This is a genomic window from Carnobacterium sp. GW821-FHT04C06, assembly GCF_059420345.1.
Genome location: NZ_JBWKTN010000003.1, coordinates 1 through 55,120, shown reverse-complemented (window position 1 = coordinate 55,120; position 55,120 = coordinate 1). Strand labels below are relative to the sequence as shown.

Annotated in this window: 58 protein-coding genes, 2 riboswitches and 1 other annotated feature; of the genes, 44 read left to right on the top strand and 14 right to left on the bottom strand. The window is 35.3% G+C overall.

Annotated features, from left to right (window positions below; genetic code table 11):
• The 3 genes from AC07SW_RS05705 to AC07SW_RS05695 all read left to right on the top strand — a co-directional run.
• The coding region (locus AC07SW_RS05705; protein WP_494632425.1) for an isopeptide-forming domain-containing fimbrial protein at window positions 1–733 on the top strand (733 nt) is incomplete at its 5' end.
• A gap of 250 nt (window positions 734–983) precedes the next feature.
• The gene (locus tag AC07SW_RS05700) at window positions 984–3,065 is read left to right on the top strand and encodes an endo-beta-N-acetylglucosaminidase (RefSeq protein ID WP_494632424.1); all 2,082 of its coding nucleotides are present in this window, start codon (window positions 984–986) and stop codon (window positions 3,063–3,065) included.
• A 25-nt stretch (window positions 3,066–3,090) separates the two neighbouring features.
• Window positions 3,091–3,753, top strand: coding sequence for a discoidin domain-containing protein (locus tag AC07SW_RS05695; RefSeq protein WP_494632423.1), 663 nt, complete (start codon window positions 3,091–3,093; stop codon window positions 3,751–3,753).
• Window positions 3,754–3,850: 97 nt separating this feature from the next.
• Here AC07SW_RS05695 and AC07SW_RS05690 read toward each other — a convergent pair whose 3' ends face one another.
• Complete coding sequence (locus AC07SW_RS05690) at window positions 3,851–4,009, bottom strand: hypothetical protein (RefSeq protein WP_494632422.1); 159 nt, start codon at window positions 4,007–4,009, stop codon at window positions 3,851–3,853.
• Between the two features lie 232 nt (window positions 4,010–4,241).
• Between AC07SW_RS05690 and AC07SW_RS05685 the strand changes: the two genes are divergently transcribed.
• A complete protein-coding gene (locus AC07SW_RS05685; RefSeq protein WP_034571731.1) occupies window positions 4,242–4,964 on the top strand; it encodes a TraX family protein in 723 nt (240 codons plus the stop codon).
• Window positions 4,965–5,022: 58 nt separating this feature from the next.
• Window positions 5,023–5,391 (top strand): YccF domain-containing protein, encoded by a 369-nt coding sequence (locus AC07SW_RS05680; RefSeq protein ID WP_034571729.1) that lies wholly within the window; start codon window positions 5,023–5,025, stop codon window positions 5,389–5,391.
• Between the two features lie 44 nt (window positions 5,392–5,435).
• On the opposite strand, the gene AC07SW_RS05675 is transcribed toward AC07SW_RS05680, so the two are convergent.
• Window positions 5,436–6,338 carry a LysR family transcriptional regulator gene (locus AC07SW_RS05675; RefSeq protein WP_119907554.1) on the bottom strand — a complete coding sequence of 301 codons (903 nt, stop codon included), beginning with the start codon at window positions 6,336–6,338 and terminating at the stop codon, window positions 5,436–5,438.
• Window positions 6,339–6,494: 156 nt separating this feature from the next.
• Between AC07SW_RS05675 and AC07SW_RS05670 the strand changes: the two genes are divergently transcribed.
• The 8 genes from AC07SW_RS05670 to mgsA all read left to right on the top strand — a co-directional run bounded on the left by AC07SW_RS05670 (window position 6,495) and on the right by mgsA (window position 14,874).
• Window positions 6,495–8,528, top strand: coding sequence for an oxidoreductase (locus AC07SW_RS05670; RefSeq protein ID WP_494632420.1), 2,034 nt, complete (start codon window positions 6,495–6,497; stop codon window positions 8,526–8,528).
• 27 nt (window positions 8,529–8,555) lie between these two features.
• Window positions 8,556–9,422: a shikimate dehydrogenase gene (locus AC07SW_RS05665; RefSeq protein ID WP_119907556.1), complete on the top strand. Its 867-nt coding sequence runs from the start codon at window positions 8,556–8,558 to the stop codon at window positions 9,420–9,422.
• A 124-nt stretch (window positions 9,423–9,546) separates the two neighbouring features.
• Entirely contained in the window at window positions 9,547–10,749 is a 1,203-nt protein-coding gene (locus AC07SW_RS05660; RefSeq protein WP_034571717.1) for an MFS transporter, read from the top strand.
• 45 nt (window positions 10,750–10,794) lie between these two features.
• Complete coding sequence (gene aroD, locus AC07SW_RS05655) at window positions 10,795–11,556, top strand: type I 3-dehydroquinate dehydratase (protein ID WP_135022780.1); 762 nt, start codon at window positions 10,795–10,797, stop codon at window positions 11,554–11,556.
• 37 nt (window positions 11,557–11,593) lie between these two features.
• Window positions 11,594–12,823, top strand: coding sequence for an MFS transporter (locus AC07SW_RS05650; protein WP_135022781.1), 1,230 nt, complete (start codon window positions 11,594–11,596; stop codon window positions 12,821–12,823).
• A 109-nt stretch (window positions 12,824–12,932) separates the two neighbouring features.
• A complete protein-coding gene (locus tag AC07SW_RS05645; RefSeq protein ID WP_135022782.1) occupies window positions 12,933–13,418 on the top strand; it encodes an NUDIX hydrolase in 486 nt (161 codons plus the stop codon).
• Between the two features lie 191 nt (window positions 13,419–13,609).
• Complete coding sequence (locus tag AC07SW_RS05640; protein ID WP_074402313.1) at window positions 13,610–13,849, top strand: hypothetical protein; 240 nt, start codon at window positions 13,610–13,612, stop codon at window positions 13,847–13,849.
• Window positions 13,850–14,451: 602 nt separating this feature from the next.
• Window positions 14,452–14,874: a methylglyoxal synthase gene (gene mgsA, locus AC07SW_RS05635; protein ID WP_034571702.1), complete on the top strand. Its 423-nt coding sequence runs from the start codon at window positions 14,452–14,454 to the stop codon at window positions 14,872–14,874.
• A gap of 57 nt (window positions 14,875–14,931) precedes the next feature.
• On the opposite strand, the gene AC07SW_RS05630 is transcribed toward mgsA, so the two are convergent.
• The 4 genes from AC07SW_RS05630 to AC07SW_RS05615 are packed head-to-tail and all read right to left on the bottom strand — an operon-like array spanning window position 14,932 to window position 18,786.
• Window positions 14,932–16,134, bottom strand: a complete 1,203-nt coding sequence (locus AC07SW_RS05630) for an amidohydrolase (RefSeq protein ID WP_167736643.1) — start codon at window positions 16,132–16,134, stop codon at window positions 14,932–14,934.
• 11 nt (window positions 16,135–16,145) lie between these two features.
• Entirely contained in the window at window positions 16,146–16,970 is an 825-nt protein-coding gene (locus tag AC07SW_RS05625; RefSeq protein WP_494632544.1) for a MetQ/NlpA family ABC transporter substrate-binding protein, read from the bottom strand.
• Between the two features lie 37 nt (window positions 16,971–17,007).
• Window positions 17,008–17,691 (bottom strand): methionine ABC transporter permease, encoded by a 684-nt coding sequence (locus tag AC07SW_RS05620; RefSeq protein WP_034571693.1) that lies wholly within the window; start codon window positions 17,689–17,691, stop codon window positions 17,008–17,010.
• Window positions 17,692–17,712: 21 nt separating this feature from the next.
• The gene (locus AC07SW_RS05615; RefSeq protein WP_494632419.1) at window positions 17,713–18,786 is read right to left on the bottom strand and encodes a methionine ABC transporter ATP-binding protein; all 1,074 of its coding nucleotides are present in this window, start codon (window positions 18,784–18,786) and stop codon (window positions 17,713–17,715) included.
• A 375-nt stretch (window positions 18,787–19,161) separates the two neighbouring features.
• Window positions 19,162–19,433 (bottom strand) — a binding site (T-box leader).
• A gap of 165 nt (window positions 19,434–19,598) precedes the next feature.
• A riboswitch (THF riboswitch) is annotated at window positions 19,599–19,703 on the top strand.
• Window positions 19,704–19,744: 41 nt separating this feature from the next.
• Here AC07SW_RS05615 and AC07SW_RS05610 point away from each other — a divergent pair.
• The gene (locus tag AC07SW_RS05610; RefSeq protein ID WP_135090867.1) at window positions 19,745–20,272 is read left to right on the top strand and encodes a folate family ECF transporter S component; all 528 of its coding nucleotides are present in this window, start codon (window positions 19,745–19,747) and stop codon (window positions 20,270–20,272) included.
• Between the two features lie 91 nt (window positions 20,273–20,363).
• Here the strand turns inward: AC07SW_RS05610 and AC07SW_RS05605 are convergent, their stop codons facing one another.
• On the bottom strand, window positions 20,364–21,401 hold the full coding sequence (locus AC07SW_RS05605) for a YdcF family protein (protein WP_494632418.1): 1,038 nt from the start codon (window positions 21,399–21,401) through the stop codon (window positions 20,364–20,366).
• A 154-nt stretch (window positions 21,402–21,555) separates the two neighbouring features.
• Here AC07SW_RS05605 and AC07SW_RS05600 point away from each other — a divergent pair, with 154 nt between their 5' ends.
• Window positions 21,556–22,014 carry an NUDIX hydrolase gene (locus AC07SW_RS05600; protein ID WP_034571682.1) on the top strand — a complete coding sequence of 153 codons (459 nt, stop codon included), beginning with the start codon at window positions 21,556–21,558 and terminating at the stop codon, window positions 22,012–22,014.
• A gap of 46 nt (window positions 22,015–22,060) precedes the next feature.
• On the opposite strand, the gene AC07SW_RS05595 is transcribed toward AC07SW_RS05600, so the two are convergent.
• On the bottom strand, window positions 22,061–22,495 hold the full coding sequence (locus AC07SW_RS05595) for an organic hydroperoxide resistance protein (protein WP_119907564.1): 435 nt from the start codon (window positions 22,493–22,495) through the stop codon (window positions 22,061–22,063).
• A gap of 91 nt (window positions 22,496–22,586) precedes the next feature.
• Window positions 22,587–23,432: a GNAT family N-acetyltransferase gene (locus AC07SW_RS05590; protein WP_463685364.1), complete on the bottom strand. Its 846-nt coding sequence runs from the start codon at window positions 23,430–23,432 to the stop codon at window positions 22,587–22,589.
• Window positions 23,433–23,554: 122 nt separating this feature from the next.
• Here AC07SW_RS05590 and thmT point away from each other — a divergent pair, with 122 nt between their 5' ends.
• Window positions 23,555–23,734, top strand: a complete 180-nt coding sequence (thmT, locus tag AC07SW_RS05585) for a 2-hydroxymuconate tautomerase (protein WP_074402321.1) — start codon at window positions 23,555–23,557, stop codon at window positions 23,732–23,734.
• A 122-nt stretch (window positions 23,735–23,856) separates the two neighbouring features.
• Window positions 23,857–24,651 (top strand): histidine phosphatase family protein, encoded by a 795-nt coding sequence (locus AC07SW_RS05580; protein ID WP_311780628.1) that lies wholly within the window; start codon window positions 23,857–23,859, stop codon window positions 24,649–24,651.
• A 38-nt stretch (window positions 24,652–24,689) separates the two neighbouring features.
• On the opposite strand, the gene yidA is transcribed toward AC07SW_RS05580, so the two are convergent.
• From yidA to AC07SW_RS05565, 3 genes are read right to left on the bottom strand one after another with little or no spacing between them, the layout of a single operon-like run.
• Complete coding sequence (gene yidA / locus AC07SW_RS05575) at window positions 24,690–25,502, bottom strand: sugar-phosphatase (protein ID WP_034571670.1); 813 nt, start codon at window positions 25,500–25,502, stop codon at window positions 24,690–24,692.
• Entirely contained in the window at window positions 25,503–26,894 is a 1,392-nt protein-coding gene (locus AC07SW_RS05570; protein WP_135022789.1) for an HD domain-containing protein, read from the bottom strand.
• Complete coding sequence (locus AC07SW_RS05565) at window positions 26,891–27,757, bottom strand: lipoate--protein ligase family protein (RefSeq protein ID WP_463685365.1); 867 nt, start codon at window positions 27,755–27,757, stop codon at window positions 26,891–26,893. Before AC07SW_RS05565 ends, AC07SW_RS05570 begins: the two co-directional genes overlap by 4 nt.
• Before the next feature lie 208 nt (window positions 27,758–27,965).
• Between AC07SW_RS05565 and AC07SW_RS05560 the strand changes: the two genes are divergently transcribed.
• The 11 genes from AC07SW_RS05560 to AC07SW_RS05510 all read left to right on the top strand — a co-directional run bounded on the left by AC07SW_RS05560 (window position 27,966) and on the right by AC07SW_RS05510 (window position 39,576).
• A complete protein-coding gene (locus AC07SW_RS05560) occupies window positions 27,966–28,955 on the top strand; it encodes a thiamine pyrophosphate-dependent dehydrogenase E1 component subunit alpha (RefSeq protein ID WP_135022791.1) in 990 nt (329 codons plus the stop codon).
• Window positions 28,956–28,965: 10 nt separating this feature from the next.
• Complete coding sequence (locus tag AC07SW_RS05555) at window positions 28,966–29,955, top strand: alpha-ketoacid dehydrogenase subunit beta (RefSeq protein WP_463685366.1); 990 nt, start codon at window positions 28,966–28,968, stop codon at window positions 29,953–29,955.
• Window positions 29,956–29,984: 29 nt separating this feature from the next.
• Window positions 29,985–30,926 (top strand): sugar-binding transcriptional regulator, encoded by a 942-nt coding sequence (locus tag AC07SW_RS05550; RefSeq protein WP_034571656.1) that lies wholly within the window; start codon window positions 29,985–29,987, stop codon window positions 30,924–30,926.
• A gap of 20 nt (window positions 30,927–30,946) precedes the next feature.
• Window positions 30,947–31,375 carry a YwiB family protein gene (locus AC07SW_RS05545; RefSeq protein ID WP_034571653.1) on the top strand — a complete coding sequence of 143 codons (429 nt, stop codon included), beginning with the start codon at window positions 30,947–30,949 and terminating at the stop codon, window positions 31,373–31,375.
• Window positions 31,376–31,419: 44 nt separating this feature from the next.
• Window positions 31,420–32,019 carry a DNA-directed RNA polymerase subunit delta gene (gene rpoE, locus AC07SW_RS05540; protein WP_034571650.1) on the top strand — a complete coding sequence of 200 codons (600 nt, stop codon included), beginning with the start codon at window positions 31,420–31,422 and terminating at the stop codon, window positions 32,017–32,019.
• Between the two features lie 466 nt (window positions 32,020–32,485).
• Window positions 32,486–34,087: a CTP synthase gene (gene pyrG, locus AC07SW_RS05535; protein WP_119907570.1), complete on the top strand. Its 1,602-nt coding sequence runs from the start codon at window positions 32,486–32,488 to the stop codon at window positions 34,085–34,087.
• 147 nt (window positions 34,088–34,234) lie between these two features.
• Complete coding sequence (locus AC07SW_RS05530) at window positions 34,235–34,789, top strand: biotin transporter BioY (protein WP_119907571.1); 555 nt, start codon at window positions 34,235–34,237, stop codon at window positions 34,787–34,789.
• A gap of 215 nt (window positions 34,790–35,004) precedes the next feature.
• Entirely contained in the window at window positions 35,005–36,270 is a 1,266-nt protein-coding gene (gene murA / locus AC07SW_RS05525; RefSeq protein WP_034571641.1) for a UDP-N-acetylglucosamine 1-carboxyvinyltransferase, read from the top strand.
• 14 nt (window positions 36,271–36,284) lie between these two features.
• The gene (gene rho, locus AC07SW_RS05520; RefSeq protein ID WP_119907572.1) at window positions 36,285–37,580 is read left to right on the top strand and encodes a transcription termination factor Rho; all 1,296 of its coding nucleotides are present in this window, start codon (window positions 36,285–36,287) and stop codon (window positions 37,578–37,580) included.
• 132 nt (window positions 37,581–37,712) lie between these two features.
• On the top strand, window positions 37,713–37,976 hold the full coding sequence (locus AC07SW_RS05515; protein ID WP_034571636.1) for a type B 50S ribosomal protein L31: 264 nt from the start codon (window positions 37,713–37,715) through the stop codon (window positions 37,974–37,976).
• 877 nt (window positions 37,977–38,853) lie between these two features.
• The gene (locus AC07SW_RS05510) at window positions 38,854–39,576 is read left to right on the top strand and encodes a class A sortase (RefSeq protein ID WP_034571624.1); all 723 of its coding nucleotides are present in this window, start codon (window positions 38,854–38,856) and stop codon (window positions 39,574–39,576) included.
• Window positions 39,577–39,619: 43 nt separating this feature from the next.
• Here the strand turns inward: AC07SW_RS05510 and AC07SW_RS05505 are convergent, their stop codons facing one another.
• Window positions 39,620–40,399: an SMI1/KNR4 family protein gene (locus AC07SW_RS05505; protein ID WP_463685369.1), complete on the bottom strand. Its 780-nt coding sequence runs from the start codon at window positions 40,397–40,399 to the stop codon at window positions 39,620–39,622.
• Between the two features lie 220 nt (window positions 40,400–40,619).
• On the opposite strand from AC07SW_RS05505, the gene AC07SW_RS05500 reads away from it, so the two are divergent.
• The 15 genes from AC07SW_RS05500 (at window position 40,620) to AC07SW_RS05430 (ending at window position 53,267) form a co-directional block, all read left to right on the top strand.
• Window positions 40,620–41,093: a Dps family protein gene (locus AC07SW_RS05500; RefSeq protein WP_034571617.1), complete on the top strand. Its 474-nt coding sequence runs from the start codon at window positions 40,620–40,622 to the stop codon at window positions 41,091–41,093.
• 141 nt (window positions 41,094–41,234) lie between these two features.
• Entirely contained in the window at window positions 41,235–41,789 is a 555-nt protein-coding gene (locus AC07SW_RS05495) for a LemA family protein (RefSeq protein ID WP_034571614.1), read from the top strand.
• Between the two features lie 152 nt (window positions 41,790–41,941).
• Window positions 41,942–42,835, top strand: coding sequence for a zinc metalloprotease HtpX (gene htpX, locus AC07SW_RS05490; protein ID WP_494632416.1), 894 nt, complete (start codon window positions 41,942–41,944; stop codon window positions 42,833–42,835).
• A gap of 149 nt (window positions 42,836–42,984) precedes the next feature.
• Window positions 42,985–43,749 carry a hypothetical protein gene (locus tag AC07SW_RS05485; protein ID WP_034571608.1) on the top strand — a complete coding sequence of 255 codons (765 nt, stop codon included), beginning with the start codon at window positions 42,985–42,987 and terminating at the stop codon, window positions 43,747–43,749.
• A gap of 185 nt (window positions 43,750–43,934) precedes the next feature.
• Window positions 43,935–44,264 (top strand): DMT family transporter, encoded by a 330-nt coding sequence (locus AC07SW_RS05480; protein ID WP_034571606.1) that lies wholly within the window; start codon window positions 43,935–43,937, stop codon window positions 44,262–44,264.
• On the top strand, window positions 44,261–44,578 hold the full coding sequence (locus tag AC07SW_RS05475; RefSeq protein WP_034571604.1) for a DMT family transporter: 318 nt from the start codon (window positions 44,261–44,263) through the stop codon (window positions 44,576–44,578). Before AC07SW_RS05480 ends, AC07SW_RS05475 begins: the two co-directional genes overlap by 4 nt.
• Before the next feature lie 153 nt (window positions 44,579–44,731).
• Window positions 44,732–45,823, top strand: coding sequence for a D-alanine--D-alanine ligase (locus AC07SW_RS05470; RefSeq protein WP_034571601.1), 1,092 nt, complete (start codon window positions 44,732–44,734; stop codon window positions 45,821–45,823).
• 103 nt (window positions 45,824–45,926) lie between these two features.
• Entirely contained in the window at window positions 45,927–47,303 is a 1,377-nt protein-coding gene (locus AC07SW_RS05465; RefSeq protein ID WP_494632414.1) for a UDP-N-acetylmuramoyl-tripeptide--D-alanyl-D-alanine ligase, read from the top strand.
• A gap of 87 nt (window positions 47,304–47,390) precedes the next feature.
• On the top strand, window positions 47,391–48,083 hold the full coding sequence (locus AC07SW_RS05460) for a Bax inhibitor-1/YccA family protein (RefSeq protein WP_135022796.1): 693 nt from the start codon (window positions 47,391–47,393) through the stop codon (window positions 48,081–48,083).
• A gap of 382 nt (window positions 48,084–48,465) precedes the next feature.
• Complete coding sequence (gene cshA / locus AC07SW_RS05455) at window positions 48,466–50,085, top strand: degradosome RNA helicase CshA (protein WP_162919135.1); 1,620 nt, start codon at window positions 48,466–48,468, stop codon at window positions 50,083–50,085.
• Between the two features lie 290 nt (window positions 50,086–50,375).
• The gene (acpS, locus tag AC07SW_RS05450; protein ID WP_034571589.1) at window positions 50,376–50,729 is read left to right on the top strand and encodes a holo-ACP synthase; all 354 of its coding nucleotides are present in this window, start codon (window positions 50,376–50,378) and stop codon (window positions 50,727–50,729) included.
• 31 nt (window positions 50,730–50,760) lie between these two features.
• The gene (gene alr, locus AC07SW_RS05445; RefSeq protein ID WP_463685374.1) at window positions 50,761–51,876 is read left to right on the top strand and encodes an alanine racemase; all 1,116 of its coding nucleotides are present in this window, start codon (window positions 50,761–50,763) and stop codon (window positions 51,874–51,876) included.
• A 135-nt stretch (window positions 51,877–52,011) separates the two neighbouring features.
• Window positions 52,012–52,275, top strand: coding sequence for a hypothetical protein (locus AC07SW_RS05440; protein WP_034571584.1), 264 nt, complete (start codon window positions 52,012–52,014; stop codon window positions 52,273–52,275).
• 13 nt (window positions 52,276–52,288) lie between these two features.
• Window positions 52,289–52,639 (top strand): type II toxin-antitoxin system PemK/MazF family toxin, encoded by a 351-nt coding sequence (locus AC07SW_RS05435; RefSeq protein ID WP_034571581.1) that lies wholly within the window; start codon window positions 52,289–52,291, stop codon window positions 52,637–52,639.
• 76 nt (window positions 52,640–52,715) lie between these two features.
• Window positions 52,716–52,763, top strand: a riboswitch (PreQ1 riboswitch).
• A gap of 6 nt (window positions 52,764–52,769) precedes the next feature.
• Complete coding sequence (locus AC07SW_RS05430; RefSeq protein WP_311780637.1) at window positions 52,770–53,267, top strand: QueT transporter family protein; 498 nt, start codon at window positions 52,770–52,772, stop codon at window positions 53,265–53,267.
• A gap of 61 nt (window positions 53,268–53,328) precedes the next feature.
• On the opposite strand, the gene cbpA is transcribed toward AC07SW_RS05430, so the two are convergent.
• A complete protein-coding gene (gene cbpA, locus AC07SW_RS05425; RefSeq protein WP_034571575.1) occupies window positions 53,329–53,970 on the bottom strand; it encodes a cyclic di-AMP binding protein CbpA in 642 nt (213 codons plus the stop codon).
• A gap of 224 nt (window positions 53,971–54,194) precedes the next feature.
• Between cbpA and AC07SW_RS05420 the strand changes: the two genes are divergently transcribed.
• A complete protein-coding gene (locus AC07SW_RS05420; protein ID WP_135022799.1) occupies window positions 54,195–54,893 on the top strand; it encodes an O-methyltransferase in 699 nt (232 codons plus the stop codon).
• Window positions 54,894–55,120 lie beyond the last annotated feature (227 nt).

Below are 55,120 nucleotides of genomic sequence, written 5' to 3'. Positions count from 1 at the left end.
CAATAAAGTAGTAGCGGAATATAAAAACATTAAAGATACAAAAACAAGAAGCCTAGTTTTCAAAGTAAAAGTAAACTCAGAGGCAGTAGCAGGTACGCCAATCGTGAACCAAGCAGTCATTGACGACCATACGAACCCACCAGATAGACCAGAAGTTCCTATAGTTCCGGAAAAACCTGATAAACCAAGAGAAACAAATGTAGGCAAAATAATTACGGAAAAACTTGTGGATAATAAAACCCCAAAAATTGGCGAAATTATCACCTATCGAATTACTGTGAAAAATAGTATTCAAGACAGCACTGTAAAAGAGGTGAGTATAAAAGATCAGTTACCAGTTGGATTAACCTTTATTGAAGGATCTTTAATAAGTGAGACAGACCACTTGTCTAACGTGAAATTAGAATATAAAAATGGAACAATATCAGCTTTTTATCCAGAAATAGCCGATACCAAAGTGCATGTTATTCAATTTAAAACTAGGGTAAATAAAGATGCTGAAAATAAAAAAACTATTACAAATATTGCCAATATAAAAGATGAATCAAAAAAACCACAAAGTCCAAGTGCAGAAATCAAACCACAAAATAAATGGTACGATGGTCTTTTCCCACAAACTGGTGAGAATAATACCATTATCTTTAGTTTTATTGGTAGCTTGATTTCAATAGTAGGAGTGAGTATGGTAGTTACCATTAGAAAAAAAATAAGCAAAAATAATTTAAAAAAATAAGCATTTTAAAAGATTTTAATTAAAAATAAAAAGTAGCTAATCAGGTCATTTTTTTCTATAAAGAAAAAATGACCTGATTTTGTTAAATATTACATTAATACTTGAATTAAACTATAAAAAATATTTTTAAAATATAGTTTGTTACAAAAAAACAATAAAATGTCTCTATCTTTATGAAAACCACTTCGCTATGCTAAAGTTGGTAAATTAAGATTTGCAGATTGAAATTAAAAAAAGGGAGAGTTGGATAGTGAAAAATAAAAAAAGATGGATTCGTAACGTTAGAAATGTAAGCGTTTTGTTTTTATTAGCTAGTAATTTTTCAAATGCACTCATTGCAAAAGGAGAAGATAGCACTCCAATTTCCACCGTATCAAGTGGTCAAGTAAATGAAATCCCCGAAATAAAAGAAGCCCCAACTGCTTCGCATTTTTTCCCAGAAGAACTAAAAAAATGGAATCCAGCAACAGATGCGGATAGTATTCATAACGTCTCAAAAGTCCCTTTAGCTAAGCGAATTAAAAGTGAACAAACCAATAAAGATCAAAGCCTAGATGCTAAAGTTGTGTCATTAGCAATTGCTAATCGTAACACTAGTGGGACGCCATCACAAGGCAGTTCAGATAAAGCAGTCTATAATTTTACTCACTGGCAGTACATTGATACGATGGTTGCTTGGGCAGGATCAGCAGGAGAAGGAATCATTGTCCCACCTAGTGGCGATTTGACAGATTCTGCTCACCGAAATGGCGTGCCAGTTTTAGGAACAGTCTTCTTTCCACCAACAGCTTATGGAGGCAAACCAGAATGGGTAGATCAATTTGTTCAAAAAGCAGCAGATGGTAGTTTTCCAATGGCAGATAAATTACTTGAATTAGCTGATTACTATGGATTTGACGGTTGGTTTATCAATCAAGAAACAGCAAGCAATCCAACAACAGCAAAAGCAATGAAAGAATTCCTAGCGTATCTGCAAGCACATAAAAAACCAGAAATGGATATTATGTGGTATGATTCAATGCTAGAAAATGGCAGTATTTCATGGCAAGGTGCCTTAAACGATCGCAATAAAATGTATTTTCAAAATAACGATAAAAAAGTTTCAGATAATATGTTTTTAGATTTCAACTGGCAATATTCACCAAGTAAGCTAGCTAGCTCTGCCAAAAAAGCGACGGAGCTTACCCGCTCACCCTATGATTTATTTGCCGGAATTGATGTTCAAGCACAAGGATTTAATACAGCAACTAAGCCAAGCTCAATCGTAGTCAACGGCAAACCATTAGTGTCCTTAGGTTTATATTGCCCAGACTGGACATTACGAGATGGCGCTAATTATGATATTCCTACCTACTGGAAGAACGAAGAGAAGTTTTGGGTCAATTCAGCAGGAGATCCTCGTGATACAAGTATGCAGTCAAATGAATGGCAAGGTATTTCACGCTATTACGTGGAGAAATCACCTGTTACAAGTTTGCCTTTTACGACGAATTTTAATGTAGGAAACGGAGATCGTTTTTATCAAAATGGCAATCTAAGTAAGGAAGGAACCTTTAACAATCGCAGTATTCAAGATGTAATGCCAACCTATCGTTGGATTTTGGACAACAAAGGCAATCAATTAAAAGCGGACATTGATTATAGTGATGCTTTTAATGGCGGTTCGTCTATTTCTTTAACAGGTTCAACCATTCCACAAGGTGAAACAACAATGAAGCTATACAAAAGTGAATTGCTCCTAACGGGGAATGAAGTCGCAAAAATTATTTCAAAAGGTCCAGCAGAAATGACCTTGAAACTGAATTTTAAAAATGAGACAGCTCCTGTAACAATCAAGGGAACTACGAACGCAATTGGGTCTTGGACAGAAACTCGTTTTGAGTTGAATCGTTTCCAAAATAAAACGATTGATAAAATCTCTTTAACGATAAACGGAACGACAGAAGCAAGCACTAAAATTAATTTAGGGCAATTTGCTATTCAAGATGAAACCCCATTAGTAGTGAGCCCTGTAGAAAATGCAACGATTGCAGGACAATCAATTGAAGAAGACCTTTATGCAAACCTACGCCTAAAATGGGAATCAAAAGGTGATGCTACTTCAATATATAATATTTACCGTATAAATGAGCAAGGTGAAAGACAGTTTGAAGGATCAACAGCAAATACGGCCTATTATGTAACGAAACAAAAACGTCCTAGTACGAATCAATTAAATTATATTATTGTACCGGTAGATAAGAATCAATTGGAGCATCTGGACCAAGCAAGTCAAGTATTCCTTTGCCTTTACGGACTTACAGGCGCCACAAGCCAGCTTTACAGCAAATAAATCATTTGTAAAAGTTGGTGAAAAAGTGACCTTGACGAGTACCTCTTCTTTGTCAGCAGAAAAATTAGACTGGACAATTGAAGGAGGAACTCCTGACAAGAGTAACGAAAAACAAGTCGAAACAACGTTTAGTAAAGCTGGAAAATATACGATTCAGTTATCGGCAAGCAACCAAGCAGGAAGTACGACAGCAACAAAGGAAAATTATATCACTGTTTACGACGATAGCTTTACTGAACCGATAGTTAATTTGTCTTTAACAGCTATTAATGCAACAGCTTCAGGCTTTACATCTACTAATGAATCACCAAAGCAAGCATTAGATGGCAAACTTCAAACAAAATGGTGTGATAATGGAAACGATCACCCGTGGATGATGGTTGATCTAGGCAAGCTTACGTCCATTATCGGATTTAAGACTGCCCATGCTGAAGCTGGTGGTGAAAATCCAGAATGGAATAGTAGAGATTATGAGATACTTGTTAGCCAAGACAACCAAAATTGGACTCAAGTAGTTCAGCGTGAAAAAAATACTGCAGGTGTAACAGAAGACACGATACCATTAACAGAGGCAAGATATGTAAAACTACAGTTAAATAAAGCAGAACAAACCGGTAAAGTAGCTAGAATTTATGAATTTGAAATTTTAGGCTTTCAAAAAACAGGAATTGAAGTTCTAAACAATTAAGCGACCCAATCAATCTGCGATTCTATAAAATTTACCAAGAAAACCAATAAAAGCGACTTGATCTAAGAAATGAACATTCTTAAATCAAGTCGCTTTTCTATTCTTTTTTATCACTAAATTTCTTAGCCTCTTCTTGTTCTTTTTCTTTAATTTTATGTTGTTTCGCTTTGTTGACGGTTGCATCAAAAACATTTTTACTTTTTAGCTCTTGAAAATTTTCACGATTATGGTATCCACCTGCATCCTTCGTCGACATAAAATCCCTCCTAATTAAATTGCATTGCAAAACTTAGGTAAAGATAAGCTACGCTAAGTATACAACTTCTATCGAAAGAAAGATAACGATATGAAGGTAGAAATAAACTATCAAAAATGTAAGGTCAAATAGAAGAAATGTCACCACAATAAAAGGAAGAAGACCTAAGATATATGGTATTCTTAATATCTAATAAAATAACAGTTTTTTGAAAAGTGGAGGAGTTATAAGAATGTCAGGAACTACATTAAAGTTTATGATGGCCATTTTAATGGTTTTAGATCATATTGGGTATTTTGTTCCCCCAGAAGTTGGAGGGATATTTCATGTCTTAACACGATGTGTAGGTGTTTTCTTTTGTTATATGGCAGTAGAGGGATTTCATTATACAAGGAATCGTAAAAGTTATTTATTACGTTTAACAGGAATGGCCATTTTTATGGAAATCGGCAATCGAGTAATCAATTGGCTCATTCAGAATCCAGCGATTGTAGTTCATAACAATATTTTTCTTACGTTAGCAACAGGAATTGCTATGCTTTATTTAATTAGTTTAGTATCGAAACAATCGTCGGGGTTAAAAAAAAGCTTCTTGATTTTAGCAAGTATTTTGGTATTGGCTCTGGGGATTATTTTTACCGAAGGCGGTATGGTAGAATTACCCTTTATGCTAATTACCTACTTATGTCGCAATAAACCTAAAGTACGAAATGTTCTTTATTTAGTGATGTCAGTAGTATTGTTTAGTATGAGTTTTGTTAGTTATCCAACGTTATATGAGACACTAGATATGCTAGCTTATAATTCAGACTTTATGTTCATTACAGTGTTGCCGTTTATTTATTTATACAATGGCAAACGTGGAATGAACAATTTATTTTCAAAATACTTTTTTTATTTTTTCTACCCTATTCATTTATGGTTGATTGCATTGCTCTCAGCGAACTTGTTGTAGAAAAATAAGGCAGATGTTATAGTAATTAATATAGATAAATAATGAAGGACGTGTTTTAATGAGTTGCCTAGGAAATGCTATTTGGTTTATTTTTGGTGGATTAGTTTCCGGTTTAGGCTGGATTTTAGCGGGATGTTTATGGTCAATTACCATTATTGGCATTCCAATTGGCAAACAGTGTTTTAAACTAGCAGGACTAACCTTCTTTCCTTTTGGAAAAGAAGTTGTCTACGGAGGAAATTCTTTTTCACTAGTGGTGAATATTATTTGGTTGATTATAAGTGGTTTACCATTAGCATTTGCTCATGTAGTTAGCGGTGTGATTTTGTGTATCACGATTGTAGGTATTCCTTTTGGGATGCAAAGTTTTAAACTAGCCAAGTTAGCATTAATGCCATTTGGCGCACAAGTTGTTTACCGTTATTAAAAAAAGCTCTCTTTTTATGGAGAGCTTTTTTTTTATGGGAAAAATTAAGGTTTATGAAGAAAAAATGTTTGGCCATAATTTACGACGAAATCGCGAAATAAGCGTGTAGCAGGTGCTAAATAGTGGTTTTTCAAGGTAGCTGCATAAATAAAGCGATGGTAGCTTGGATTTTTAATCGAAATAATTTTAACCGCGTAATGATCCAATGCTGCTATCCGAGGTAAAATACCAATCCCATGTCCAAAAGCCACAAAACCAGCTAAAGTATGGTCTTCTTCTACCTCGCAAACGATTTTAGGTGAGATATTTACTTCAGCCAACATACTGTCAACAATAGGACGTAACCCACTTTTTTTATTAAAAAAGACAAATGGATAAGGAGCCGTGTCAGCTAAATCAATCTCTTCAAGTTCGGCTAAAGGATGATGAATTGGAACAATTAGTACGACCTCTTCTTCTGCAATTCGTTCAAAATGGATTTGTTCATCAGGAACCACCATAGAGCATAAAGCGATATCAATGGTTTCATTTTTTAAATGAGTTAATAGGTCTTTTGTGTTGCCTTGACTTAATGAAAATGAGATTTGTTGATAGTCTGGGTGAGTCGAAAATTCTTTTAATAAAAGAGGAGCAAAATGAGCACCTAAAGTATAGATAAAAGCTAAATCAATGTGGCCCTTGTCTGGACTAGTTAATTCTTTTAAGGCTTTTTCACCGCGTTCCAATTCATCTAGTGAACGTTCTACATAGGACAAAAAGAAGTCACCGTATTTAGTTAAACGAATGTTACGTCCTTGCTTTTCAAATAAAAAAGTTCCAAGCTCTTTTTCAAGTTCAGCCATAGAATGGCTTAAACTAGGCTGAGTAATCGCTAATAATTCGGCAGCTTGCGTCATATGTTGTGTTCTTGCTAATGTTTTAAAATAATAAAGTTGTTTCAAATTCATGATTTTATCACCTCTCTGTTTTTATTGATAGTTTTATTCTATCAATAAATATAAAAATATGCATTAGATTAATAGAAAATTTCACGTTACAATTTAATTGTGAAATAGAGAGCAATACATCGTTATATTAATGAATTTAACAGGAGGATTTAATAAATGGAAAATTATGAAGCAATTTTTGAACCATTGACAGTTAAACGTATGACACTTAAAAATCGTGTGATTATGCCTCCGATGGGAACCAATTTCGCCAATATGGACGGTTCGTTCAACAATGAACATATTACCTATTATGAACAACGTGCAAAAGGTGGAACAGGCTTGATTACATTAGAGAACGCTTGTATCGACTATCCAATGGGAACTAATGGAACGACGCAGCTCCGAATTGATAATGATCAGTATCTACCTGGCTTATGGAAATTTAATGAAGTCATGCATTCGTATGGTGCTTGTACCTCAGTTCAAATCAATCATGCGGGAGCCTCAGCATATGGTCTACGCTTAGAAGGAAAACAAGCTGTTTCAGCTTCCAATATTCCTTCTAAAAAAGGAAATGCCGTTCCTCGTCCTCTTTTAAAAGAAGAGATTTTAGAAATCGTAAAAAAATATGGTGAAGCAGCCAATCGCGCGCAACGTGCCGGCTTTGACTGTGTTGAAATTCATGCAGGCCATTCTTACTTAGTGAGCCAATTCTTATCGCCACTGTACAATCAACGAACAGATGAATTTGGCGGAAGCCCAGAAAATCGTTCACGCTTTGCCAAATTAATTGTTGAGGAAGTTCGAAGAGCGGTTGGCCCACATTACCCGATTTGTCTCCGTTTTAGTGCGGATGAATTATTAGAAGGTGGAAATACATTAGAAGACACCCTAGATTTATTAACCTATTTTGTAAAAGAGATTGACATTCTAAATGTTTCGGCAGCGTTAAATGACAGCATTCAATATCAAATCGACCAGATGAACTTGGCTGATGGTTGGCGCTCTTATATGGCAAAAGCTGTGAAGGAGAAATTTGGCAAAGTGACGATTACCTCAGGAAATATCCGCAGTCCTAAAATTGCCAATGATATTTTACTTAAAGGCGACGCAGATTTATTAGCAATGGGTCGGGGGTTAATTGCTGAACCTAACTGGGTCAATAAGGTAAAAAATGGCGAAGAACAGTTATTGCGTAAGTGTATTTCTTGCAACATTGGATGTGCGGATCATCGCATTGCCAAATCTCGTCCCTTACGTTGTACGGTTAATCCAGATGTGATTTACGAGGATGCCTACAAAGAGCATCAAGTAAAAAATCATCTGAAGATGGTCGTTATTGGCGGTGGTACTGCAGCTCTTGAAGCAGCTACAACTGCAGCAGAGGTTGGCGTTGAAGTAATATTATTTGAAGCGAAAGCTTATCTAGGAGGCTTAGCACATGAAATCGCTCGCTTACCTGATAAGCGAAGAATTGATGATTATGTTATTTATTTAAAAGAGAGAGCCAAACAATTGCCCAACTTAACGATTCACTTACAGACCAAAGCAACAGTAGAAATGATTGAAAAAATTAAACCGGACATTGTTGTGAATGCAACAGGTGCAAAACCTTTGTTGCCTCCAATCAAAGGCTTGCAAGAACAGCTTGAAAACCCAAATCGTAAGGTATTTTCAATTTTTGATTTACTAAACAATATGGAAAATTTCCAAGAATTTACTGGAAAACGAATTGCTGTTATCGGTGGTGGCGCAGTCGGCTTAGATGTTGTAGAGTATTATGCAGAACGACATGCGGAATCTGTTTCGATTGTTGAAATGCAACCAACATTAGGTAAAGATTTAGATATGATTACACGTATCTCAATGATGGACATTATTCAACGTCATGGAGTGGCTACGTATACTGAAACAGCATTGACACAAGTAAATGAAGCTTCCTTTACAGTAATGCAACAGGGAGAAGAAGTCGATATTCCTTTTGACTTAGGCTTTGTCTGCTTGGGTATGAAGGCAGAGCGTCCATTAATGGAACCTTTAATGTCTTACCAAAAAGAGAGTGGAGCAACAGTTGTTAATCTTGGCGATAGCAAAGTAGCCCGCCGTATATATGAAGGGACAAAAGAGGCTCGCGATATTTTAACAACCGTTCATCAAGTAGACCGAGAAAAGGGTCGTCAATCATTGAAACAATATAGTTACCAATAAACGTTAATAAAAAAGGAGCAACTCAACATGACAGAAAGATTAAACGGACACACCATTTTAATTGGATTAATGGCAACACCAATCAGACACAGCTTATCACCAACTATGCACAACGAAGCATTTGCAAAATTAGGTTTAGATTATGCTTATCTTGCTTTTGAAGTTGGAAACAATCAATTAGCAGATGGCATTCAAGCCATTCGTGCGCTAGGCATGCGCGGTTCAAACATCTCAATGCCGAATAAACAAGCTGTTTTAAGCCATTTGGATAAATTGTCTCCAGCTGCAGAAATGGTGGGAGCCGTTAACACAATCGTCAATGATGATGGGGTTTTAACAGGACATATTACAGATGGAACAGGATTTATGCGTGGTTTACAACAAGCAGATGTCTCGATTATCGGAGAGAAAATGACGATTTGTGGAGCAGGAGGAGCGGCAACGGCTATTTGTATCCAAGCGGCACTGGATGGCGTTAAGGAGTTGGCTATTTTTAATCGTAAAGATGATTTCTACAAAAATGCAGAACGAACCGTTTCAATGATTAATGAAAAAACGGATTGTAAAGCAACTTTATACGATATTAGTGATGAAGAACAACTACGCAAAGAAATTGCGACAAGTGCTATTTTTACAAATGCAACAGGTGTTGGCATGAAACCCTTACAAGAGGAAAGTTTAATTACGGATCCAACAATGTTACGCAAAGAGCTGGTTGTTGCTGACGTTGTCTACGTTCCAAGTGAAACTAAATTATTGAAATTAGCCCAAAAGCAAGGCTGTAAAACGGTAAACGGATTAGGGATGATGCTGTGGCAAGGTGCAGCAGCATTTGAATTATGGACAGGCGAAGAAATGCCTGTTGACTATATTCGTGAGTTGTTATTTAATTAAATTTTTATTGAATAAAAAGGCCTGAATCAGTAGGTTTGGGCTTCTTTTATAAAAGTAGGTATTATCAACTAGAAGTAATAATCATTGTGAAATAATAAACAAATATAAATTAAGGAGATTAATAATGAAAAATAAATATATGCCCACGGCGATTAGTTTGTATATTAACTACTTCGTTCATGGTATGGGTGTTTTAATTTTAGCCCAAAATATGGGAGCATTAGGAAGTCAATGGGGAACAGATGATGCTGGAGTAGCAATTGTGATTTCTTCACTTGGAATTGGACGTTTATTAGTGCTATTTGTTTCAGGAGCATTATCGGATAAATTTGGAAGAAAGCCGTTTGTGTATCTTGGTATGTTGACCTATATCGCCTTTTTTGTCGGAATTTTATTTAGTCCAAGTATTGCAGTCGCGTATTTCTTTGGAATATTAGCTGGGATTGCCAATTCCTTTATGGATTCAGGCACGTATCCAGCGTTAATGGAATCTTTTCCAGAATCACCTGGAACAGCGAATGTTATTATTAAAGCCTTTATTTCAGCAGGTCAATTCGCCTTGCCATTGATTGTAGGATTGCTTATCTCAACAGGAGCTTGGTATGGTTGGTCTTTTGTTATTGCCATTGCTATTTTTGTAGCAAATGCAATCTATCTTTTTAATAAACCCTTTCCAGATCAAAAAGGCAAAGCCGTTAATGAAGAAGCGGAATTGGAAGAAGTTCAAACAGTAGCAGCAAAGCCAGTTAAAAAAGTGAAATTTGCCGTTGAAGGTCTGTGTTTTATTTTATATGGTTATATCTCACAAGCTACCTTCTACCTTGTCAGTCAATGGCTGACGAAATATGGATCAGAAGTTGCAGGAATGGGAGACACTGCCTCTAGAGCGTTAATTAGTTATTACAGTATTGGCTCACTGCTTTGTGTTTTTATAACATCAGCATTAGTTAAAAAAATGTTCAAACCTATTCAATTTTTAGTGATCTATACGTTTATTTCCTTTGTATCCTTATTAATCCTATGGTTATTCCCAACGCCTCTTGTCTGCATGATTGGTGCATTTGTGATTGGATTCAGCGCTGCTGGTGGTGTCATGCAATTAGGTTTAACAGTGATGTCAGAGATGTTCCCAGCAGGTAAAGGGACGGTTACCGGTATTTTCTACACAGCAGGAAGTATTGCGTCCTTTACAATTCCTTTAATTACCGGACAAATGTCTAAAACAAGTGTCGCTAATATTATGTTGTTTGATGTTGGCATTGCCTTAGTTGGATTTTTGCTAGCGATTATTATTTACGTAAGGTATAATAAAGTATTTTCAAAATAAAATGAGTTGTTATTCTAAAAAATGCAACGTAAAGGATGAATTGGAATGAAAACTGTTACGATAAAAAATGTCACATTAGGTAGTGGGGCACCTAAGATTTGTGTTCCAATGGTGGGGAAAACGGTAGCTGAATTACTTGAAGAAGCTAACAACTTACTAGAACTGGATTTAGATATTGTTGAATGGCGTGTTGATTTTTTTGAAGAAGTTGAAAAACTAGCAGAAGTAAAAAAAATAGGCGTTAAAATTAGAGAGATTTTAAAAGAAACACCGATTTTATTTACATTTAGAACAAAAAAAGAAGGCGGCGAACGAGAGGTTCCATCAACTTATTATTTCCAATTAAATGAAATGATGATGGAAAGTGGTTTAGTGGATTTAGTTGATATCGAATTATTTATGGGAGATGCTGAAGTGAAAGCCACTGTTGCTAAAGCACAAAATCATCAAGTGAAAGTTGTGATGTGCAACCATGATTTTGACAAGACGCCTCCAAAAGAAGAAATCATCAACCGACTACGTAAAATGCAAGAACTGGGAGCGGATATTTGTAAGATTGCTGTTATGCCAACGTCAACAGAAGATGTACTAACGTTGTTATCTGCAACCAATACAATGAAAGAGAAGTATGCAGATCGTCCAATCGTCACCATGTCAATGGGAGGCATGGGAGTTGTCAGCCGCATTGCGGGTGAAACTTTTGGTTCTGCTATGACCTTTGGAGCAGCAAAACAAGCATCTGCACCTGGTCAAGTTCCAGTAGCGGAGTTACGTTCAATGTTAAATGTTCTACACGATAGTATTTAATAAAACCAATATCAACTGATAGGAGAGAGAAACCAAGATGCGTAAAAATCCTTATTTTCCAACGGTCATGTCTTTGTATATTAATTATATCTTACAAGGAATGGCGGCCATTATTTTAGCACAAAATATGGTACCATTAATGAAGCAATTTGGTACGACGGCTGCGGGTATGTCTTTGGTAATCTCTTCAATCGGTTTAGGTCGCATTTTGATTTTATACTTTGCTGGACGAATGTCAGATAAATTTGGTCGCAAACGGATTGTTTTAATGGGAATGGCGAGTTATGTTGTTTTTTTTGGAGGTATATTAATCAGCAATTCTATTTGGATTGCAAGTTTTTTTACCTTGTTTGCAGGCTTTGCTAATGCTTTATTGGACACTGGAACTTATCCAGCTTTGATGGAAGCATACCCTGATTCTAGTGGTTTTATGAGTGTTTTAAATAAGGCTTTTATTTCAGCAGGTCAATTTATTTTGCCAATTCTAGTAGGGGGATTATTAACAAATCAATTTTATTATGGCATCAGTTTTATTTTATGTTTAGGAGTGATTTGTGCTAATCTAGTATTTATGTCGCAACAGAAATTTCCAGCTCTTGGAACTGTGGCGAAAGAGAAGCAACAGACTCCTGTTATTCATCTAAACGGAAAACCAAAATTTTGGTTAGAAGGCACTGCGCTTATCTTGTTTGGTTTTACTTCAGTATCGACATTTAATATTATTGTCCTATGGTTGCCACAGTATGCAGAGGAAATTGCCGGAATGGTGAAAAGCAATTCTTTAATGCTGATCAGCCTATACAGCGTTGGATCATTAGTATCTGTTTTTCTGACAGCTTTTATTGTAAAAAAATGGGTGCAACCGATTCTTGTTATTTTAAGCTGCACATTGGCCTCTTTTTTAGTGTTAGTATTTGTTCTCATTTTCCCAACAGAAATAGGTGCGAGTATTGCAGCATTTGGCATTGGGCTATTCTCTTCAGGTGGTATTTGGCAACTGGCATTGACGTTGTTGCTACAGTTATTTCCAAGGAACAAAGGGCGGATGACAAGTTATTATACTTTAATGACTTCATTTTCAGTGATGCTGATTCCTTTGATTACTGGGAATTTGAGTGAAGTAAATATAAAACTTGTCATGATTTTCAATGCAGGTGTCACGTTAGTGGGCTTTTTATTAGCGATACTTGTTTATGTTAGGTACCAAAGATTGCATCGAATAGAAGAAGCTGATGTGCTAGTTGGAAATGAAACAATTGAGTACTGAGTATAAGGCGTATGGGATTTACTGACAATGAAAGTTTATATTGGATTAAGCAACTTGACGAGAACCACTCAAGTTGCTTTTGTTTAGTTAGAAAAGGGGGCGTAGAAACATGGTTCATAAAAAGCATTTTGGTGTGTATGGTGTGGCTTATGCGAATGGACACTTATTATGTATCAAGAAAAAAATAGGTCCATATAAGAATCGATTTGATCTGCCAGGAGGGAGTCAAAAGGAAAGTGAAGGTCTAACAGAAACGTTAGTTAGAGAAATAATGGAAGAGACAGGATACGGTGTGAGTAATTATGGACATTCTAGATGCTATGATGTCTTTGTAGAGGATAATAGTACGGATGACATCATCCATCATATATTCGTGCTTTACACGATCAAAGTAATAAAAAAATATGACAAGCTCCCTGAACTTACCCATGAAACTAATGATTCAGCAGGTCCGATTTGGGTAGAAATTAGCGATTTAACAGCAGAGAATACATCTCCTCTAGTAGCAAGAGTACTAGAAGAGTTAAAAGGTGAGTCGGATGAAACATTATTTGATGTTAAAAAATATAAAAATTGGATAATTAGTAAGGATTAAAAAGTTTAAAAATGAAACTAAAAATTAGTTTTGGTGGTATAAAAAGAGAACCTTTTTACATGCAAATTAACTTCTTTTTTTGACAATTTATTTTTTTAAGTAAAAGGACTATCTTCTCTAATTGTTCTGTGTTAATATGGTGTTTGTTTGAAATGACGCATTTATATTTTATGGAAAGAAGATGAATTGTTTTGCATTCTATTGTTCACTTTATTAAGTCGAATCCATTCTCTAAAAAGCAACCTTACTATGAAACGACAAATTTTATGGCGATTGTTTCGATTATTTTAATTAGCGTGGTTTTACGTGATACAACTGTATACCAAGCCAATCGTTTGTTTTATTATTTAGATATTTTTGCCTGTGGTGTGTTAGTGGCGATTGCCATTAAATTTATTGTGTTTAAATGCTGTAAATCTAATTTAAAATAAAGTTATAAAATCCATTTTATTAAATGGATTTTTTTTATTTAAATAAAAAAGGCCACTCACTAGGAGTGGCCAAAAAGGAGTTGGTTACCTTAACTTTGGAGGAGTATAAGGTAAATGAAAAATAAAAAAGTTGGTTGTTTGTTGGTTGTAAGATAATAATACCCAATAAATATGAAGAAACTATGACCAAAGTTTGCTATTTTTCTTAAGAAAAACTAAAGCTACTTTTATCGATAACTGAAAAAGAAACAAAGCTACAAAAAAAGCTACCTCTCAAAGAGGTAGCTAGGGGGAGTGACTCTTTTCAATAGGGGGAGAAAAGAGTAATAAAAATAAAAAAGATTTAGTTTGGACTACTTAGGTAGTATACCTAGAATAGCTGAAATTAAAATGATAAACACATAATCTTTTTTTATTAAATCAGTGGCAATGCATTTATTTAAAAGCGCTTGCAGATTAATCTTATTCTCATTTTTATGTTATTTAATTATTAGTGTTATGGATGGTATTGTTTATTTTAAAGTGTTTGTTGAGGTGTTTATTAAATTTTATTTATATGATATAGTTTTTAAAAGGGCTTACAATAAATAGGGGGTATTCAAATGAATATTGCATTAATTGCGCATGACCGTAAAAAAAAGCTGATGATTGAATTAACAACGGCTTATCGAGAAATATTAAAAGAGCATACTCTTTATGCAACTGGTACAACTGGTTTGAGAATTATTGAAGAAACTGGATTAGCCGTTCATCGATTTAAATCAGGCCCATTAGGAGGCGACCAACAAATCGGTGCTCTGATTTCAGAAGATAAGATCGATATGGTGATTTTTTTAAGAGATCCATTAGCAGCCCAGCCTCATGAACCTGATGTGACTGCATTAATTCGATTAAGTGACGTTTACGAGATTCCGTTAGCAACCAATATCGGCACTGGAGAAATATTATTAAGAGGTTTGGGAGCAGGATTTGCAGATTGGCGAACGATAACCAATGAGGTTGAAACTAAAATTTTAGACATTTAACAATTAAAAGGCTCAGCTACTATGAATTAGTAACTGAGCCTTTTCCATCAGATAAGATTATTTTTGTAAATAATTAAGAGCGTATCGAACGTGAAATTCTGTTGCTAAAACTAAACTTCGTTCATCAATATCAAAATTTTCATGGTGATGACCATACCAAGTGTCAGGATTTTCAGGATTTCTAGTTCCAACACGTGCGTAGACTCCTTCACTAACGGCTAGAAAATCGGCAAAATCGTCTGCTCCTAAACTTTTAGGGTTATCAGTAATCACATTTTCAGAACCAACCATATCATTCGCAATCTGTTCAGCAAAATGGGTTGCAACAGGGTGATTAATCAAGGGAGCTGCTGCATTATAATTTTCAAAGCTTAAAGAGGTGCGGTGAGCCTTCGCTACGTCAGTTGCAATGCGTTTAACAGCGTCTAATACGAAATGGCGAGTTTCGTGGCTGAAAGTACGGACCGTTCCTTCTAACGAAGCTTCATTTGCGATAATATTGTAGCGAGTGCCAGCATTTAAAACACCAACAGCCACCACCGCGTTGTCTAAGGGGCTGACTTCTCTAGCCACAATACTTTGGAGTTCAACCGTAATAGCTGCAGCTGTTAAGAGCGCGTCTCTTCCTAAATCTGGCCTAGCAGCATGTCCAGATTCTCCTTTAATCGTAAGTTTAAAAATATCACAAGAAGCATTTGTAGCTCCTTTAGTCGTAACAAGTTTGCCAACGTCAACACTTGAATCCAAATGGAGTCCAAAAACTTGATCTACATTTTGAACAAAATTCCCCTCAACAAACTGTCTAGCCCCAGCACCGATTTCTTCGGCTTGTTGAAAAGCGAGTTTAATGGTTCCTGAAAATTCAGATTGGTGACTCTTTAATAATTTCGCAGCGCCAAGTAAAGCGGCGGTATGTCCGTCGTGACCACAAGCATGATTTAAACCTGGATGCACTGATTTATAAGGAACATCTTTTGCATCTGCCAACTCAAGGGCATCAATATCTGCTCGTAACAAAATAGTTTTTCCTTCACCAAGTCCACCTTGAATGGTTCCAAGGACACCGGTCTCACCAACTGATTCATATGGAATCCCAATTTTCGTAAGTTCAGCTTTAATGCGTTTAATGGTTTCAAATTCTTTTAAACTTGCTTCGGGGTGTTGATGGAAATATCGACGTAATGCGATAACTTCAGCAGCACCATTTTTTAATTCAGTTGTTAAGTCTGTTTCAATTAAATTGATTGTCATATTTTTCATCCTTTTTGTGGTTATTTTTTAGCATCTTCCCAAACAGGTGTAGAGGAACCTTTAGTTGTTTTTTCAAGTAATTTAACGGTCTCAGGGGACTGATAAGCTTTAACGATTTTTTGATAAATGCTATTATCTTTATCCTTTTTCTTGGCAACAATGATATTGATATAAGGTTTTGATGTTTCATTTACTGGTTCTAGGAAAATCGCATCTTTATTAGGAACAAATCCTGCATCGACAGCCATTCCGCTGTTAATGAGTGAAACCGTTGTGTCACTTAATGCACGAGCAGTTTGAGCAGCATCAAGTTCTTTAATTTCAAGATCGAGTTTATTTTCGGTAATGTCTTTAACTGTGGGTGTTTGTTTAGCAGCAGGGTCTACTTTGATTAAGCCGGCTGTTTGTAGCAATAAAAGCGCGCGTCCACCATTAGTAACATCATTTGGAATGGCCACAATATCTCCTTTTTTTAGTTCTTTTACATCTTTAATCTTTTCAGAATAAATGCCTAATGGTGCAATAACAGTTTCCCCAATAGGGACTAAGTCTGTTCCGTGGTCTTTGTTGTAAGAATCCAGGAAAATTTGATGTTGGAAAGAATTTAGATCAATTTCACCTTCATTTAAAGCGGCATTCGGTTGTGTGTAATCTGTGAATTTTACAATTTCTAATTGAATATTGTCTTTCTTTAAACGCTCTTTAACGTCATCCCAAACATCAGAATCATCTCCAACAACACCTAGTTTGACAGTAGTCGTTTTTTCTTTTGCTTGCGTACCGCCACATGCTGTAATGAAGAAAGCACCTAAAATTAGTAAAGCAGAAATCGTAATTTTTTTTATTGTTTTCATGTTGTAAAACTCCTTTTTAATTGTTTTTTTAAGAATGGCTTGTTCGTTTAATTAAGAAATTTCCGATAAATTGACTAATAAAGACTAAAATTAAAATGATTAAAGTTGCCACGAGTGTGACATCATTTTGGAATCGATTGTATCCTTTTGAAATAGCTAAATTTCCCAATCCACCGCCTCCAATTGCTCCAGCCATGGCAGTTAGTCCGATTAAATTAATAATGGTTACTGAAGAAGCGCGAATAATACCATTTAACCCTTCTTTTAGATAAACGCGGAAAATAATTTCTAAAGGACTAGACCCCATCGCTTGAGCTGCTTCAACCACGCCAGAGTCAACTTCCACTAAGGCGTTTTGAATTTGTCTAGCAAAAAAGGGAACCGTTCCAATAACAAGAGGAACAATTGCTGCTGTGGTGCCAATGGAAGTTCCTACTAGTAAGCGTGTAAATGGGACGATAACGGCTAACATAATAATAAATGGAATTGACCGAAAGACATTAATGATTTTATCTAGAGTGGTGTAAATTCCTCTATTTTCTAGAATTCCATTAGCATCTGTTACAACTAAGATTACCCCTAAGATAATTCCTAAAATTCCTGCAATAATGGCTGTAACGCTGACCATGTATAACGTTTGAATCGTACTTTCAATAAATTCCTCTTTTAAAGGGGGAATATTTTTAAAATAGCTAGCTAATGAATCCAACATTGTTTTCACTCCTTTTGTAAATCAACTAATTTTTTGTTTGCGTGGCAACGAAATAACGTTTTGTTGATGTTCAATTATTTCGACTTTAATATCTTTAGAAACCAGATAAGCGAGTGCTTGATCACGTTTGTTTTTCTCTCCTGAAAAGATAACAATTAAGTTTCCAATCGGAGTGTCTTGTAAAATTTCAATATTGCCAAATAAAATATTGGTCGAAATTGTAAATTGAGAATAGAGATGAGCAATCAAAGGCTCACTTGTTGTAGCACCTACATAAGAAACTTTCGCAAGAATGTCGTTCGGCTGTAAATCTAACAAACTAGGATGGGATAAAATAGTTTCTAATCCTTGATCTACATGAGTCGCAGTATTAATAAAATCTTTAGTGATGGGTTTTCTAGGCTGGGTAAAAATTTGGACTAAATTTCCTTCTTCAACGACGCGGCCTTTTTCCATTACCGCAACTTTAGTGCAAATTTCTTTTACAACTTGCATTTCATGAGTGATAATCACAATCGTCAAATTTAATTTTCGATTGAGCTCCTTTAAAAGCGTTAAGATTGATGACGTTGTTTTGGGATCCAACGCGCTAGTAGCCTCATCACAAAGGAGAACCTCAGGATCATTTGCTAAAGCCCTAGCAATGGCAACACGTTGTTTTTGTCCTCCTGAAAGTTGGGAAGGATACGCGTTATGTTTATCTGATAAACCAACCAATTCAAGTAGACCAGAGACTTTTTCATTCAGCTCTTTTTTTGATAATGATGAATGTTTTAAAGGATAAGCCACATTATCAGCAATTGTTCGAGAAGCCATTAAATTAAAATGTTGAAAAATCATGCCTATTTTTTTACGTGCCGTTCGAAGTTCTTTAGGAGTGAGGCTTAAAAGATCGCGGTCAGCAACGATTACTTTTCCGCTAGTTGGACGTTGGAGCAGGTTGATGGTTCTGACGAGCGTACTTTTTCCAGCCCCACTATAACCGACAATTCCAAAGACATCGCCTTTTTCAATAGTTAAGTCAACTTGCTCAACAGCAGTGATTTGTTGATCTTTTGTTTTGAATGTGACACTTACTTGTTCCAATTGAATCATACTATTCCCACCTTCAAGATAATTTAAAATAAAAAAACGTCCTTTTAAAATCAATGTAAGTTGATTTTAAAAGGACGAATTTAACGTTCGTGTTACCACCTTTTTTTAGATTTCCTTTACAAGAAATCCCTTATCAAGTACGAGAAGACATGCTTCCGATACTCTAGCACGTTAATGGGTGCACCCATGATAGCCTAATGGAAAATCCACTCGGTATCCCGCCTCAGAGGCCATTTTCGACTTGCTTTTCATTCGCCCTTTTCAGCATCATACAGGCTCTCTGTTAGAATGAAATTTCAAGTGTACTTTTCTCGTCACTGCGTTTATCGGTATAAAATAAAAAAACTCGTCCTTTAAATGATTGAAGCCAACCATTTAAAGGACGAGTACAATTATGTATTCGTGTTACCACCTTTTTTTATAAAACGATTGCTCGTTTTACCTTAACCAGTACTTAAAATAATTGTATTTTGCATACTGTGGCACGATAGCGGGTGCTCCCGTAGCAATCTAAAGTAGAAGTTCTACAATTCAACTGCTTCACTCCAAGGCCATTTTCAGCTTTCTTCCCACTACCCTTTTTCAGCAATCTTTCAGGGCTCTCTATAAGTGTTTGTAAAACGTACTTTCCTTTTCATTGTGATTTAATGTTATTCTCATTGTTTGTTAACTTGATTCTTAATATACAGGTCAGTTGTCAATTTGTCAACAACTAAATAAAAAATAAATGACTTAGTGAAATAAAGTAGAACTTATGAAAACCATATGCTATAGTAAGAGAGGATTTTCTCATACGAGAAAATCTAAAAATAAACAGAGTAGGAAATAAAGCGTTAAGTGCTGATGGGATGGGATGTTGCCCTCAGACGAAAAATGATTGAAAAATCATTTGCGGTTTTATTTTTGCATTCGCTGCATAAAGTTTTTATGTGTGGGAGCTCTTAAAGGAGATCTTCAAATGTTCAAAAAAAAGTTAGACGCAAAAACAATTGCAACAATGGGTTTATTAATGGCTTTACAGCTAGTTTTAACCCGATTTGTTTCGATTGAGACCCCAATTGTTCGAATTGGATTTGATTTTTTACCCATTGCTATTATGGGGATGCTTTTTGGTCCTTGGTTATCTGGCGTTGCGGTTGCAATGACCGATATTATTGGGATTTCACTATTTGCTAGAACAGCACCATTTTTCCCTGGATTTACATTATCGGCCTTTTTAACGGCAGCAGTTTATGGACTCTTTTTATACAAAAAGCCTAAAACTTTATTACGTGTGGCGTTAGCAGTTATTACGGTGACAATCGTGATTAATTTAGGGCTCAATACACTTTGGTTGTCGATGATTTACGACAAGGCAATGATTGTAATTTTTCCAGCTAGAATTCTTCAAAATTTTATTATGACACCTATTCAGATTGCTTTATTGTATTTTGTTGTTCGCAGCAACATTTTAACTAAAACAATAGGCATTGATTCAACTAAATAAAAACAAGTTACAACATCCAAATCACCTTCATTCATTGGAGGTGTTTTTTTTACAAAAAAATCCAACCCCGAAGGATTGGAAAGTTGTGTACTCATGTAAAAAAATAACCAATAATGCTTAATGCGATAGTTATCAGCGCCATGACGATAATGACAGCGAGATGCCATTTTTTATATAACGCAAGAATAGCAATAAATTCACGAATCATTGCATTAGGCCAATAATAAAAAGCTGTTTTAGAACCAATCCCTTGACTAGTTAAGCCAGCACGTTTAGCGTATATTCCAGCTCTAAAAAGATGGAAATTATTAGTGGCAAATAAGCTTTTGTACTGATTGTCACCCTTTAAACTATCCATGATTTTTTTTGAAAAAACCATATTTTCTAAAGTATTAACAGATTGATCCTCTAGTAAAGTATCTTCAAGAGGAATCCCGTTTTTTAATGCATACTGTTGCATCGCTACAGCTTCAGGTATTTTTTCATCCCCACCTTGTCCGCCTGAAAACAAAAGTTTAGGTGGCGTGTGGGCCTTCGCTTGCTTAAAATAAAAATTCATTGCGACATTAATTCGATTTTGTAGCAGAGGTGGGACGATATACCCGTCAATTAATCCACTACCTAAAACAATAATAAAATCTTTATTTAATCTTGGACGATAAACTTGATAAATAAATGAGGCGATGAAAAAATTCATAAAATTGAATAAAAAATATAAGAACAATAAAATTAAAAATCCAGTAATATCCTTCATAAATTCAGGTAAATAGTTTGCCAAGATAGTTGATGAGAGAACTAACAAACCTAAAATCGCAAGACCTAAAAATAACGTTAAAAAATTTGAAAAACGAGCTCCTTCTTTTTTTATCAAAATACGAGCATTTACAAAAGAGGCGACCATTAACGCGAAGGCCCCAAAGACAGCAATCAATCCCAAGATGACTAAAAAGACTAATGAAATCATCACTAAAACTCGATTATAGGTTGTAAAACTAAAGTAGAGTAAGGTAATAAAAACTGAAAATAAGAAACAATTAAATAAAAATCCGTTGATAATCTTACGCCGATCTTGCCAATAAGAAAGAGCAAAAACTAAAAATACAACTACATTAAGATACAAAAAAAACAAGTTGACACCTCCGTTAATTTTTGGATTCAAATTATTATAACAAAAAAATCAGTTCAAGAAAGACAAAAAAGGAAATAATTTATAAATAAAAAGGATTAAACTAGCAAATAGTCAGTCTATTCTGATAAAATGAAAAGAATAGGGGGGAATGGGTATGTTAGTCAAACGATTTGGAACTAGAATTGAAGAAGTATCTTACACAGTTCGAGTGGGAGTCTATGCATTAATTTTTGACGAAACACGTGAAAATTTAATGATTGTTTCACCACCTAATGGTGCGTATTTATTACCAGGTGGAGAAATTGAAACGGGCGAGACAAAGGAAGAGACGTTGCATAGAGAAGTAATGGAAGAGCTCGGTTTTACAGTATCCATAGGTACATATCTCGGTGAAGCAGAGGATTTCTACTACTCGACGTTTCGCAAAAAACATTATCATAATCCAGGCTATTTTTATGTAGTGGAATCTTATCAAAAAGTGAGTGAGCCTTTGGAAGATTTTAACAAACTTTATTGGTTGCCAATCAAAGAAGCTCACCGCCTTTTAAAAAGAGGCAGTCATAAATGGGCAATTGAAACGTATCTTGCACAACATGGTTTAAGCATCCATTAAATCAAAAAAAGAACCTTCTTAAATAGAAGGTTCTTTTTTGATGCATCTATTCTTCGTAAGCAACAGCAGTAACTGAGCTATCGATATTTCCCTTAGTTGCCTTTGAATAAGGACAAAAAGCATGTGCTTTATCCGCTAAATCTTGAACAGTTTCTAAGTCATGGCCTTCAATTGCTACTTGAATTTCACTAGCTAATTTAAAACCATTGTCGACTGGATCACTTACTAAATCAACTGTAACGTAGACTTTTGATTTTCCAGAAATTTTTTGTTGGCCCATAATATGTTCCAAGGCAGAATTGAAACAAGCGCTATAACCTAAAGCAAATAATTGTTCAGGGTTACTTCCTTGTCCTTTTCCTCCCATTTCTTTTGGAGTAGAAACACGAACTGAAAAAGAACCATCAGGTAAATGACTCTCACCATTACGGCCACCAGTGTTGATAGCTTTTGCTTGATAAAGTTTTTTTGATTCTGACATAAAATAATCTCCTTTCAAATCCTTTAGTTTTACATTATTATGGTACCGAAAAAATGTAAAAAGACCTAATGATTTGCTCAAAAAAATAATTTTATAAATCTAATTCATAGTAATCAAAGATTGCTTCTTGGTAAAAACCTGCCGATAAGTACAATTTTAAAGCACGGGCATTTTGGCTATCCACTTCAAGGTAAAGTTTTTGAAACGTTTGGTTAAGCGCAAGTTGAATCCCTTGATTTAGTAGAGCACGTCCCAATCCTTGTCCTTGCCATTCGCTTGCAATGACCACTCCGTAAATCCCAATGATTCCTTGAAAATGGTCTAATTTAATTTTTCCTACAATTTCATTATCTAAATAGGCGATATAATTTCCTTCAATTTCAAGAGTCTCTATTTTTTTTTGGTCATAAATTAGTTTATCCTGAGGTGAAAAACCTTCATGATCAAGACGATAGAGTAGTTTTCGATCTTCTTGACTAGCCGATTGAAGAACCAAAGGGGAGTAATCCGCTTGATTAAAATTAGCTGGATCAAAATTTAAACGATATTCTGTAAACGAGAAAGCCCCAGCATATTTTTTAATTAAATCAGGAATGATAGGATCTTTTCGATCCGAAATAAATAGAATTCTTTTCATTTTTTGTTCTTTAGCATAGCTTACTAAGGAATCAATAAGAATTATAGCAATTTCTTGATTGTTATTAGTTAAAATACTCGCTTCAATTTCAACTCCATCAAAAGTACTTGCGGATAAGTAGCCTTTAAGTTCAGTATCTTCAAAATAAAGAAAATGTTGATAATGAGGGGATTTTTTTTCAAAAGCTTTAGGATCTAATTTATAATAAAGGTTTTGTTTTTGTTGTGCTGATTCAAGTGTTTGGATTGCTTGAATTTGTTGATCTGTTAATTCTTGCAGATGGCATAATACAGTTTCCAATAGGTTTCCTCCGATTCTGTTGTATTCTCTTTTTATTATAGGCTTTTTTATCAAATAGGGAAATCTTAATTGAGATTTATGCTATAATTTAAACAAAATAATTTATCAAAGGAGAGAGTTATATGCCATTTGTTCATATTGAACTGATTGAAGGACGCTCAAAAGAGCAAAAAGAAAACTTAGTCAAAGAGGTAACAGAAGCAGTTGTTCGCAATACGGGAGCTGCTGGTGAAAATGTTCATGTTATTTTACAAGAAATGAAAGCTAGTGATTATGCTCAAAATGGAATCTTCAAAGGATAAAATTTAAATAGGCACTTTTAGTGCTTGTTTTTTTATTTATAAACTATTGTTAGCGTTTACATAAAATGATATGATGATTAAAGAACGGTCGTTTCTTATTTTTGAAAAGGAGGAAAAAACAAATGAACAAGTTAATTAAAGCAATGGTGATAGGTGTGGGAATTAGTTTAATGATTGTTGGAAGTGGGCATGAGGCAAGCGGAAAAAAAGAAACTAAAAAAGAGGCTTCAAACGATGGGAAGGTAACCTTTTACATAGCGAGACATGGTAAAACGCTATTTAATACGATGGATCGCGTTCAAGGCTGGTCAGATACACCATTAACAGAACAAGGTCGAGAAGTAGCGAAGGACTTAGGTCGTGGTTTAAAAGATATTAAGTTTAAATCAGCTTACAGTAGTGATTTGGGACGTGCAAGAGAAACGGCTCAACTTGTATTAGCAACTAACGGTCAAAAAAAATTGGCGATTACACCAAAAAAGACATTAAGAGAAGCATGTTACGGAAAATTTGAAGGTGATTTCAACGAAAACATGAAAAAAGCGATGGCTGAATATTACGGCTACGAAACGTTAGATAATAACCCACTAGGCAAAGAAATGTTTGAAAAAGGAGCCGACGCAGTAAGTGCATTAGATACAGAATACCATATGGGGGAAGACGCTAAAACAATTAAAGAAAGAATGCAAACGACCTTAAAGCAAATGGCTAAAAAAGAAGCAAAAAATGGTGGAGGCAATGTATTGGTAGTTGGGCACGGGATGTCTATTAACATTATGGTGTCGGATATGACGGATAAGTATACGGGGGAAGGCTTAAAAAATGCAAGTGTAACGAAAATTATTTATAATAATGGCAAATTTAAAGTGGAATCTATTGGCGATACCAGTTATTTTGAAAAAGGTAAAAAAGAATAAAAAGAAGGCAACATTAGAAATTAATGTTGCCTTCTTTTTTAATGAAAGGCAAGCTCTTTAATCACATGCGCAACGCCGTCTTCGGCATTGGTTTTCGTAATAAAAGTAGCGATTTCTTTCACCGCAGGAACAGCATTGCCCATAGCAATTTTATATTTTGCAAAGTGCAGCATGTCCATATCGTTCATATTATCGCCAATCGCCATCACATTTTCTTGAGGAATATTAAGGTGAGCAGCTAAATCTTTCACCGCGTTGCCTTTATTTGCCTTTTTATTTAAAATTTCATAATAAAAATCTTCACTTTTAATCATCGTATAGCGTTCATTAAATTCAGCAGGAATTTGTGCAATTCCTTGATCTAAAATAGCTGGATGATCAATCATCATCATTTTACTGATTTCGATTGCAGGGTCAATTTCTTCAACAGTTCGATACTTTAAAGGGATATTTACTAAGAAAGCTTCTCGAACTGTATATTCGCTAATGTCTTTATTGGTTGTATAAAGATGATCCATATCAAATGTTTGAAAATGAACCCCAATATCATTGCTTAATTTTTCTAATGCTAAAAAGTCTTGATAAGCTAATGTATGATGAACAATTGCCTTTCCATCATGTGTGCTTTGAACTAAAGCCCCATTATAAGTGATGGCAAAATCGCCTTCTTCTTCTAAATTCAATTCCGCTAAGAAGTTTTTAACCCCAATCAAAGGTCGGCCTGTACATAAAACAATTTTGATTCCTTTTGTTTTTGCTTCCATAATCGTTTCTTTCACGGCTTGACTGATTTTTTTATCTGGATTTAACAGTGTTCCATCTAAGTCGATGGCAATTAATTCAATACTCATTTAATCTAACTCCTCTTGAAGTGTGGTTGGGTTTTTGATTGCTCCATTGGCAATATATTTTGTAAATTCATTAAACAAAGGTTCAAAGAGATTCACTTCACTGATGCTAGCTGGTTTAATAATCTCTTTTGGAAAATAAAAACGTTCATCTCCTCGAACTTTACCAGTCAGTGCAGCAACAATCGGACTTGCTTTTGATAACTCAATTAAAGAACCATCAGCTTCAACTAATTCAATTTGGGTTCGATTATTGATTTGCTCTGGGCGATAAAAATCATAAGGCAAGTCGTAGCTGTTATTAATAGCGGTATAGTAAACTGGATCATAGCCAGCTTCTAAGATTAGATTTTCTAAATGGCCAATGACAGGCAAATCTGTTTCACTGTTGAAGGCAACAGATTTAAATGGGTGTCGATCTAAAAAGCGAGTAGCTAAATCACTTAAAATAGCATCGTTCTCTTCACGCCATTGAGTAAAATAGGTATTTAAAACCCCATCATCTAATTTCAAATAGTCCTTCAGTGTAAAATCATTTCTGAAAAATGGAGCCAATAGAGAAACGGAGCCTAGCATTTCAAAATCAGGATCTTCGTAAAGCTTTTTAGCGCGTTTTAGCAAATGATCCAAAATGACTTCCATACTTCTAGAAACAGGATGAAAATAAACTTGCATATACATTTGATATCGACTCACCACGTAATCTTCAACCGCATGCATACCGGATACTTGGAAAGAAATGCCATCCTTATAAGGACGCATGACACGCAAAATTCTAGTTAAATCAAAAGTGCCATAATTAACACCGGTAAAATAAGCATCTCTTAGTAAGTAATCCATTCGATCTGCATCAATCTGACTAGAAATCAATTGAACAACTTGTGGATTGGGATAGTTTTTTTGAATGACACTTGCTACTTTTTCAGGAAAATCAAAATGGATTTTTTTTAAAATTTTATTGACTTCAGTTTCTGGCGAAGTAATAATTTCAACCGTAATAGCCTCATGATCCGTTTCAAAAATACGCTCAAAAGTATGAGAATAAGGGCCGTGACCAATGTCATGAAGCAGAGCTGCACAAAGGACAACTAATCGCTCACTATCGTCCCAACCACCGTCATCTTCAACTTTAGTAGCAAAGCTTCTTGCGAATTTATCACAAATTCTTCTAGCAATTTCATAAACGCCTAAAGAATGAGTGAAACGAGAATGCTCTGCACCGTGAAAAGTAAAAGAAGAAGTTCCAAGCTGTTTAATGCGGCGCAATCGCTGAAATTCACGAGAGTTAATCAAATCTAAAATCACTTGATGTTGAACATGAATATAATCATGAACAGGATCACGAAAAACCTGTTCAATCGGCAAAATTTGATCTTGATAGGCTATCGAATTCATCTACTCAGCTCCTCATCGAATGTTTCTGCTAACATTTGTTCATTGCGTTCAATCATTTTTTGATAAGCTATTTTATAATCTTCTTTCAATTCTAAGTCATAGTGCCCATCGCTTAACAAACAACCATTTGTTGTTAACGTTTCAAGAATCCTTTGCTTGACACCATCCACGGTTAAAGGGGTTTCAAGTAACTCATCTAAATTTGCCATTACAGCTGGATTCACCTTAGGAAAATGCCATTTAACTGTTTCATTTGCCAATCCGACTTGATAAAAATCACGAATCATTTCGGTTCTTTTATCCTGAGAACCCGTCACGCTAAGATAAATCATAATCGCCACACCTTTTTTTAAACGGCGCTGCGCGATGCCAGCAAATTTTTTCCCATCAATACTTAAATCAAAATCTCCTGGACAATAAGATTCTTCAATTTCATAAGCATCAATTTTTTTACCATACGCTTTAAATGTTTGGCGAATCAAGCGTAACATGAACTCGTATCCTTCCGTAATACTCATCTTAACAAGAGGATCTTCAGGAAGAATTAACGAAAAATTCAACACACCTTCATTTGAAGCCACTGCCAGACCACCCGAATTACGAACTAAAAAGTGTTGTTGATGGTGAATGAAAACGTTTAGTGCATCCTTGAAAAAAGGCAATTTTGTATCCATCATCCCTAAAATCACTAATTCAGAAGCAGTCCAAAAATGCAGTGCTCCAAAGGATTGATGAGTCCCAATTTTTTTTATCAAGCTATCTCCCAAAGCAAAATGAGAAATAAATTGATTTGTAAAAGGCATCGAGGTGGAATCATATAGTTCATAAGCTTGTTGACTTAAATAATCTTTTTTTTCTGACATAGTTTGTCTTCCTTTATAGTAAAATTACGATACCGTTTATATTTAATAACTTCATTATACCAAAAAATAACGTAACAAGAAGCATAAATAAAGGAATTAAGCTAAAAAAATGCTAAGAGTTAAGTAGAATAGTTGACCTGAATTTCAAAAACACGTTATACTATTTACAATTGATTCGAGAAGGAACATTTGTAAAGGAGGCGTTTTTTTGACCAATCGAATAAAAAATTTAGCTGGATTGTCAGACGAAGACTTTAAAAACATCTATCAAATGATGTGGGAAATCCGTTTTTTTGATGAAAAAGTGGAAGAGCTTTTTGCAAAAGGAAAAATCCATGGTACAACGCACCTTTCAATAGGACAAGAAGCAACAGCTGCAGGAACCGGTTATTTATTAAGAAAAACCGATTGGATTACTTCAACGCATCGAGGTCACGGTCACAGCATTGCAAAAGGAACCTCAATGACGGCAATGATGGCTGAATTATTCGGCAAACGAAGTGGTACAAACGCTGGTAAAGGTGGCAGTATGCATATTGCTGAATTAGCAGAGGGAAATTTAGGTTCAAATGGCATTGTTGGTGCAGGATTTCCCATTGCCGTTGGAGCCGCCTTATCTGCTCAATTAAAAGGCGAAGACCGAGTAGTTATTTGCTATGCTGGGGATGGCGCAACGAATGAAGGAAGTTTTCATGAAGCTTTAAATTTAGCCTCGATTTGGCAAGTCCCAGCACTCTTTTTTATTGAAAATAATCAATACGGTATGAGCAGTAAAATTGATCAGATGGTAAATATCCCTCAACTCTCCAAACGAGCTGAAAGCTATGGATTAAAAGGCGTAACGATTGACGGAAATGACTTAATCGCTGTACTAGATACAACTTATCAAGGTATAGAAGAAGCCAGAAAAGGCAATGGTCCGATGATGATAGAAGCCCTAACTTACCGTTTCAAAGGGCATTCAAAGTCAGACCAACGTATTTATCGCACCAAAGAAGAAGAGTTGCGTTGGGAAGAAGAACGAGACCCTATCAAATTAACTGAAAAATTATTGACGAACTCTCAAGTTGCTTCAAACGAAGAACTAATGAAATTAAAAAAACAAGCCTTTGAGAATGTTCAAAAAGCAGTTCAAGAAGCAGAAAAAAGTGAAGATATTGAGTTAAGTGATTTAACGACACAAGTTTATGCAGAATAGGAGGTGCGTGATGAGAGAAATAACTTATATCCAAGCAGTCAATGAAGCATTAGATGAAGCATTGGCAACAAATGAAGAAGTTTTCCTAATGGGAGAAGACATTGGTGTTTATGGTGGTGGCTTTGGTGCAACCAAAGGACTTGTTGAAAAATACGGTCAAAAGCGTATCCGCTCCACCCCTATTTCTGAAAGTGCGATTGCAGGAACAGCAGTTGGAGCAGCGATTACTGGTATGCGTCCTGTGATAGAACTCCAATTTTCTGATTTTATTACGATTGCTATGGATCAGCTAGTGAATCAAGCAGCAAAAATGCACTATATGTATGGCGGGAAAGTTAACGTACCCTTAGTAATGAGAACCGCTGGAGGATCAGGCACCGGTGCTGCTGCGCAACATTCCCAAAGTTTAGAAAATTGGTTGGCGCATATTCCAGGATTGAAAGTCATCCAGCCCTCCAATGCCTATGACGCCAAAGGATTGCTGCACGCAGCGATAGAAGATAATAATCCCGTGATGTTTTACGAACACAAATTATGCTATAAATTGAGCTGTGACGTTCCAAACGAAAAGTATACGATTCCGATTGGAGTTGCAGCTATTAAACAACCAGGAACGGACATCACTGTTGTAGCTACAGGGGTGATGGTCCATAAAGCGCTAGCTGTTGCAGAAAAACTAGCCCCAACAGGTATTTCTTTAGAAGTAATCGATCCAAGAACCTTAGTCCCCTTAGATAAAGAAACGATTTTAAAATCCGTTATCAAAACAGGTCGACTAATGATTGTCCATGAGGCTGTAAAAGAAAGTGGCTTTGGAGGCGAAATTGCAAGTATAGTTGTTGAAAGCGAGGCATTCTATTCCTTAAAAGCCCCCATCAAACGCTTAGGAGGAGCGTTTATTCCGATGCCTTACCAAAAAGAATTAGAAAAAGCCGCAATTCCGCAATGTGAAGATATCGAAGCAGCAGTCAAAACGCTTATGCATGAGCATAAAAACTAAAAAAGAACGAGAACGTTAGGGGGGATACGTTGAGAATTACCGAAGATCGACGCAACCTATTAAAAGCTGCTACCATGTATTACAGCGAAGGAAAAACCCAAGCAGAAATTGCCAAAAAAATGAACATTTCAAGGCCAGTTATTTCAAAAATGCTACAACTTGCGAGACAGGAAGGCATTGTTGAAATTTACGTCAAAGATGAAAATGCACATTCGATTGCATTGGCATTAGAAATTGAAAAAAAATATCAACTAAATGATGTTATTGTAGTTCCTAAAAGCATCGAATTTTCCAAAAGTACGATTAAGCATAATGTGGCTAAAGCGGCAGTTTCCTATTTAACTACACACCTAAAAAAGGACACTAAAATTGGACTTTCTTGGGGGACGACGATTGCAGAAGTTATTGACGAAATGCCCTATTTATCAAAGCCAGGAATAACGATTCATCCTTTAGTTGGTGGTATCCAAAGCCAACATGTTTATTTAGATGCCAACCATTTGACCTTTTTATTAGCTGAAAAATTATCTGCTCAGTGTAGCTATTTTTACGCACCAGCACTGGCTGACACCATTGAATTAAAAGAATTACTAGCAGAATCAACAGTAGTTGAAACCGCAATGTCCGATGCCCGTAAAGTTGAGTTAGCCATAATTGGTGTGGGAAATCCTCTTGGAAATACAACATGGAAAGAACTAGGATATATCGAAAAAAAAGAATTAATACAAGCTAACAATCAAGGGATTGTTGGAGATGCAGTGGCTTCTTTATTTGATGAAACAGGTCAAACCGTTATGACCGATTTAACGAAACGCATGATGGGAATGACAATTGAAGATTTAATTCAAATTCCCAATGTAGTGGCAATTGCGTCAGGTTCAACTAAAGGAACAAGCATTCAAGCCCTATTAAACAATCATGTAATAAATACCTTGATTATCGATCAATCCATTGCTGAACAACTAAACTAAGAAGCAAAAGGAGTAAAAAAATGAGCTTAAAAAAAATAACCCCAGTAAACATTCAATTATCAACAACGATTACACAATATGAAGCAGTAGAAAACCATACTTTCGATGTAATGGGACAAGCAACTCAAATGGGAGATACACTTTACTTACGCTACAAAGAAGAAACAGACGGCGAAATCCCCGTAACAATTAAGATAGAACCAGACGGAACAGTGGGATTGATTCGAGCAGGAGAAACAAGAACAAAATTGCGTTTTGGCAAAGGTGAACGGTATGTGACACATTATACGACCCCACAAGGTGTGGTTTCCTTAGAAACAATGACCAATCATTTACAAATTAGTTTGATGGACCAACCCTTTCGTGGCAACCTAGAAATCCATTATGATCTCTATATGGGAAAAGAAAAATTAGGAGAATACAAATTACAATTGCTTTTTACTGCCTAAATATTGTATGATAAAGAGTAGACTGTTGAAAGGACGTGGCGAATGTGGAATTAAAACGATTTGACGGTATGAAAAAAGATGAATTGTCAATGATTGAAGTAGCTCATGCCATTTTAGAACAAAAAGGAGACGTGATGGATTTTTCTGAACTCGTTGAACAAATTCAGAAATTTTTAGGCACTTCTGCTGCAAAAGTTAAAAAAAATACTCCGCAATTTTATACAGATTTAAATATTGATGGTAGTTTTATTTCTTTAGGAGACAATCGTTGGGGGTTACGTTCATGGTATCCGATCGATTCTATCGATGAAGAAGTAACTCATTCAACTGAAGAAGAGGCTCCACGTCGTAAAAAACGTAAAAAAGTGAGTGCATTTGTTCCGAATGTAGACGATGACGTAATTGATTACAACGATGACGATCCAGAAGATGAAGATGTTGTCTTAGTGGATGACGAAGGTGTTGTTGTTGATGATGAAAGTACAGAAGATCTTGGCGAATACAAATCTGACTTAACTGAATTAGGGACAGACGAAGATGAAGAAGACGAACTTCCAGATGGAATTGAAGGTTCTTTAACTTTAATTGATGAAGACGAAGAAGAAGATGACTTCGATTCAGAAGATGAAAGCAACCCAATTTAATGAATTGACAAAACTTTCCTTTTTGGGAGAGTTTTTCTTTTTTTTGATTTCAGCAAGTCAATTGACATTCTTTTTGACGAGTAAAGTTGATGTAGGCTTGTTTCGCAACAATCAAAAAAATAAATCCCTTGACGATTGTCTGTTTTGATTGTATTATCTTTATTGGGCTCCCTAAAGAGTAATCTTGAAGGACCGATGAGATAAACGATAATCACGCTCCCCGTTCATTTATGGATGGGGAGCTTTGTTTTTTGTTTTCAGTACCCTAAATAAAAAATGCAAACAAGATTGCTATTGAAGCTAAGTAGCGTCTGTTTTTATTTTTTAGGCAAGGTTTAGTTTGTAAGAAACGAGATTTCAGAAATAAGATTGTTTTATTCTTTGTTCATTCTTAGCTAAAGAGAGAGGAAACAAGTGAAAAAAACTATCGATTATTTCAAAAAAACACACAAAGGAGTTCGATTTAATGACCAAGTATATTTTTGTAACAGGTGGCGTTGTATCTTCAATAGGAAAAGGGATTGTAGCAGCATCTCTAGGAAGATTATTGAAAAATCGTGGACTAAAAGTAACAATTCAAAAATTTGATCCATACATCAACGTAGACCCAGGAACGATGAGCCCATACCAACATGGTGAAGTTTTTGTAACAGATGATGGTGCGGAAACAGATTTAGATTTAGGTCATTATGAACGTTTTATCGATATTAACTTAAACAAATACTCAAACGTAACAACTGGGAAAGTTTATTCAGAAGTATTACGTAAAGAGCGTAAAGGGGAATATTTAGGCGCAACCGTGCAAGTTATTCCACACATTACCAATGAAATCAAAGAAAAAATTATGCGTGCAGGCCAAACAACGGATTCTGATATCGTCATTACAGAAGTTGGTGGAACGGTTGGAGATATCGAGTCATTGCCTTTCCTAGAAGCATTACGTCAAATGAAAGCTGATGTTGGTGCGGATAACGTGATGTACATCCATACAACTTTGATTCCTTATTTAAATGCAGCTGGCGAAATGAAAACAAAACCAACACAACACAGCGTGAAGGAATTACGCAGCTTAGGAATTCAACCAAACATTTTAGTGGTTCGTACTGAAAAACCAGTTCCACAAAGTTTGAAAGACAAGTTAGCATCATTTTGTGACGTTGACCCAGAAGCAGTTATTGAATCACGTGACGTTGAAACTCTTTACTCAATTCCATTAGCATTACAAGCACAAAACATGGATCAAATTGTTTGCGATCATTTAAAATTAGACGCTCCTGTTGCGGATATGACTGAATGGATCAAACTAGAAGAAAAAGTATTAGGCTTGAAAAAAATGACAAGAATTGCATTAGTTGGAAAATACGTTGAATTACCAGATGCTTATTTATCAGTTGTTGAAGCATTAAAACATGCCGGTTTTGAATACGATTCAGATATTCAAATTGATTGGGTCAACGCAGAACACGTAACAGACGAAAACGTTGCGTCAATGTTAAAAGAAGCCGATGGTATCTTAGTACCAGGCGGTTTTGGCGATCGTGGATTAGAAGGGAAAATCTCAGCAATTCGTTACGCTCGTGAAAATAAAGTTCCATTCTTAGGAATCTGTTTAGGAATGCAATTAGCCTGTGTTGAATTTGCCCGTAACGTTGCAGGCTTAGCAGATGCCGATTCAGCAGAAACAAATCCAAATTGTGAAAACAACATTATTGATTTGATGAGTGATCAAGAAAATATCGAAAATTTAGGTGGAACCTTACGTTTAGGTTTATACCCATGTCATTTAGTGCCAGGGACAGTAGCAGCTAAGTCTTACGACAATGCAGAAGTTGTTGAAGAACGTCACCGTCACCGTTACGAGTTTAACAATGAGTACCGTCAAACCTTAGAAGAAGCAGGATTGGTCTTTTCAGGCGTTTCACCAGACAACCGTTTAGTTGAAATCGTTGAATTATCAGATCATCCATTCTATGTTGCATGTCAATTCCATCCAGAATTGATTTCACGTCCAACACGTCCACAAAAATTATTTACTGGATTTATTGGAGCAGCACTTCAAACAAAATAACCCTTTTAAAGTCTTAAAATGGCAATTCGTCATTTTAAGACTTTTTTATTTCTTGAATTACGTTAACCTAAAAAAACTTGAAAGTTAACGTAATTTGAAGTAGACTGTAAAAAAAGCATTTATTCTTAAACTAAAAGGGGCGTTTAGATGAAACTAACGACAAAAGATAGGATTCAAATAGCACTATGTACAGCATTACTTTCTATTTCTTCTTTAATTATGATTCCAATTGGGCCAATCCCGATTACGTTGCAAGTTCTTTTTATGATTTTAATACCAGCCTTACTAGGCGCCAAAAAAGGCATGTTGACGATTGGTTTATACCTAGTACTAGGTTTAGTAGGATTTCCAGTATTCGCAGGAGGAATGGGCGGATTGCAAAGTTTACTAAAACCTTCATTTGGTTATTTAATAGGAGGATTTGTCATCGCAGCAATGATTGGTAGCGTAGCTAATAAAAATGCTTCCTTTAAATCACTAGTTACGATTTCTGTCATCAGTATTCCTGTTCTTTATATTATCGGTATTAGTTATGCTTACTTTTTGATGAACATTGTTTTGGAAACACCCATTAGTTTAAGTGTCTTAATTACTACAAGTATCTCAGTATTCTTACCTTTAGATATTATAAAAGCAATAGTTGCTTCATTTTTAGCAGTAAGGATCAGAAAAGCAGTCGGTATCAAAACGATTGTATCCTAGCAAATGTCAGTCTCTTTAAACTAAAAAGAGGCTGACGTTTTTTGTTATTTTTTTTCAATAAGCTATTCAAAGTTCACAAAGTAATTAGAAACTTAATAAATGAACTATTGTATTTTTGCATTTTCTTTTCTATTATGGTTATTAGGGACAAAATAAAATTGAGATTAAAACGAACTTAAATGATTGTTACTATAGAAAAGTGAGGATATAATTTTATGAAAAAATTAGTGATTAATGGTGGAAAGCCATTATCAGGTGAACTAACGATTAGTGGCGCTAAAAATAGTACCGTAGCACTTATTCCAGCAGCAATATTAGCCGATTCACCGGTAACATTAGAAGGGGTTCCAGACATCCAAGATGTTCATTCATTAATTGAAATATTAACGATTATGGGAGTTGAAGTTGATTTTAAAGGTTCAACTTTGACAATTGATCCAACAAACATGGTTTCAATTCCAATGCCAAGTGGAAAAATCAAGAGTCTAAGAGCTTCTTACTACTTTATGGGAGCTTTGTTAACTAAATACGGACAAGGTGTTGTAGGGCTTCCAGGAGGCTGTTTTTTAGGACCAAGACCAATCGATCAACACATTAAAGGTTTTGAAGCATTAGGCGCAACAGTTGATAATGAAATGGGTGCAATGTACTTAAGAACAAGTGAAGAAGGGTTAGTCGGAGCACGAGTTTATTTAGATGTCGTATCAATTGGAGCAACCATCAATTTAATGTTGGCAGCCGTTAAAGCAAAAGGTAAAACGATTATTGAAAATGCTGCCCGCGAGCCTGAAATTATTGATGTGGCAACCTTGCTAAACAATATGGGTGGAAAAGTTAGAGGTGCCGGAACCGATGTAATTCGAATTGAAGGCGTAGAAGAACTGCACGGCTGTCGTCACACCGTAATTCCTGATCGAATTGAAGCCGGAACGTACTTATCCATAGCAGGAGCAGTTGGAACGGATGTTGTTATTAAAAATGTTATTTTTGAACATTTAGAAGGATTAATCGCTAAAATGCAAGAAATGGGCGTTCCAATGGAAATCGGCGAAGATAGCATTCGTGTCTTAGAAGCTAAAAACTTAAAAATGGTTAGCGTTAAAACCTTGCCATATCCAGGATTTGCAACAGATTTACAACAACCCCTAACGCCGCTACTACTAAAAGCGCAAGGAGAAGGTACGATTGTGGACACCATCTATCCCAAACGCGTTAAGCACATCCCTGAGTTAGTAAGAATGGGAGCAAATGCACGAGTAGAAAGCGATATGATTTTACTAGAAGGACCAGCCATTTTGAAAGGCGTAGAAGTAGAAGCAAGTGATTTAAGAGCAGGAGCATGCCTAGTAACAGCGGGATTAATGGCAGAAGGCACAACAACGATTACCGGAGTAGAAAACATCTTACGAGGCTATGACAACATTGTTGAAAAATTAACCAATTTAGGTGCAGATATTAAAATGAGTGAAATCGAAAACTAATAGGAGTTACGTATATGGGCGATTTATTAACATTAGCAGAACTAGAGAATAAAACATTAAAAGAGATTTACGGATTTGCAAAGGCATTTAAAATTCCATACTATAGTCAAATGAACAAAAAAGAACTCTCATTAGCTGTATTGAGAATGCAAGAAGAAAAGCAAGGTTTTTTTATCGCAGAAGGGGTCTTGGATATTGTATCGCAAGAAGGCTTCGGTTTTTTACGCCCAATTAATTACACACCAAGCCAAGAAGATATTTATATTTCAGTGTCACAAATCAGACGTTTTGGATTGCGAAATGGAGATAAGATTACAGGAAAAGCGAGACCACCTAAACCGTCAGAACGTTACTACGGTTTAATGCATGTAAACTCAGTGAATGGGAAGAATCCAGAAGAAGCAAAAGAACGCCCACATTTCCCAGCATTGACAGCCTTATATCCAGATAAACAAATTCACTTAGAAACAGAGCAAACAAGAATCCCAACACGAATGGTCGATATTTTAGCCCCAGTAGGGTTTGGTCAAAGAGGACTTATTGTAGCCCCACCTAAAGCGGGGAAAACTATTTTACTAAAAGAAATTGCCAATGGAATTTCAAAAAACTATCCCGATGCCGAACTCATTATTTTACTGATTGACGAACGACCAGAAGAAGTAACGGATATTGAACGTAGTGTTAAAGGAGATGTTGTGTCCTCCACCTTTGACCAAAAACCTGAAAACCATGTTAGAGTAACAGAATTAGTATTGGAACGTGCGATGCGCTTAGTCGAAGATAAGCGTGACGTGATTATTTTAATGGATAGCATCACAAGACTTGCAAGAGCTTATAACCTAGTAGTCCCACCAAGTGGTCGAACATTAAGCGGCGGAATCGATCCAGCTGCATTTTATCGTCCGAAACGCTTCTTTGGAGCGGCTCGAAATATTGAAGAAGGTGGAAGTTTAACGATACTAGCGACAGCCTTAGTTGATACTGGAAGTCGGATGGATGATATTATCTATGAAGAATTTAAAGGAACTGGAAATTCAGAATTGCATCTTTCACGAGAATTAGCCGAACGTCGAATCTTTCCAGCAATTGATATTAAAAAATCAAGTACCAGAAAAGAAGATCTGCTAATGGATTCAGAGCGATTAGAAGAAATCTGGAAACTAAGACGAGCAATGACGGGTGATTCATTAGAATACACCAATAAATTGATTACAATTCTTAAAAAAACCAAGACGAATAATGAGTTCTTTGAACAGTTTACGGATGAAACCTTTAACCAAAATAAATTGCGTCGTCCAATAAAAAAGTAAAAAAATAGAACAACAAACTAAAAGAAAATAGATTGCAATCTAACAAAGTTCATGGTATTATTTTAATATTGTCATTAGACAAAAAATAACTCTGGTACAGCAAATGAATCAGGGCAAAGGAGCGAATAAGATATGAAACAAGGAATTCATCCAGAATACCATCCAGTAGTTTTCATGGACTCAACAACAGGTTTTAAATTCTTGTCAGGTTCTACAAAACACTCACAAGAAACTGTTGAATGGGAAAATGGCGAAACTTACCCATTAATCCGTGTCGAAATTACATCTGACTCACATCCATTCTACACTGGGCGTCAAAAATTCACCCAAGCAGACGGACGTGTGGATCGTTTCAACAAAAAATACGGTCTTGCAGACGCAAACGCAGCAGAATAAGAAAGATAGCTTAAAGGTTCACTTGAATTACTGTTATAGCAGTGGTTTGAGTGGATCTTTTTTTGTTTCTTTGAGTGGAACTAACCTATTTTTTAATGATTTTATAACGATTCATCTTTTATTTTTTTTGAGAATGAAGTACAATTTAATTACATACGTTTTCTAAAAGGGAGTGTTGACATGAAAAAGCTTTTGATTGTTTATTTGATTGTGATTTTGGCAGGATGTAGCCAATCAACTATAGAAACAAAAAAATAGAGGATCAGAATACGGGTTTAAGGAATCAGCCTGATAAATCTGATCAAAAATTAAAAGTTAGTCAACTAACAGGGACTTGGCTTTCTGTAGAAGATAATTATGAAATAGAAGTTTCTGAAACACAGGAAGCAAATGTTTACAAATTAGAATTTAAGAACAATGACGCGGATGGTGATGATGATCTAGCTAGTTTAACGACCGATGATGCTGTATTAGCAGTTGAGAATGAGAAGTTTTCCTTTACATCTGAAAGTCATAAAGTAGCCTATTCTTTTATTGTTGACAGTAGCAACCGTGTAACGTTTTTTTTTAGTACACTAGTTGAAAAAGAAACAGGTGTGTCTCGGCCAACAAAAATGGAGAAAATAAACTAGCAAAAAGCAGAAAGTATTTTTAATCCACAATTTAAAAATCACCAAATTTAAGGAAGAGGATAGTAGCTATAAAAAGAAATGCAATTTACACTAAATAATGAATCTTAGTGATTAGTGAGTAACCCCTTAGCATCAGAAATTTCGGGATTTTTTCAATCGTTAAAAAAAAATAAAGCAACTATCCAAAAGAAAGAATTTGAGTTATACTATTACTACTATTATGTAAAAAGTGAGGAAACTAAAAAATGGTTAAAAATAAACAGCAAAAAAGTACCAAAAACAAGGTAATCAATATTTTAGCAGGTTTGCTACTGATTATTGGTTTACTTTTAATATTTAGTAACCCAATAAAATACTGGATCATCGGTCAAATGTCTAATAAAAATGCGGTCTCTAATGTATCAGCAGCAAGCATTGAAAAAAACAATCAAACCAAAGGTGAATTTGATTTTGATAAAGTAGTAGATTTAGATTTAGAAACAATCGCTAAAGCAAGACTATATCAAGATAAAATGGCTGTTGTAGGTGGAATTGCGATTCCAGGTGTAAAAATTAACTTACCGATTATTAAGGGCGTTTCGAACTATAATTTAGCAGTTGGCGCGGGTACAATGAAAGAAAATCAAGTAATGGGTGAGGGAAATTATGCCTTAGCTGGACATAATATGATCGATAAAGATTTACTATTTAGTCCATTATATAAATTAAAAATGGATGATGAGATTTATTTAACAGATTTAACAGATGTCTATGTGTATAAAACGTCATTTATTGAAACAGTCAATCCAGACCGTGTTGATTTAATTGATGATGTTGAAGGCAAAACGTTATTGACGTTAGTTACATGTAATCCAGATGGCTCAAAACGTTTAGTTGTGCAAGGTGAATTTGTCAAAAAAGTACCTATAAAAAAAGCAACAAAAGAAATGAAAAAAGCATTTGATATTGAAAAAAATGTGACTAAATAAAAAAACAAGCAAGGCGCCCAACAAAGGCGTTTTGCTTATTTTTTTAGTTCTCGTTCAATTCTTTTAAAATAGCAACTAAAGTAGACGAGTTTTTTTGAGTCTCAAGACTTAAAAAAATAGAGACTAAGTCATTTACAGATTCGGGTAATTTTGAATGAAAATAGAAAACTTGAGTTTCAAATGCTTGAAGAGAAGCGGCAACAAGCGGTGGTTGGTCGGATTTGGCAAGATAAGCAAGCCAGTTAAAATACCATTCTTTATGAGTGGTTGTTTCAAAGCGAGTTAACAATTCTTCAATTTCAAAATTTTCTCCAATTAAAAAAATATGATTAGCCTCAATTAAAGAGAGTTCTTTTGCATCATTTAAAGTAAAAGAATCTTTACGCAACAAAACCAAAAATTGTTCAAATGAATCGGCTAAGTATAGCCATTGATCCGTATCTGTATCAATATAACGAATTTTAGGTTCCCCATTTGCATTTAAAATGGAATAATCAAAACCAAAAAATTGTTCATTTTGATAACTAAAAACAATAAAATAATCAGGTAAATGAAAAGCTTCATGAAGTTCTTTTTGCTCAAGAATACTAGGTGTCCCCTCTTTTTGGATACCTAAAATAGTATGAATTGCTACCATATCAAGCCCGTCACGAGTCGGTTCGCTGGTTGGTAGAGCATTTTTAGTTAAGTACCCTCCATTTTGTTCTTCCAATAAATGCAGATAAGCTTTTGGTAGGTCTTTTATAGTGTAATGGTTGAAAAATGGAGTAGGTGAGACTGAATAGTTAGTAGTTGGGAAAAAAGGCGTTTCAATAAAATACATAAGCTCATCCTTTCGTTAAAATACTCAGTTTATCATAGCATTGAAGCTGCCTAAAAGACAAGATTCTTTAAATGCTATTTATTGTATTTCATCTATTGAAAAGTTATAATTAAAGGAACAGAAGCTTTCTTGTCGGAATGAATGGACAAAAGAGTCGTTTTACTTTATAATGATTATAAAATAAGAATTTATTTAAAAAACAATTGGAGGATGAAAAAACATGCAAAAAACGAATATTGATGTCAAAGCTATTTTAAACAAACAGGTAGCCAATCACGGAGTTTTATATACAAAGTTCCATCAACATCATTGGTACGTACAAGGAGCTAGTTTTTATACACTTCATGAAAAATTTGAAGAATTATTTAACAGCATTGCAGCAAATAGCGATGAAATTGCAGAACGTTTAATTGCAATTGGAGGCGCACCTTACTCAACATTATCCGAATACCTAGAACATGCATCAATCGAAGAAAAACCTTACACTAAAAAAATCAGTGCCAACGACATGGTGGCTTCAGTCGTTCATGATTACCGTATTATTCGCGATGAAATCAGCGAAGGTATAGAGTTGACTGGGGAAGCTGGAGATGATTCAACACAAGATATGTTGATTGCCTACAAAACTGAAATTGAAAAAAACATTTGGATGTTACAAGCCTTCTTAGATCAATCACCGTTAGAAGGAGAGTAAGGATCTTGAGAATTGTAGGTTTTGCTAAAAACCTACAATTTTTTTACGATTTGGTTAAGAAAACTTAACGGAAACTTTGCTTTCCTTTTAGAGAATTCTTTGTTATATTTAAACTATAAAAACACGAGGGAGCGATTTGGTATGGGATTAATTATTGCAATTGTTATTATCGTATTACTAGTACTAGTCTATATTAGTTTATATAATGGTCTAGTCAAAGCAAGAATGTGGGTTAAAGAAGCATGGAGCCAAATCGACGTTCAATTAAAACGCCGTAACGATTTAATCCCGAATTTAGTAGAAACAGTCAAAGGTTATGCAAGCCATGAAAAAGAAACCCTGGCTAAAGTAGTTGAAATGCGTAATCAATTAACACAAGTTCCAGCAGATAACCACGAAGAAACAATGAAAGTTTCAAATCAATTAAGCGATTCATTAAAAACAATATTTGCCTTAAGCGAAAGTTATCCTGACTTAAAAGCAAATCAAAACTTTATCCAATTACAAGAAGAATTGACAACAACTGAAAATAAAATTGCCTATGCGCGCCAATTGTATAATTCAAGTGTAGCGACATACAACATTAAACTTCAATCATTCCCAAGTAACATTGTTGCTAAAGCACATCACTTTACAGAAGAAGCGATGTTAGAAACGCCAACAGAAGAAAAAGTTGTTCCAAAAGTATCCTTCTAATTGAACAAAAGGTCTATCTTTCGACGAAGGTAGACCTTTTATCAAATAAAAGGATAGTGACCCTTAGTGGTTAAAGTCAGGGGAAACTCCTTTCTTTTTCGCAAGGGTTTTTTCTTATCATAAAAATAGTTGTATAGAAAAGAGGGATTTTTGTGTTACATCAACAAATTGAGCAAAATAAACGGAAGACCGTGCTTGTCATGTTTGCATTTTTTCTTTTAATTTTGCTAATTGGTGCAGCCGTGGGATATGCAAATTTCAATAGTATTACAACTGGAATTATTATAGCGGCAATTATTGCCGCAATTTACATGGGAATCATGGTTTTAAATTCAACTAAAGTTGTAATGGGATTGAATAAAGGTAAGGAAATAACTAGTAAAGAGCAATGCCCGATGTTGTGGAATGTAGTAGAAGAGCTGTCTTTAATTGCAAAAATTCCGATGCCGAAAATTTATATCATCGATGATCCAAGCCCAAATGCTTTTGCAGCAGGAAATTCTCCCGAAACGGCATCAGTGGCAGCGACGACTGGTATTTTAGAGAAGTTGAACCGAGAAGAATTAGAGGGCGTCATGGCACACGAAGTTTCACATATCCGAAACTATGATATTCGTTTATCGACTATTGCACTAGCGTTAACAGCAGCTATTGCACTATTGGCTAATATTGGGACAAGAATGATGTGGTTTGGTGGAGGGCGACGTAGCAGCAATAGCAAAAATGACAATGGAAGCTCTGCAATTATGTTGGTTATTTCAATTATTTTGATGATTCTAGCTCCTTTAGCTGCAACCTTAGTTCAGCTTGCTCTTTCTCGTAATCGCGAATATCTAGCAGATGCGTCTGCAGTCGAATTAACAAGAAATCCTCAAGGGTTAATTTCTGCATTAAATAAAATTTCTCAAAGTGAACCTATGAAATCAGCAGACCCAAGTAGCGCAGCTTTATATATTGAAAATCCATTAAAAAAAGAAACCAAAGATTCCTTATTTTCAACGCACCCAGCTACTGAAAAAAGAATTGCACGATTAGAAGCGATGTAAATCCATTTTGTAATCTGATTGACGCAATCCTTGTGTTTCGAATTCAAATTGTAATAGTCTTATCATGGTTTTGATACAGATTAGTTTCTTGTTTAGTAGTACAATGTTATTTATAAGACAAAAATCGAATAGGAGGGGTAAATCATATCATGGCTTCAGAATATATATACGTACATTTAGATAGTGTTACGAACCATGTGTTGAGTAAGGGCATTACGGTGGTTGACTTTCAGCAAACGCTAAAAAAAATACCTAACAACATTCTCCTCCTAAATACTGAAAAAGGAATTGGAGAATACGAAACTCATACAGGATTTCGTATCGTTCGTGACCGTGAAAATGTACGTCGGTTTTTAGAAGAAGCTGGTCGTTCAGAAATTAAGTACAAATGGGTAGATTTTGAAAATTTAGAATTATTACGTCAACTAACGCCTGTTGAAATTTCAGAGCTTCTTTATATTGCGCATGCACATACTCACCTACATTCTCCATTTTATTATAAGTTACAAAACAACTACATTTATTTGACGTTGTCAGATGGCATGAATAAAGTTTATTATCGTTATTTAGATCAATTTTACAATTTGCTTGGAAAAAGTATTAGGGAAGCATTAGAATCTAAAATTAACGAAAAACGAAATTTTTTCCAAAAAAGCAAAGTCATTGAAAAACTGCCCTTAGAAACAATCAAAGAAATTGTACCCTACCTAAAAGAAGGAGTGCTTCTTTCTTTAAAACATGTTACAATAGAAGAGAATTGTTACTGTATCCCAATTTATCTTTTAGAAGATCGTTTACGAGCAATTAATACAAATGGTTTTTCTGGAAAAGACCTAGTTGGAATGATTTGTTACAATCAAGATACAGGCAGTTGGACGGTTGAAGAAAAACTACCATTACTATCAAGTATTTAATTAAATATAGAAATGTTTTAGAGAATTTCGGCCTTAGAATGTGCCATGCATTCTAGGGCTTTTTTTCTTTTTATTTTAGAAAGGATAGATTATAGATGTATTTGAAAAAAATCCCAACCGGAGATGGCTGAATTACACAAGTAAGAAAAAATGAAACGAATAGAAAAGAAATGGGGAAATGAAAAATGGAATGGATCTATTTATTAATTGCAGGAGTATTGGAAATTGTATGGGCTTATTTCTTAAATGAATCAAACGGTTTTACAATTCTGCTTCCAAGCATAATTGCAATTGTGTTTATTATTATTAGCTTTGGAGCATTAGAAAAAGCGATGAGAAAACTAGGTATAGGTGTTGCCTATGCAGTATTTACAGGAATTGGAACAGCAGGAACAGCTTTAATGGGCATGCTTTGGTTAGGTGAAAATGTGAGTTTTTGGAAAATTATTTCATTATTAATTTTATTGGGTGGTATCTTAGGGCTGAAAATGACTGAGGATGGTGAAGAGAAATGAGTATTTTATATTTAATGATTGCAGGAGCATGTGAACTTGGTTTTATTATTTTTTTAAAAAAATCTGATGGTTTTAAAAAGAAAAAAGAAGGGATCATTTCTGTTGTGATTATGGGACTGGGACTGTATTTGCTCTCATTAGCGACTCGAACCATTCCAATCGGTGTGGCCTACGCAATTTGGACAGGAATTGGCGCCTCTTCAACAGTTTTGTGGGGAATGTTTTTTCTTGGTGAAAATCGAAGCTGGAAAAAATTCTTATTTGTAGGCATGATTATAATTGGAGTAATCGGCTTAAAATTAACGTCACATTAGAAAGTGAAATTTGAGAATCTTAAGTGAAACTTAGAGTTTAATGAGACATTTTATTATTTCAAGGATAACGAAAGTATGATACAATACCTTTGAATTAAAGTAAAAAATAACAAAAAAAATAAACTTTGAGTAACACTTGGAGGAACGAATAAGATGAAAATCTTTCTAATTTATGGCGGTAAAAGTGCAGAACACGATGTCTCAATTTTAACAGCCTTTTCAATCACTAAAGAAATTTATTATAAATATTACGACGTTGAACCAATCTACATTACAAAATCAGGAAAATGGTTACAAGGAATGACCTTAGAATCCCCTGTTATCAATGCTGATGCATTGAAATTTGAAGAAGCCGATGAAGCGGTTTTAGCCATCAAGGAAGGAGCGATTTCGACAGGTGTTGAAATCAGCCCGACAAGTATCAAACAAGAAGACGCGGTTATTTTCCCAGTCTTACACGGACCAAATGGAGAAGACGGTACAATCCAAGGGTTATTTGAAGTTATTGGTATGCCTTATGTAGGTGCCGGAGTGTTAGCAAGTGCGTGTGGAATGGATAAAATTATCAGCAAATATCTTTTTCAACAAGCAGGTCTTCCCCAAGTACCATATGTTCCAGTCTTAAAAAATAACTGGTCAACAGATGCTGAAAAAGTCTTTATGCAATGCGAAGGGACACTTTTATATCCAATGTTTGTAAAGCCTGCAAATATGGGATCAAGCGTAGGAATTAGCAAAGCTGAAAATCGAGAAGAATTAATTGAAGCTATTGAAGAAGCCTTAAAATATGATCGTCGCATTGTTGTAGAACAAGGTATTGAAGCAAGAGAGCTCGAAGTAGCGGTACTTGGAAATTCAGATATTCATACTTCTGTTCCCGGTGAAATTGTAAAAACCGTTGATTTTTATGACTACGATTCTAAATACATCAACAATGAAGTGACATTACAGATTCCTGCAAAAGTAACGGAAGATGTGTCAATTCAATTAAGAGAATACGCAGCGAGAGCTTTCCAAACATTAGACGGAAGTGGCTTAAGCCGCTGTGATTTCTTTTTAACAAGCAATGATGAAATTTTTATCAATGAGGTCAACACGATGCCTGGTTTTACTCAATTTAGCATGTATCCATTATTATGGGAAAATACAGGCTTAGGCTACGGCGATTTAGTGGAAGAATTGATCCAATTAGCTTTAAGAAGATTTGAAGAAAGACAAGCTTTTCAATATTCAGAAGAAAGCTAATTTGTTGTGAAATGTCAGAAAAGCTGAACGCGTTTGTGTTCAGCTTTTCGATTATAATAAACGGTAAAATCGCTCTATACGATTTTAAACTGGAGGATAAAGAATGAATTTAACACTTAAAGAGGTTGCCAAAGCAGTAGGAGCGGTAAATAATATCCGCCAATGGGAAGAACTTGCAATTAATAATGTACAATTTGACACACGAAAATCAACTGAAGGTTCTCTATTTGTCCCATTAAAAGGGACGAATGATGGGCATGATTTTATTGACAGTGCAATAGAGAATGGTGCGGTGGCTTCCTTTTGGAGTGCTCCATTAGATCAAGCCCCAAGCGGATTTCCTGTTTTACAAGTTAAAGATACACTAATAGCCTTGCAACAGCTTGCAAAATATTATCTTGAAAAAATTAATCCAAAAGTAGTTGGAATAACTGGGAGTAATGGTAAAACAACTACAAAAGATATGACCGAGGCAGTCTTAAAGGCGCGTTATAGAGTTCATAAAACACAAGGGAATTTTAATAATCATATTGGTTTACCAATTACGATTTTAGAAATGCCGTCAGATACCGAAGTAGTCATTTTAGAGATGGGTATGAATCATGCAGGAGAAATTGAACTGTTGTCAAATTTAGCACAGCCAGACATTGCTGTTATCACAATGATTGGCGAATCACATATTGAATACTTAGGTTCAAGAGCAGGAATTGCAGATGCTAAAATGGAAATTACTGCGGGATTAAAAGAAACAGGCGCTCTTATTTTCCCAGGTGAAGAACCTTTACTAGTAGAAAAAACAGCTAAATTAAAACCTGCACAGCTTGCAACGTTTGGAATGTCAGAAATAAATGACCTGTATCCAGTAAATGTCCAAACAGGAATGATGGAAACATCCTTTGAAACAAACGTAGCGCCATTAACTGAATGCTCTATCCCTGTTCTGGGAACCTACAATGTGAGCAACGCATTAGCAGCACTAACAGTTGGCTTGAAATTAGAAATTACAATTCAAGAAGCTGCGCCATTTCTTGCAAAATTTAACTTAACAAAAAATAGAACAGAATGGGTAAAAGGAATTCACAACAGCATGATTTTAAATGATGCGTACAATGCAAATCCAACAGCGATGAATGCTGTATTAGACAATTTTAGTGAATTAAAAAATGAAGGAAAAAAAATTGCTGTACTAGGAGACATGTTGGAATTAGGCTCTCTATCCAAAGAAATGCATGAGAGTGTTGCAGAACATCTAAACCCTCAAAAAATAGATGAAGTTTATTTGTATGGCGAGGAAATGGCTGTTCTCTTTGATAAGTTACTACTTATTTTCCCTCAAGAGAGAGTTCACCACTACACTAAGGATAAAGAGCAATTGATTGCTGAATTAACGGAAATAATCCAACCACAGGATCACATTTTAGTTAAATCTAGCTTTGGTACAAATTTATTAGCAGTTGTTACAGCGATTCAATCAGTTTAACGAATCAGACTTCGGACGGAGTGCAACAAGCCGAACTTTCTGTTATACTATTAGGTATAATAAATTAGATTTAAAGGGGTAGATACAATGCAAAATCAAAGAAGAGAAGTAGCCACAGAAGGAATGTCACGTTTCTTTGCTACTGTTTATGGATATATGACGCTAGGTTTAGCACTTTCTGGCATAACTGCTTTTTACGCATCACAAAGTCCAATCATTATGAAATTTGTTTATGGCAGTCCATTTGGTTTGATTGCCTTAGTTGTTTTAGAATTATTTTTAGTCTTTAAACTAGCTTCTAATGGGAAAAAATTGCGCTCAGTAGGCTCTTCCATAGTTGGTTTTACTGCATTTTCAATTGTTAATGGGGTCTTGCTATCTTCAATCTTCCTTGTTTACAATTTGGGAAGTATTGCTTCTGCATTTATGATTACAGCTGGAACATTTGCTGGTATGAGCTTTGTAGGATTCGTAACTAAAAAAGATATGAGCTCGTTTGGTGGACAATTACGAGGTGCGTTAATTGGTTTAATCATTGCAACAGTTGTCAATGGCTTTATTTTGAAAAGCGGACCAGCAGATTTCGTGCTATCAATTATCACCGTTTTAATCTTTATCGGATTTACAGCATATGATACACAAAAATTAAAACAAATTTACATGCACTACCAAGATCAAGAAACACTTGGGTCAATTGCTATTAGTGGCGCATTAAGTTTATATTTAGATTTTATCAATATTTTCTTGAGCATTTTAAGAATTTTTGGTGGAAGAGACTAAAAGAAGGGCTATTAATAGCCTTTCTTTTTTTATTTATAACAAAAAAAAGAAAAAATCTTATCGTATTTTGGGTGTCTCGAATAAAAAGAGAAAACGTGTTCATGAAAACAATAGTGTAATTTGATTGAAAATTAGAATGAAACATGGTAACATTGCTTAGATAACAGAAAATGAAACCATTGAGGGTTTTGTGAATAGATACGCGAGAAAACGAAACTTGGAGAAACAAACCCAAGTTTTTATATGAAATGAAGGGCCTGGTGCATGACGAATTCGTCAATCAGACACCGGGTTTTTATATGGACTGACAGCAGAAGGTTTTTTTATTGCCTGTATTTCGCAAAAATCTCTCTTTAAGGTTTTGTAAATGGGAGGAAATATATTGAAATTTTCAGAATTAGGATTATCACCAGAATTACTACAATCCGTAGAACGCTTAGGCTTTGAGGAAGCAACACCAATTCAAGATCAAACAATTCCACTAGCTTTAGAAGGAAAAGATGTAATTGGTCAAGCACAAACAGGTACAGGTAAAACAGCAGCATTTGGGTTACCAATGCTACAAAAAATCGACATTACCAACCGTACTGTCCAAGGTTTAGTTATTGCGCCAACACGTGAATTAGCAATTCAAACACAAGAAGAATTGTTCCGTTTAAGCCGTGATAAAAAAGTTCGCGTACAAGTAGTTTATGGTGGCGCTGATATCAGCCGTCAAATCCGTGCTTTAAAAGACCAACCACATATCGTTGTTGGTACACCAGGTCGTTTACTTGACCATATCAACCGTCGCACTTTAAAATTAGATCACGTTGAAACATTAGTATTGGATGAAGCGGATGAAATGTTAAACATGGGATTCTTAGAAGATATCGAAAAAATCATCAAAGAAGTACCATCAATTCGCCAAACATTATTATTCTCAGCAACTATGCCAGATGCTATCAAACGTATCGGTGTTAAATTCATGAAAGAACCAGAACATGTTAAAATCAAAGCAACTGAAATGACTGCTAATCTGATTGATCAATATTTCGTACGCTGTAAAGACTTCGAAAAATTTGATATCATGACTCGTTTATTAGATGTTCAAACACCTGAATTAACGATTGTATTTGGACGTACAAAACGTCGTGTAGATGAATTATCAAAAGGATTAGAAATGCGTGGTTACCGTGCAGAAGGAATCCATGGAGATTTGTCTCAACAAAAACGTATGAGTGTTTTAAAAGCATTTAAAAAAGGCGATTTAGATATCTTAGTTGCAACAGATGTAGCTGCTCGTGGATTAGATATTTCAGGAGTAACACATGTTTACAACTATGACATTCCACAAGATCCAGAAAGTTATGTTCACCGTATCGGTCGTACAGGACGTGCTGGTAAAGAAGGTATGTCAGTAACTTTCATTACACCAAATGAAATGGGCTACCTACGAGTAATCGAAGAATTGACGAAGAAGAAAATGACTGCATTACGTCCACCAACAAATGATGAAGCTTTCGAAGGCCAAATCAAAGCAGCAATGGAAACAGTAGGCGAAGTTATTAATTCTAATGAATTAGAACGCTATGAAAAAGCAGCAGCACAGTTGTTAGAAGACTATGATGCAACGGATCTGGCAGCAGCATTCTTGAAGAGCATTTCAAAAGATGCAAGCGAAGTTCCAGTTAAAATCACTCCAGAGCGTCCACTTCCAAACCGTAAAGGTGGCGGAGGCGGTGGTGGTAACCGTAGTGGCGGCGGTGGTCGTAGCAAAGGTGGATCATCATACCGTGGCGGCGAACGTCGTGGAAATGGCGGAGGAAACCGCTCAGGTAAAGATAATCGTCGTAGTGGCGGCGGAGCTAGCTCTAATGGAAATTGGAGTAAAGACAGCAAACGTAGTAGCAGTAACGGAAGTGGCGAAGCTCGTAAGAGTGGTGGCAACCGTGGTAAAGCAACAGATAACCGTCGCAATGGTGGCGGAGATCGTAACTTTACTATCCGTAATAAAGATTAATCTTTCAAGAAGGAACTTCTATATTAATAGAGGTTCCTTCTTTTTTTGATAGAAATTAGAGGGCAGTAACTGTTAAAAAAATCCAAATATAAAGGAAAAATAAAAAAATAAGATAACAACTTATAAATATTAATGTTTAACAGAATAATAGTGGTTAAAAGGTGACAAAAGTATTTTTTTTTGATAAAATTACTGCTAGTAACACTTATTAAAGGTTTGCGAACTTTTACCGCTTCTTAATCAATGGTAAGTAAGCCAATTAGAAATGATACATAAAAGAGGGATTCTAAATGATTATTGGCATTGGTTTAGATTTAACTGAAATTCCACGAATTGTTAAGGCATATGAAAAACAGGCTAGTTTTCCAATGAAAGTATTGACAGAAAATGAACAACAAGTATTCAATCAGTTGAACGGAAAACGGAAAATGGAATTTCTAGCGGGAAGATTTGCTGCCAAAGAGGCCTTTTCAAAAGCTTTGGGAACGGGAATTGGAAAAGTAGGTTTTTTGGATATTGAAGTATTAAACGATGAAAAAGGAAAACCGTATATTGCTAAAGCGCCTTTTATAGGTAATACTTTTATCTCCATTACGCATACAGATACAATTGCTGCGGCTCAAGTAATCTTGGAAAATACCTAATATTTTGCTACAAAATAAAGGTGGGATTTTTTTGGTTTCAGGAAAGCATCGCAAGACATATGCAAGAATTAGTAAGAAAGCAATTAGACACAATTTGCAAAATGAACAGGCTAGATTAGGAGATGATTGCAAATTATTTGCAGTTGTCAAAGCAGATGGCTATGGACATGGCGCTGTTGAAATTGCGAAAATCGCGAGAGATAGTGGGGTATCTGGATTTTGTGTTGCGCTATTAGATGAGGCGTTGGAGTTAAGAAAGGCTGGAATTACTGAGCCAATCTTGATTTTAGGAATAGTTGATGTAGAATTTGTTCCTATCATAGCAGCTGAAGATTTAAGTGTGACTGTAAGTAGCTTAGAATGGTTAAAAGAAGCTGAGCAGAGATTAATGCAACAAACTACTAAAGCCTTACGTATTCACTTAGCATTAGACACGGGTATGGGAAGAATTGGTTTTAGAACCGTTTCAGAACTAACAGAAGCAGAAAATTATGCGACTAATTCTGAATTAATTGAATTTGAAGGTGTTTTTACACATTTTGCCACAGCAGATGAAGCGGATGAAACGCAATTTAATCGTCAGCTAAAACAGTTCAATAAGTTGATAAGTTGTTTAAGCAATAAGCCACAATTTGTACATGCTGCAAATAGTGCAACGGCGCTATGGCATCAACAAATACCAACAAACTTGATTCGTTACGGAATCGCTATGTATGGTTTAAATCCATCTGGAACAACTTTGAAAGCACCGATTTCTTTAGAACCTGCTATGGAACTGATTAGTGAATTGGTGCATGTTAAGGAAATACAACCAGGAGATACAGTTAGCTACGGAGCCACTTACGAAGCAAGCGATTGTGAGTGGGTAGGAACGATTCCAATTGGTTATGCGGATGGATGGCGGAGAAGTTTACAAGGACAAACTGTCCTGGTTGATGGGCAACGTTGTGAAATCATTGGACGTGTGTGTATGGATCAATGTATGATCCGTTTGCCAAAAGAATATCCTGTAGGGACGACCGTTGTCTTAGTTGGGAAAAGTGGAAATGATCAAGTAACGATGGAAGAGTTAGCAGAATATTTAGGCACAATTAATTATGAAATCATATGTGGTATCGCTTTAAGAGTACCTCGAATTTATGTTTAATTTGTGAACAGAATTTCTGATAAATTTTACATATGCCAAATAATTCAAAAAGGACTATTTAAAAGTTTTATTTTTCATGGTACCATAAAACGAAAGCTATAAAATTTAACTTAGCATTGTTTGGAGGTATGGATCATGGAGAATAAAAAAATAGAATCATTAGAAATTAAATTAGATGGCTTAATTTATCAAGAAATCCAAGAATATTGTGCAAAATATTCAGCCGATGAAACGGAATTTGTCAACGCTGTAATGATTCGCTTTTTTAAAGAAAATAAAAAAAATCATGATACCATGCGCAAAGGATACGCAGAAATGTCTGAAATCAATCTGGATATTTGTAATGAATTTGAAGGTTGTGAAAAAGACGTAAGTTCAAAGTTTGAACGAGGTATCTAGGGAGGAAAAGCCTATGGTAAAACGGGGAGAAGTTTATTTCGCAGACTTATCACCGGTAGTTGGATCGGAACAAGGCGGAATGCGCCCAGTTTTAATCATCCAAAACAATGTTGGAAATCATTATAGTCCAACGGTTATTGTTGCAGCTATCACTGCAAAAATTCAAAAAGCAAAAATGCCTACACATGTTGAGGTATCAGCTGAAAATCATGGTTTAGAAAGAGATTCAGTTATCCTATTAGAGCAAATTAGAACAATTGACAAACAACGACTAAAAGATAAAGTGACCCAAATTGATTTTCAATTAATGCAAAAGGTTGATGAAGCTTTGGAAATTAGTGTGGGACTTACAGGAAGTGTTTGATACTTATATAAAATCATCTGTCTAAAGGCAGATGATTTTTTTTCATTATATGCTATACTATTCAAGAGCTTGTCTCATAAACGTGGTTCATTCATACCATCCCACGAAAAAAAACTAGGAGGAAATAGTAGTGAAAACAAAAACATTAGTCACAAATGCTATTGTTGCGGCATTGTATGTTGCGATAACAGCAGTACTGGCTCCGTTATCTTTTGGAGCAGTTCAACTAAGATTTGCTGAGATGTTCAATCATCTAGTGGTCTTTAATAAAAAATATATTGTTGGAATCGTATCTGGAGTATTTATCTCAAATTTATTTTTTTCATCTCTTGGCGTTTATGATTTGGTTTTTGGAGTTGGTCAGTCGTTGGTTGCCTTGCTGCTTACTAGCGGATTGATTCGTAAAGGAAAAGTAGAGAATGTATGGTTAAAGATGATTATTAATACGATAGTCTTCAGTCTGACGATGGCGATTATTGCGTGGGAGCTTGTTTTAGTATTTGGGTTGCCATTTTGGGCTACCTATTTAACGACTGGAATTGGTGAAATGATTGTGTTAGTTCTTACAATGCCAGTTATGAAAGCATTAAATACTTATGTAGATTTTAACCGTAGAATTGAAAAATAAAAAAATCCCCCACTAAATAGGAGAAATGACTCTTAGTTTAGTGGAGGATTTTTTTTAATAGCTAATTTAAATGTTTTAAATCTTCAATCTCAACGACTCTAAAACCACGTTTATCAAGATGCTCGATAATTTGATCGCGTTTTTCTTCTTCAACGCCAGCTGGCAAGGTAATCATTGTGCGACGGACTAAATCATCTTGCTCAACGTCAAGTGTAATGCAACTTGCAATGGTACAATATTTATTGATGATTTTAGTCATATTACTTAAATCGCCTTTTAAACCAGAAGAAGCAATAGTTAAAACATAACTACCTACTTTAACATTCCAAGATTGTTGGAGCATGTTTAAAAGAGAACTATGGGTTAAGATTCCATAAAAGCGATTTTCTTCATCCAATACAGAAATATAAGGCAATTCTTTGATTGTAAAGAACACTTTAAAGAATGAAGAATCAACAGAAATGAATTTAGTCGCATTTTTAAGCAAATGAGTAACAGGTAAACTCATATCTCCGCCATTCGCTTTATGACGGTAAATGTGCATTTTATAAATATTACCTCGGAAAATAGTTCCGGTTTCGTCAAGAATCGGAATACAACGGTAACCAGAATTTTCCAAAATTTCAATAGCTTCTTGAAGAGTAACGGTTTCCTTAACAGTCGTTAATTTTTTCTTAGGAATACAAAGTGATTTTATTAACATCATCGTATCCTCCTTTATAATTTAATGAGTTGATGAAAAGGCTCTACTCCTTTGATAATACCATATAAAGAGCTAGAGTAAAATGTTTTCAACTAGATTTGCAAAGAAATATAAAACTTTTTTTCATTAAAAGCTTGTGTCTTGTAGAGTAGAATTTTATAATAGAACAAGTTTCTAAATAAATTCTTTTAAAATATAGTATAAATAAGAAAGTAGGCTTTTATATGGCACGAAATGAAATGATGTATCGTCCAGTTGTAAATGAAGATGTTTTAGAGTTTATTCGAAAACAACAAAAACCACTTGCAGGAGAGCTTGGCGAAATAGAAAGAACCGCAAATGCTAACGGAGTTCCAATTATTCCACACGAAACAGTAGTATTCTTAAACTTATTACTAGGACAATTGAAACCAAAAAATATTTTAGAAATCGGAGCAGCAATCGGATTTTCATCTAGTCTAATGGCTCAACATGTTGGTGAGGATGGACACGTTACAACAATTGATCGTTTTGATGTGATGATTAATAAAGCAAAGGCAAACTATGAAAAATTAGGTTTAACGGACAAAGTTACTTTATTAGAAGGACAAGCTTCGGATATCTTACCTACTTTAGGAGGACCGTACGATTTTATTTTTATGGATAGTGCGAAATCAAAATACTATGATTTCTTTCCGGAATGTATGCGCCTGTTGAAAGTGGGAGGAATGTTGATTGTAGACGATGTTTTACAAGGTGGAACAATTTTACTTCCGAAAGAAGAGATACCAAAACGCTCAAGAGTAATTCATAGAAAATTAAATGCTTTTTTAGATGTAGTAATGAAACATGAAGCCCTAGAAAGTAGTATCTTACCACTTGGAGACGGTTTATTGATGATTGTTAAAAAAGATAACACGGATTTTTCATATTTAATTGAATAAAAAAAGAGTAAAAAGACTGTTTATACAAAAAAACAGTCTTTTTAATTTAGGTAAAAACCTGTTAATTAACAGGTTTCCAATGAAATATACAAAAAAACAAAAAAATGTATAAAAAAGTGTTGACGAAGTGGTGAAATCTTGGTATATTATTACATGTCGCTAGGACGTAACAACAACTTAGCGAAAAAGAAAATAAAAAAAGTTGTTGACACAAACTTCTAAACGTG

Coding starts and splice junctions, on each gene's coding strand:
- AC07SW_RS05460 (WP_135022796.1), top strand. CDS start 47,391: ATGCAAAATCAAAGAAGAGAAGTAGCCACAGAAGGAATGTCACGTTTC.
- AC07SW_RS05500 (WP_034571617.1), top strand. CDS start 40,620: ATGCAAAAAACGAATATTGATGTCAAAGCTATTTTAAACAAACAGGTA.
- AC07SW_RS05650 (WP_135022781.1), top strand. CDS start 11,594: ATGCGTAAAAATCCTTATTTTCCAACGGTCATGTCTTTGTATATTAAT.
- AC07SW_RS05510 (WP_034571624.1), top strand. CDS start 38,854: ATGGTTAAAAATAAACAGCAAAAAAGTACCAAAAACAAGGTAATCAAT.
- AC07SW_RS05485 (WP_034571608.1), top strand. CDS start 42,985: ATGGCTTCAGAATATATATACGTACATTTAGATAGTGTTACGAACCAT.
- AC07SW_RS05660 (WP_034571717.1), top strand. CDS start 9,547: ATGAAAAATAAATATATGCCCACGGCGATTAGTTTGTATATTAACTAC.
- AC07SW_RS05615 (WP_494632419.1), bottom strand. CDS start 18,786: ATGATTCAATTGGAACAAGTAAGTGTCACATTCAAAACAAAAGATCAA.
- AC07SW_RS05555 (WP_463685366.1), top strand. CDS start 28,966: ATGAGAGAAATAACTTATATCCAAGCAGTCAATGAAGCATTAGATGAA.
- AC07SW_RS05630 (WP_167736643.1), bottom strand. CDS start 16,134: ATGAAAAATATGACAATCAATTTAATTGAAACAGACTTAACAACTGAA.
- AC07SW_RS05420 (WP_135022799.1), top strand. CDS start 54,195: ATGGCACGAAATGAAATGATGTATCGTCCAGTTGTAAATGAAGATGTT.
- AC07SW_RS05530 (WP_119907571.1), top strand. CDS start 34,235: ATGAAACTAACGACAAAAGATAGGATTCAAATAGCACTATGTACAGCA.
- murA (WP_034571641.1), top strand. CDS start 35,005: ATGAAAAAATTAGTGATTAATGGTGGAAAGCCATTATCAGGTGAACTA.
- acpS (WP_034571589.1), top strand. CDS start 50,376: ATGATTATTGGCATTGGTTTAGATTTAACTGAAATTCCACGAATTGTT.
- aroD (WP_135022780.1), top strand. CDS start 10,795: ATGAAAACTGTTACGATAAAAAATGTCACATTAGGTAGTGGGGCACCT.
- AC07SW_RS05685 (WP_034571731.1), top strand. CDS start 4,242: ATGTCAGGAACTACATTAAAGTTTATGATGGCCATTTTAATGGTTTTA.
- rho (WP_119907572.1), top strand. CDS start 36,285: ATGGGCGATTTATTAACATTAGCAGAACTAGAGAATAAAACATTAAAA.
- AC07SW_RS05600 (WP_034571682.1), top strand. CDS start 21,556: ATGTTAGTCAAACGATTTGGAACTAGAATTGAAGAAGTATCTTACACA.
- AC07SW_RS05565 (WP_463685365.1), bottom strand. CDS start 27,757: ATGTCAGAAAAAAAAGATTATTTAAGTCAACAAGCTTATGAACTATAT.
- AC07SW_RS05505 (WP_463685369.1), bottom strand. CDS start 40,399: ATGTATTTTATTGAAACGCCTTTTTTCCCAACTACTAACTATTCAGTC.
- AC07SW_RS05435 (WP_034571581.1), top strand. CDS start 52,289: ATGGTAAAACGGGGAGAAGTTTATTTCGCAGACTTATCACCGGTAGTT.
- AC07SW_RS05470 (WP_034571601.1), top strand. CDS start 44,732: ATGAAAATCTTTCTAATTTATGGCGGTAAAAGTGCAGAACACGATGTC.
- AC07SW_RS05475 (WP_034571604.1), top strand. CDS start 44,261: ATGAGTATTTTATATTTAATGATTGCAGGAGCATGTGAACTTGGTTTT.
- AC07SW_RS05680 (WP_034571729.1), top strand. CDS start 5,023: ATGAGTTGCCTAGGAAATGCTATTTGGTTTATTTTTGGTGGATTAGTT.
- cbpA (WP_034571575.1), bottom strand. CDS start 53,970: ATGTTAATAAAATCACTTTGTATTCCTAAGAAAAAATTAACGACTGTT.
- AC07SW_RS05690 (WP_494632422.1), bottom strand. CDS start 4,009: ATGTCGACGAAGGATGCAGGTGGATACCATAATCGTGAAAATTTTCAA.
- AC07SW_RS05545 (WP_034571653.1), top strand. CDS start 30,947: ATGAGCTTAAAAAAAATAACCCCAGTAAACATTCAATTATCAACAACG.
- AC07SW_RS05465 (WP_494632414.1), top strand. CDS start 45,927: ATGAATTTAACACTTAAAGAGGTTGCCAAAGCAGTAGGAGCGGTAAAT.
- AC07SW_RS05515 (WP_034571636.1), top strand. CDS start 37,713: ATGAAACAAGGAATTCATCCAGAATACCATCCAGTAGTTTTCATGGAC.
- AC07SW_RS05670 (WP_494632420.1), top strand. CDS start 6,495: ATGGAAAATTATGAAGCAATTTTTGAACCATTGACAGTTAAACGTATG.
- AC07SW_RS05620 (WP_034571693.1), bottom strand. CDS start 17,691: ATGTTGGATTCATTAGCTAGCTATTTTAAAAATATTCCCCCTTTAAAA.
- thmT (WP_074402321.1), top strand. CDS start 23,555: ATGCCATTTGTTCATATTGAACTGATTGAAGGACGCTCAAAAGAGCAA.
- AC07SW_RS05665 (WP_119907556.1), top strand. CDS start 8,556: ATGACAGAAAGATTAAACGGACACACCATTTTAATTGGATTAATGGCA.
- AC07SW_RS05595 (WP_119907564.1), bottom strand. CDS start 22,495: ATGTCAGAATCAAAAAAACTTTATCAAGCAAAAGCTATCAACACTGGT.
- AC07SW_RS05570 (WP_135022789.1), bottom strand. CDS start 26,894: ATGAATTCGATAGCCTATCAAGATCAAATTTTGCCGATTGAACAGGTT.
- AC07SW_RS05580 (WP_311780628.1), top strand. CDS start 23,857: ATGAACAAGTTAATTAAAGCAATGGTGATAGGTGTGGGAATTAGTTTA.
- mgsA (WP_034571702.1), top strand. CDS start 14,452: ATGAATATTGCATTAATTGCGCATGACCGTAAAAAAAAGCTGATGATT.
- pyrG (WP_119907570.1), top strand. CDS start 32,486: ATGACCAAGTATATTTTTGTAACAGGTGGCGTTGTATCTTCAATAGGA.
- AC07SW_RS05480 (WP_034571606.1), top strand. CDS start 43,935: ATGGAATGGATCTATTTATTAATTGCAGGAGTATTGGAAATTGTATGG.
- AC07SW_RS05675 (WP_119907554.1), bottom strand. CDS start 6,338: ATGAATTTGAAACAACTTTATTATTTTAAAACATTAGCAAGAACACAA.
- AC07SW_RS05645 (WP_135022782.1), top strand. CDS start 12,933: ATGGTTCATAAAAAGCATTTTGGTGTGTATGGTGTGGCTTATGCGAAT.
- AC07SW_RS05440 (WP_034571584.1), top strand. CDS start 52,012: ATGGAGAATAAAAAAATAGAATCATTAGAAATTAAATTAGATGGCTTA.
- AC07SW_RS05610 (WP_135090867.1), top strand. CDS start 19,745: ATGTTCAAAAAAAAGTTAGACGCAAAAACAATTGCAACAATGGGTTTA.
- AC07SW_RS05495 (WP_034571614.1), top strand. CDS start 41,235: ATGGGATTAATTATTGCAATTGTTATTATCGTATTACTAGTACTAGTC.
- yidA (WP_034571670.1), bottom strand. CDS start 25,502: ATGAGTATTGAATTAATTGCCATCGACTTAGATGGAACACTGTTAAAT.